This window comes from Vibrio sp. FF145 (genome assembly GCF_041439075.1).
In the GTDB taxonomy this organism is placed as follows: Bacteria; Pseudomonadota; Gammaproteobacteria; order Enterobacterales; family Vibrionaceae; genus Vibrio; species Vibrio tasmaniensis_A.
The window spans coordinates 1-50489 of sequence record NZ_JBGONH010000038.1 but is presented as its reverse complement, the minus strand read 5'-3'; the positions used below and the strand labels follow the sequence as shown (position 1 = coordinate 50489).

General features: G+C 44.5%; 49 protein-coding genes and 1 tRNA gene. 38 read left to right on the top strand and 12 right to left on the bottom strand.

Annotated features, from left to right (window positions below):
• The 13 genes from ACED42_RS14960 to ACED42_RS14900 form a co-directional block, all read left to right on the top strand.
• A partial coding sequence (locus ACED42_RS14960) for a chemotaxis protein CheW (RefSeq protein WP_371703119.1) occupies positions 1 to 961 on the top strand: 961 nt, incomplete at its 5' end.
• Positions 962 to 1031: 70 nt separating this feature from the next.
• A complete protein-coding gene (locus tag ACED42_RS14955; RefSeq protein ID WP_009848530.1) occupies positions 1032 to 1526 on the top strand; it encodes a chemotaxis protein CheW in 495 nt (164 codons plus the stop codon).
• On the top strand, positions 1526 to 2038 hold the full coding sequence (locus ACED42_RS14950) for a DUF2802 domain-containing protein (protein ID WP_009848529.1): 513 nt from the start codon (positions 1526 to 1528) through the stop codon (positions 2036 to 2038). Before ACED42_RS14955 ends, ACED42_RS14950 begins: the two co-directional genes overlap by 1 nt.
• 278 nt (positions 2039 to 2316) lie before the next feature.
• Complete coding sequence (gene ccmA, locus ACED42_RS14945) at positions 2317 to 2934, top strand: cytochrome c biogenesis heme-transporting ATPase CcmA (protein WP_371703117.1); 618 nt, start codon at positions 2317 to 2319, stop codon at positions 2932 to 2934.
• Position 2935: 1 nt separating this feature from the next.
• Complete coding sequence (gene ccmB / locus ACED42_RS14940; RefSeq protein WP_009848527.1) at positions 2936 to 3604, top strand: heme exporter protein CcmB; 669 nt, start codon at positions 2936 to 2938, stop codon at positions 3602 to 3604.
• 174 nt (positions 3605 to 3778) lie between these two features.
• On the top strand, positions 3779 to 4519 hold the full coding sequence (locus ACED42_RS14935) for a heme ABC transporter permease (RefSeq protein ID WP_009848526.1): 741 nt from the start codon (positions 3779 to 3781) through the stop codon (positions 4517 to 4519).
• A 14-nt stretch (positions 4520 to 4533) separates the two neighbouring features.
• Positions 4534 to 4740, top strand: coding sequence for a heme exporter protein CcmD (ccmD, locus tag ACED42_RS14930; RefSeq protein ID WP_009848525.1), 207 nt, complete (start codon positions 4534 to 4536; stop codon positions 4738 to 4740).
• A complete protein-coding gene (gene ccmE / locus ACED42_RS14925; RefSeq protein ID WP_009848524.1) occupies positions 4737 to 5219 on the top strand; it encodes a cytochrome c maturation protein CcmE in 483 nt (160 codons plus the stop codon). Before ccmD ends, ccmE begins: the two co-directional genes overlap by 4 nt.
• On the top strand, positions 5216 to 7186 hold the full coding sequence (locus tag ACED42_RS14920) for a heme lyase CcmF/NrfE family subunit (protein ID WP_009848523.1): 1971 nt from the start codon (positions 5216 to 5218) through the stop codon (positions 7184 to 7186). The genes ccmE and ACED42_RS14920 overlap by 4 nt, the downstream gene beginning before the upstream one ends.
• Before the next feature lie 5 nt (positions 7187 to 7191).
• Positions 7192 to 7743: a DsbE family thiol:disulfide interchange protein gene (locus ACED42_RS14915; RefSeq protein WP_009848522.1), complete on the top strand. Its 552-nt coding sequence runs from the start codon at positions 7192 to 7194 to the stop codon at positions 7741 to 7743.
• Positions 7740 to 8228, top strand: coding sequence for a cytochrome c-type biogenesis protein (locus tag ACED42_RS14910; RefSeq protein WP_371703115.1), 489 nt, complete (start codon positions 7740 to 7742; stop codon positions 8226 to 8228). The genes ACED42_RS14915 and ACED42_RS14910 overlap by 4 nt, the downstream gene beginning before the upstream one ends.
• A complete protein-coding gene (gene ccmI, locus ACED42_RS14905) occupies positions 8228 to 9448 on the top strand; it encodes a c-type cytochrome biogenesis protein CcmI (RefSeq protein ID WP_012603452.1) in 1221 nt (406 codons plus the stop codon). The genes ACED42_RS14910 and ccmI overlap by 1 nt, the downstream gene beginning before the upstream one ends.
• A gap of 118 nt (positions 9449 to 9566) precedes the next feature.
• A complete protein-coding gene (locus tag ACED42_RS14900) occupies positions 9567 to 10352 on the top strand; it encodes a VacJ family lipoprotein (protein WP_012603453.1) in 786 nt (261 codons plus the stop codon).
• Between the two features lie 146 nt (positions 10353 to 10498).
• On the opposite strand, the gene ACED42_RS14895 is transcribed toward ACED42_RS14900, so the two are convergent.
• The 4 genes from ACED42_RS14895 to ACED42_RS14880 all read right to left on the bottom strand — a co-directional run bounded on the left by ACED42_RS14895 (position 10499) and on the right by ACED42_RS14880 (position 14905).
• Positions 10499 to 11773, bottom strand: coding sequence for an outer membrane protein transport protein (locus ACED42_RS14895; protein ID WP_371703113.1), 1275 nt, complete (start codon positions 11771 to 11773; stop codon positions 10499 to 10501).
• A gap of 296 nt (positions 11774 to 12069) precedes the next feature.
• Positions 12070 to 13338, bottom strand: coding sequence for an outer membrane protein transport protein (locus ACED42_RS14890; protein WP_009848517.1), 1269 nt, complete (start codon positions 13336 to 13338; stop codon positions 12070 to 12072).
• A 297-nt stretch (positions 13339 to 13635) separates the two neighbouring features.
• The gene (locus ACED42_RS14885; protein WP_017104011.1) at positions 13636 to 14364 is read right to left on the bottom strand and encodes a DUF3379 domain-containing protein; all 729 of its coding nucleotides are present in this window, start codon (positions 14362 to 14364) and stop codon (positions 13636 to 13638) included.
• A complete protein-coding gene (locus ACED42_RS14880) occupies positions 14357 to 14905 on the bottom strand; it encodes a sigma-70 family RNA polymerase sigma factor (protein WP_009848515.1) in 549 nt (182 codons plus the stop codon). The genes ACED42_RS14885 and ACED42_RS14880 overlap by 8 nt, the downstream gene beginning before the upstream one ends.
• A 559-nt stretch (positions 14906 to 15464) precedes the next feature.
• Here ACED42_RS14880 and fadI point away from each other — a divergent pair.
• On the top strand, positions 15465 to 16772 hold the full coding sequence (gene fadI / locus ACED42_RS14875; RefSeq protein WP_009848514.1) for an acetyl-CoA C-acyltransferase FadI: 1308 nt from the start codon (positions 15465 to 15467) through the stop codon (positions 16770 to 16772).
• Positions 16772 to 19018 carry a fatty acid oxidation complex subunit alpha FadJ gene (gene fadJ, locus ACED42_RS14870; RefSeq protein ID WP_017101973.1) on the top strand — a complete coding sequence of 749 codons (2247 nt, stop codon included), beginning with the start codon at positions 16772 to 16774 and terminating at the stop codon, positions 19016 to 19018. The genes fadI and fadJ overlap by 1 nt, the downstream gene beginning before the upstream one ends.
• A 317-nt stretch (positions 19019 to 19335) precedes the next feature.
• On the opposite strand, the gene ACED42_RS14865 is transcribed toward fadJ, so the two are convergent.
• Positions 19336 to 22113 carry an insulinase family protein gene (locus ACED42_RS14865; RefSeq protein ID WP_371703110.1) on the bottom strand — a complete coding sequence of 926 codons (2778 nt, stop codon included), beginning with the start codon at positions 22111 to 22113 and terminating at the stop codon, positions 19336 to 19338.
• 304 nt (positions 22114 to 22417) lie between these two features.
• Here ACED42_RS14865 and sixA point away from each other — a divergent pair, with 304 nt between their 5' ends.
• Entirely contained in the window at positions 22418 to 22882 is a 465-nt protein-coding gene (gene sixA / locus ACED42_RS14860) for a phosphohistidine phosphatase SixA (RefSeq protein WP_012603460.1), read from the top strand.
• A gap of 135 nt (positions 22883 to 23017) precedes the next feature.
• Here sixA and smrB read toward each other — a convergent pair whose 3' ends face one another.
• Positions 23018 to 23548: an endonuclease SmrB gene (smrB, locus tag ACED42_RS14855; protein ID WP_009848510.1), complete on the bottom strand. Its 531-nt coding sequence runs from the start codon at positions 23546 to 23548 to the stop codon at positions 23018 to 23020.
• A gap of 62 nt (positions 23549 to 23610) precedes the next feature.
• Here smrB and prmB point away from each other — a divergent pair, with 62 nt between their 5' ends.
• The 10 genes from prmB to hflX all read left to right on the top strand — a co-directional run bounded on the left by prmB (position 23611) and on the right by hflX (position 35932).
• Positions 23611 to 24543, top strand: coding sequence for a 50S ribosomal protein L3 N(5)-glutamine methyltransferase (prmB, locus tag ACED42_RS14850; protein ID WP_371703109.1), 933 nt, complete (start codon positions 23611 to 23613; stop codon positions 24541 to 24543).
• Positions 24544 to 24804: 261 nt separating this feature from the next.
• Positions 24805 to 25446 carry a LysE family translocator gene (locus ACED42_RS14845; protein ID WP_009848508.1) on the top strand — a complete coding sequence of 214 codons (642 nt, stop codon included), beginning with the start codon at positions 24805 to 24807 and terminating at the stop codon, positions 25444 to 25446.
• 519 nt (positions 25447 to 25965) lie between these two features.
• On the top strand, positions 25966 to 27423 hold the full coding sequence (locus tag ACED42_RS14840) for a protein adenylyltransferase SelO (RefSeq protein WP_371703107.1): 1458 nt from the start codon (positions 25966 to 25968) through the stop codon (positions 27421 to 27423).
• Between the two features lie 157 nt (positions 27424 to 27580).
• Complete coding sequence (locus ACED42_RS14835) at positions 27581 to 28309, top strand: response regulator (RefSeq protein WP_017104017.1); 729 nt, start codon at positions 27581 to 27583, stop codon at positions 28307 to 28309.
• A gap of 72 nt (positions 28310 to 28381) precedes the next feature.
• On the top strand, positions 28382 to 29827 hold the full coding sequence (locus tag ACED42_RS14830; protein WP_371703106.1) for an ATP-binding protein: 1446 nt from the start codon (positions 28382 to 28384) through the stop codon (positions 29825 to 29827).
• Between the two features lie 110 nt (positions 29828 to 29937).
• Entirely contained in the window at positions 29938 to 31185 is a 1248-nt protein-coding gene (locus ACED42_RS14825; RefSeq protein ID WP_012603467.1) for an ABC transporter substrate-binding protein, read from the top strand.
• A gap of 181 nt (positions 31186 to 31366) precedes the next feature.
• Positions 31367 to 32305 (top strand): carbohydrate ABC transporter permease, encoded by a 939-nt coding sequence (locus tag ACED42_RS14820; RefSeq protein ID WP_371703105.1) that lies wholly within the window; start codon positions 31367 to 31369, stop codon positions 32303 to 32305.
• Entirely contained in the window at positions 32302 to 33159 is an 858-nt protein-coding gene (locus tag ACED42_RS14815; RefSeq protein ID WP_009848502.1) for a carbohydrate ABC transporter permease, read from the top strand. The genes ACED42_RS14820 and ACED42_RS14815 overlap by 4 nt, the downstream gene beginning before the upstream one ends.
• A 6-nt stretch (positions 33160 to 33165) precedes the next feature.
• A complete protein-coding gene (locus tag ACED42_RS14810) occupies positions 33166 to 34278 on the top strand; it encodes an ABC transporter ATP-binding protein (RefSeq protein WP_009848501.1) in 1113 nt (370 codons plus the stop codon).
• Positions 34279 to 34564: 286 nt separating this feature from the next.
• Positions 34565 to 35932, top strand: a complete 1368-nt coding sequence (gene hflX / locus ACED42_RS14805) for a GTPase HflX (protein ID WP_012603471.1) — start codon at positions 34565 to 34567, stop codon at positions 35930 to 35932.
• Between the two features lie 95 nt (positions 35933 to 36027).
• On the opposite strand, the gene minE is transcribed toward hflX, so the two are convergent.
• The 3 genes from minE to minC are packed head-to-tail and all read right to left on the bottom strand — an operon-like array spanning position 36028 to position 37795.
• Positions 36028 to 36291, bottom strand: coding sequence for a cell division topological specificity factor MinE (gene minE, locus ACED42_RS14800; RefSeq protein WP_009848499.1), 264 nt, complete (start codon positions 36289 to 36291; stop codon positions 36028 to 36030).
• Between the two features lie 6 nt (positions 36292 to 36297).
• Positions 36298 to 37110 (bottom strand): septum site-determining protein MinD, encoded by an 813-nt coding sequence (gene minD, locus ACED42_RS14795; RefSeq protein ID WP_009848498.1) that lies wholly within the window; start codon positions 37108 to 37110, stop codon positions 36298 to 36300.
• 22 nt (positions 37111 to 37132) lie between these two features.
• Complete coding sequence (minC, locus tag ACED42_RS14790; protein ID WP_009848497.1) at positions 37133 to 37795, bottom strand: septum site-determining protein MinC; 663 nt, start codon at positions 37793 to 37795, stop codon at positions 37133 to 37135.
• A gap of 219 nt (positions 37796 to 38014) precedes the next feature.
• On the opposite strand from minC, the gene ACED42_RS14785 reads away from it, so the two are divergent.
• The 5 genes from ACED42_RS14785 (at position 38015) to ACED42_RS14765 (ending at position 43812) form a co-directional block, all read left to right on the top strand.
• On the top strand, positions 38015 to 38305 hold the full coding sequence (locus ACED42_RS14785) for a YcgL domain-containing protein (protein WP_009848496.1): 291 nt from the start codon (positions 38015 to 38017) through the stop codon (positions 38303 to 38305).
• Between the two features lie 30 nt (positions 38306 to 38335).
• Complete coding sequence (locus tag ACED42_RS14780; RefSeq protein ID WP_371703104.1) at positions 38336 to 39334, top strand: lytic transglycosylase domain-containing protein; 999 nt, start codon at positions 38336 to 38338, stop codon at positions 39332 to 39334.
• Positions 39335 to 39486: 152 nt separating this feature from the next.
• Positions 39487 to 40407 (top strand): LysR family transcriptional regulator, encoded by a 921-nt coding sequence (locus ACED42_RS14775; RefSeq protein WP_009848494.1) that lies wholly within the window; start codon positions 39487 to 39489, stop codon positions 40405 to 40407.
• Between the two features lie 205 nt (positions 40408 to 40612).
• Positions 40613 to 41812: a NupC/NupG family nucleoside CNT transporter gene (locus ACED42_RS14770; protein ID WP_009848493.1), complete on the top strand. Its 1200-nt coding sequence runs from the start codon at positions 40613 to 40615 to the stop codon at positions 41810 to 41812.
• A 185-nt stretch (positions 41813 to 41997) separates the two neighbouring features.
• A complete protein-coding gene (locus ACED42_RS14765) occupies positions 41998 to 43812 on the top strand; it encodes a cation:proton antiporter (protein WP_371703103.1) in 1815 nt (604 codons plus the stop codon).
• Between the two features lie 119 nt (positions 43813 to 43931).
• Here the strand turns inward: ACED42_RS14765 and folD are convergent, their stop codons facing one another.
• Positions 43932 to 44789 carry a bifunctional methylenetetrahydrofolate dehydrogenase/methenyltetrahydrofolate cyclohydrolase FolD gene (gene folD / locus ACED42_RS14760; protein WP_012603477.1) on the bottom strand — a complete coding sequence of 286 codons (858 nt, stop codon included), beginning with the start codon at positions 44787 to 44789 and terminating at the stop codon, positions 43932 to 43934.
• A 211-nt stretch (positions 44790 to 45000) separates the two neighbouring features.
• On the opposite strand from folD, the gene ACED42_RS14755 reads away from it, so the two are divergent.
• Positions 45001 to 45077 (top strand) — tRNA-Arg (locus ACED42_RS14755).
• Between the two features lie 113 nt (positions 45078 to 45190).
• Here the strand turns inward: ACED42_RS14755 and ACED42_RS14750 are convergent.
• On the bottom strand, positions 45191 to 45694 hold the full coding sequence (locus tag ACED42_RS14750; protein WP_371703101.1) for a GNAT family N-acetyltransferase: 504 nt from the start codon (positions 45692 to 45694) through the stop codon (positions 45191 to 45193).
• 297 nt (positions 45695 to 45991) lie between these two features.
• On the opposite strand from ACED42_RS14750, the gene aroC reads away from it, so the two are divergent.
• Positions 45992 to 47077, top strand: a complete 1086-nt coding sequence (gene aroC / locus ACED42_RS14745) for a chorismate synthase (RefSeq protein ID WP_004734182.1) — start codon at positions 45992 to 45994, stop codon at positions 47075 to 47077.
• A gap of 114 nt (positions 47078 to 47191) precedes the next feature.
• Here the strand turns inward: aroC and ACED42_RS14740 are convergent, their stop codons facing one another.
• Positions 47192 to 47815, bottom strand: a complete 624-nt coding sequence (locus ACED42_RS14740) for a trimeric intracellular cation channel family protein (protein ID WP_004734183.1) — start codon at positions 47813 to 47815, stop codon at positions 47192 to 47194.
• A gap of 299 nt (positions 47816 to 48114) precedes the next feature.
• Here ACED42_RS14740 and ACED42_RS14735 point away from each other — a divergent pair, with 299 nt between their 5' ends.
• From ACED42_RS14735 to ACED42_RS14715, 5 genes are all read left to right on the top strand, one after another.
• Positions 48115 to 48645: an elongation factor P hydroxylase gene (locus tag ACED42_RS14735; protein WP_371703099.1), complete on the top strand. Its 531-nt coding sequence runs from the start codon at positions 48115 to 48117 to the stop codon at positions 48643 to 48645.
• A gap of 9 nt (positions 48646 to 48654) precedes the next feature.
• Positions 48655 to 48918 (top strand): YfcL family protein, encoded by a 264-nt coding sequence (locus ACED42_RS14730; RefSeq protein ID WP_017063425.1) that lies wholly within the window; start codon positions 48655 to 48657, stop codon positions 48916 to 48918.
• 176 nt (positions 48919 to 49094) lie between these two features.
• Complete coding sequence (locus ACED42_RS14725; RefSeq protein ID WP_050651602.1) at positions 49095 to 49616, top strand: NADPH-dependent FMN reductase; 522 nt, start codon at positions 49095 to 49097, stop codon at positions 49614 to 49616.
• A 110-nt stretch (positions 49617 to 49726) separates the two neighbouring features.
• Positions 49727 to 50236 carry a helix-turn-helix domain-containing protein gene (locus ACED42_RS14720; RefSeq protein WP_371703098.1) on the top strand — a complete coding sequence of 170 codons (510 nt, stop codon included), beginning with the start codon at positions 49727 to 49729 and terminating at the stop codon, positions 50234 to 50236.
• Positions 50237 to 50262: 26 nt separating this feature from the next.
• Positions 50263 to 50487, top strand: a complete 225-nt coding sequence (locus ACED42_RS14715) for an IS3 family transposase (RefSeq protein WP_371703096.1) — start codon at positions 50263 to 50265, stop codon at positions 50485 to 50487.
• Positions 50488 to 50489 lie beyond the last annotated feature (2 nt).

Sequence of the window (50489 nt, the reverse complement as noted above, 5' to 3'; positions counted from 1 at the left end):
AGAGCCAGAGCCAGAGCCAGAGCCAGAGCCAGAGCCAGAGCCAGAGCCAGAGCCACAATTAACGACTAGTCATTATTCAAGCTACGCCGAAATACGCGCTGCAGAATTTGAAGTGCCGAATCTTGAGGATGTTCAGAAACTTCTGAGTCGTTTAGAAGCGACTAATGTTGTCGATGAGCTGAATCTAGATGAGTTGATGGATCGGAACACACAGCAAATTGCTCAGCAGGCAGACATGCAAATGTTTGACGCTGCAGTAGAGTCTGTTCAAGTGTCTGTAGATCCTGAAATTCAAGATTGGGATCTTCCAGAACCTGATTTATCAATTGCTGTAGATCCACCTGTTGAATCGCAGCAAATTGAAGAGTTACAAGCTGAATCGCTGGAGACAGAGCAAGTAGAAGTTAAGGCTACTGAACCCGATCTTGAATCTCCTCAAATTGAGCCATTTACCGAACTTGAAACTCAAGCTGGTGGAGCCGGTCAGTTTACATCATGGGAAACGACGGCTAGAACTGAAGATTTTCAAGTGCTGTATTTTGATGTGAACGGTGTGACGTTTGCTGTGCCACTTGATGAGCTCGGGGGTATTCATCGCCTTGAAGAGTTAAGTCATATTATTGGTAAGCCAGCTTGGTATTTGGGGTTGCAAACTAATCGAGATAGTAAGCTAGACGTGGTTGATACCGCCAAATGGGTGATGCCTGAAAAGCTATTATGTGATGATTATAAAGAAAATTATCAATATATAGTCATGCTTGGCGAAAGCTTGTGGGGGCTTGCGAGCACAGAGCTTAAAGGTACCGAGCTGCTTAATACAGATAAAGTACGCTGGCGAGAAACGGCAGGGAAACGGCCATGGCTCGCTGGTATGGTAAAAGAAAAAATGTGTGCTTTGATCCATGTTGAAGCATTAACCGCCATGCTAAATGCAGGGCTAGACGTAAAAGCATTGGGCTAGTACTACGATTGGTACAATATAAGCATCAAGTTAACAACAGTGGTCGGTAACGACGGCAAGAGGATTATCTATGTCTCATATGAGTGAAGTTGAAGTAAGAAAAGATCAAACAAATGATGAAGTACTTCAATGGGTGACATTTCAACTAGAAGAAGAAACTTACGGCATCAATGTAATGCAAGTACGTGAAGTATTGCGTTACAGCGAGATTGCTCCAGTACCGGGTGCTCCAGACTACGTTTTAGGTATTATCAACCTGCGTGGTAACGTTGTTACTGTTATTGACACTCGTTCTCGTTTTGGTTTGATGCAAGGTGAAATCACAGATAACACACGCATTATCGTTATTGAGTCTGAGCGTCAAGTTATTGGCATTTTAGTAGATAGTGTTGCTGAAGTTGTTTACCTGCGTTCTTCTGAGATCGACACGACACCAAGTGTTGGTACTGATGAAAGTGCTAAGTTCATCCAAGGTGTTAGTAACCGTGATGGCAAGCTTCTTATCTTAGTTGATCTGAACAAGCTGTTAAGTGAAGACGAATGGGATGAGATGGCTCACCTGTAATGTTTGAAGCGCTTCCTTTAAACCCTATTGCTCTGATAGTCGGAGTTGGGGTTTTTACGTTATTCATCGTGATTTTGATTAGCAAAGTAAAAAGTGCAATTCAAAAGCAGATCGATACGTCACGCCTGCAAGTTCGTAACTTGGACAAAGAGCTTCAAAAATCGAGTAAGCAATTACTTGAAGTTCGCTCTGTTGTGGTAGGCCTTGGTCAGAAAGTGACGGAACAGCAAGATCTGATAAAACACTTGAATGAACGTATTGTTGAGTTGGAACATGCGGACACCGATGGGCGTTTGTATACACGTGCAACTAAAATGGTTCAGCTTGGTGCTGGGATAAACGAACTGATCGAAGAGTGTGAATTACCTAAGGCAGAAGCTGAGCTGATGATGTCTCTGCAGAATAAGCTCGCAGGTAAGGAAAAAATCCCTTCGTTAAGAAGTAACCCTTCATCGTATGATGAACAACCTGCATCCTCTCGTGATCGTAGAGACCCGACTCGACGTCGTTAAATTTAGCGCTTACTGCGTAATGAGCAATTGATGTTCATCACGTACACCTCTTAAAAGAAGCTTCGGCTTCTTTTTTTGTGCCTGTTATACCTATATAGAACGATGTTTATAAGTATTTGTATCTAATGCAATATATTGTTTGTTGATGAAAATGTGTAAATTGTGATGCGGTGGTAACAGTTTCTTACGGAGTTTGTCCTTTCGAAAACGCCTAGTCCTGTTTTGTCACCTTATTGGTGTGCTACTATAGCCCTCTCATTACTCGACTAAATTTACCTATGCTAGAAGTCTCAAATTTAACTGCTATTCGTGACGACAGGGTTCTGTTTGAATCGTTGTCTTTTCAATTGAAACCCGGTGAGCTGGTTCAAGTTGAAGGTCGTAACGGTACTGGGAAAACGACACTCCTTAGGATTATCACCGGGCTAGGCGACCGCGATGACGGCACTATCTCTTGGGATGGTGAGTCCATTGAAACGAGTCGAGATGTGTATCACCAAAATTTGCTTTTTCTTGGTCACCAAACTGGCGTAAAACGCGAGCTTAGTGCCTATGAAAACCTGAGCTTCTATCAATCGATTCACAGCAGTGGAACGAGTAAGGAAGAACTTTACAATGCATTGGCTCAAGTCGGCCTTGCTGGACGAGAAGATGTGCCTGCAGGTCAACTTTCGGCGGGGCAACAGCGCCGAGTCGCATTGGCTCGTCTGTGGTTAAGTAAGCAAATGTTATGGATTCTAGACGAACCGCTGACTGCAATAGACAAGCAGGGTGTTAAGGTTTTGGAGTCTCTTTTTTCTCAGCATGCAGATAACGGTGGCATTGTGTTATTAACCACACACCAAGATATGTTTGCTGATAGCCCGAAACTAAGAAAAATAAAGTTGGGTGAGTAATATGATCTCTTCAATGACAACGATCATCCGACGTGAGCTATTGATCGCATTTCGTCGCCAAGCCGATATCTTTAACCCTCTGTGGTTTTTTATTATTGTCATCACCCTTTTCCCATTGAGTATCGGCCCCGAGCCAAACCTACTTGCACGTATTGCTGCAGGTATTGTTTGGGTAGCGGCTTTGCTTTCCGCATTGCTCTCTTTAGAGCGTTTGTTTCGTGATGATTTTCAAGATGGCGCGCTTGAGCAGATGATGTTGATGCCCATCCCGTTGCAGTTGGTAGTCTTGTCCAAGGTCATAGCGCACTGGTTATTGACAGGGTTACCATTAATATTGATCAGTCCGTTGTTGGCGGTACTGCTGTCCTTGGATTTCGATACTTGGTTATCGGTAGTCTTAACGTTATCGGTCGGTACGCCTGCATTAAGCTTTATTGGTGCGATTGGTGTGGCTTTAACGGTTGGGTTACAAAAAGGTGGTGTGCTGTTAAGTCTGCTTATTTTGCCGTTGTATATCCCAATTCTTATATTTGCTACATCAGCGATTGATGCCGCAGCGTTAGGCGTTGCGTATAACGGACAATTAGCGGTGTTAGGGGCAATGTTAATGGGCGCGATGACGCTCACCCCATTTGCCATCAGTGCAGCACTGAGAGTGAGTGTTAACTAGTTAATTACCTGGTTAAGATTAACTACGCACTCACTAGCACTTTGCATGTTCAAAGTGAACGATTTAAAGCCTTCAAACTCCTAGAGTCACTGAAAGAAGCTGTAAGCCAAATAAATTATAATAATTATAGCTGTGATAGCTGTAAGCAATATGAAGTAAGAGTGAGATTACAACATGTGGAAATGGCTCCATCCCTACGCCAAAGCAGAAACCTCTTATCAGCTTGCTGGTAAACTTCTGCCATGGTTTTCGATCCTAGCGCTATTGTGTCTATCCGCCGGTACTGTATGGGGGCTTGCATTTGCCCCTTCTGATTACCAGCAAGGCGATAGCTTCCGAATTATCTATATCCATGTTCCGTCTGCAATTTGGTCTATGGGTGTATACATGTCGATGGCAATTGCCGCCTTTATCGGTTTGGTATGGCAGGTAAGGCTGTCAGACATGGCTGCGTTGGCTATGGCGCCTATCGGTGCTGTATTTACCTTTATTGCGTTACTAACTGGCGCTGTTTGGGGTAAACCAATGTGGGGTGCTTGGTGGGTTTGGGATGCACGTTTAACCTCAGAGCTGATTCTTCTATTCCTATATTTAGGTGTTATTGCACTGCACCATGCGTTTGACGACCAAAAAACCGCAGCAAAAGCAGCCGGTATTTTGGCCATCGTTGGTGTCATCAACCTACCTATCATTCACTTTTCAGTAGAGTGGTGGAACACACTCCACCAAGGCGCAACAATTACTAAGTTTGATAAGCCTTCTATTTCAAGTGACATGCTATGGCCGCTTCTTCTTAACATCTTCGGTTTTGCCTTTTTCTTTGGTGCTGTGACTATGGTTCGTTTTAGAAACGAAATCATCAGTAAAGAGAGTCACCGTCCATGGGTTCGCAAGCTAGCGGCTAATAAAGCGTAGTAGGGTAGGTAATTATGTATTTTGAATCTCTGAGTGATTTCTTTGCCATGGGTGGCTACGCCTCATATGTATGGAGTGCATTTGGAATCACATTCCTCGCGATGATCATTTTACTGGTCGTAAGCGTTCGTCGTGGTAAGCAATTATTAAATGAAGTACAAGCTAAGATTGACCGTCAAGCTCGTATTGATGCAGCAAAAAATATGGAGAACACTCTATGAACCCAAGACGCAAAAAGAGGCTAGGCATTATCTTAGCGATCTTTTTTGGTATCAGTGCAACTGTTGGATTGATGGTTTATGCACTTAACCAGAACATGGATCTGTTCTATACACCAACCGAGCTCGTCAACGGCAAAGATGGTAAAAAACCTGAAGTGGGTCAACGCTTACGTATTGGTGGCATGGTTGTAGTCGGCTCTGTAAGCCGTGACAATGAATCATTGCGTGTTAGCTTCGATTTGGCTGATGTAGGCCCTAAAGTGACGATTCTATATGATGGCATCCTTCCTGATCTTTTCCGTGAAGGCCAAGGTATTGTTGCTCAAGGTGTCCTTAAGGATGCAACGACAATTGAAGCGTTTGAGGTGTTGGCAAAGCACGATGAAGAATATATGCCTTCTGAAGTTGCTGAAGCAATGAAGAAAACTCATGAGCCTTTGCAATACACGACTGAACAAAAAGAAGGAAATGCTCAATGATAGCCGAGATCGGCCATTTTGCGATGATCCTGTCTTTGGGACTTGCACTGCTGCTAAGCGTGCTCCCACTGTATGGAGCCGCTCGAAATAACACATTATTGATGAACAGTGCACGACCGCTGTCGTGGGGTATGTTCGGATTCCTAGCGATTTCGTTCTTTATCTTGTGTTACGCGTTCTACACAAATGATTTTACGATTCAATACGTAGCAAGTAACTCGAATAGCCAACTACCTTGGTACTACCGAATTACCGCGGTTTGGGGGGCTCATGAAGGCTCACTACTGCTTTGGGTTCTAATCCAAGCGGGTTGGACGGTAGCAGTTGCAACGTTTAGTCGTGGTATGCCTCAAGAGTCTGTGGCTCGCGTACTGGCGATTATGGGTTTGATTACTGTCGGCTTCTTGCTGTTCATTATCGTAACGTCTAACCCGTTCCTACGTACACTGCCTTTCTTCCCCGTTGATGGCCGTGACTTGAACCCACTACTGCAAGATCCGGGTTTGATTATTCACCCGCCAATGCTTTACATGGGTTATGTCGGTTTCTCGGTAGCTTTCTCTTTTGCAATCGCTTCCCTAATGAGCGGTCGTTTAGATACGGCATGGGCTCGTTGGTCTCGTCCTTGGACAATCGCTGCTTGGTTATTCCTAACAGTAGGTATCGCTCTAGGTTCATGGTGGGCTTACTACGAACTTGGCTGGGGGGGCTGGTGGTTCTGGGATCCAGTAGAGAACGCTTCATTCATGCCTTGGTTAGCTGGTACTGCACTGATGCACTCACTAGCGGTAACCGAAAAGCGTGGCACGTTTAAAGCTTGGACAGTATTGCTGGCTATCTCTGCATTCTCACTAAGCTTACTAGGTACATTCTTAGTTCGTTCGGGCATCTTGGTATCGGTTCACGCATTCGCGTCGGATCCTGCTCGTGGTATGTTTATTCTAGGTTTCTTAGTGTTCGTTATCGGTGGTTCACTGTTGTTGTTTGCTGTTAAAGGCGCATCGGTTCGTGTACGTGGTAACTTCGATTTGGTTTCTCGTGAAAACGCGCTTCTCGGCAACAACATCCTATTGATTGCTGCACTTGTGGTTGTGTTAGTCGGTACCTTGCTGCCATTAGTTCATAAACAGTTAGGCTTGGGCTCGGTATCTATCGGTGCACCATTCTTTGATATGTTGTTCTTCTGGTTAATGATCCCGTTCTCGTTCCTATTGGGTATCGGTCCACTGATCCGTTGGAAACGTGACAACCTATCTAAGCTCGTTAAACCTATGCTGATCTCAGGTGTATTCTCACTGGGCTTAAGTGCGCTAATGGTTACGATTTTGGCTGACCGTTTCAGCGGTACCGCTTTTGCCGGTTGGGTAATGGCATTCTGGATTATCTTCATGCATGGCTTTGAGCTTCATGAACGTGCGACACACCGTCATACATTCCTGAAAGGCCTGACTAAGCTACCTCGTAGCCACTGGGCGATGATGTGTGGTCACATTGGTTTGGCCGTGACAGTGATTGGTATTGCGATGGTGCAAAACTACAGCATCGAACGTGACGTACGCTTAGCACCAGGTGAAAGCTACCAACTTGAAGAGTACAGCTTCCTGTTTACAGGAGTTCGTGACAAAGATGGCCCTAACTACGATGGTTACATTGCTGACTTTGAAATTACCAAAGAAGGCAAATACATCAACACGCTTCACGCTGAAAAACGTTTCTACACAACCGCTAAGTCGATGATGACAGAAGCGGCGATTGATCGTGGCGTAACGCGCGACCTTTACATCGCAATGGGTGAGCGTTTAGACGACAATAAATCTTGGGCTGTGCGTATCTACTACAAACCATTTGTACGTTGGATCTGGGCTGGTTCTCTGATTATGTCGATTGGTGGTGTTATTGCTATCAGTGACCGTCGTTACCGCTTCCGTAAGCCAACGAAAAAGTCTACTAAAGAGCAGGAGGCTTAATTCGAATGAACAAGAAGATTTTATTCATTCCATTGATTGCGTTCATGGTTCTAGCTGGAATCTTTGCGACTCAATTGATGCGTAACCAGTCGGGTGATGACCCGACTAAACTTGAATCGGTATTGATTGGTAAGCCAGTACCTGAGTTCGGTTTAGAAGACTTAGAGCAACCGGGTAAGTTCCATGATCAAGCTATCTTTAAAGGTGAGCCACTGCTTCTAAATGTGTGGGCGACTTGGTGTCCTACTTGTTATGCAGAGCACTCTTACTTGAATAAGTTAGCGGGTCAAGGCGTTAAGATTATTGGCCTTAACTACAAAGATGATCGCAATAAAGCGGTAGGTTGGTTAAAAGAGCTGGGCAATCCATACTTGATCAGCCTGTTCGATGGTAACGGCATGCTAGGTCTTGACCTTGGTGTGTATGGCGCTCCAGAGACTTTCCTCATTGATGCTAACGGCGTAGTTCGTTATCGCCATGTTGGTGACGTGAACCCAACTAACTGGGCATCGACGCTTGAGCCGATGTACCAAGAGTTGTTGGAGGAAGCGAAATGATTAAGAAGACACTGATTGCTCTATTCGCTACATTTGCTATTTCGGCGACTGTTTCTGCTGCGTCTATCGAATTTCATGAATTTGATACCGTTGATCAAGAGCAGCAGTTCAAAGAGCTAAGCAACACGCTGCGTTGCCCTAAATGTCAGAACAACACCATTGGTGATTCGAACGCAGAGCTTGCGGTTGATTTACGCCAAAAAGTGTATGAAATGACAAAAGATGGCAAGTCGAAGCAAGACATCATTGATTACATGATTGCTCGCTACGGTAACTTTGTTACTTACAACCCACCACTCACATTAGCCACATCAATCCTTTGGGTTGGTCCGTTTGCGGTAGTCGTGTTTGGTTTCGGTTTGATCATTTTACGAAGCCGAAAGTCAAAGTCGAAAGCAGTAGAGTCAGATAAAGACTGGGATGCAGACAAAGAAGCTCGTTTAAAAGCGTTACTCGATGAAGAGAACGACGGAGATAAGAAGTAATGACTCTATTTTGGATTTCTACCATTATCCTTTCGCTAGCAGCTATTTTCTTAATTGTTCTGCCCTTCATAAATAAGAAGGCGAACAATGATGAAATGCTTCGCGACGAGTTGAACAAAGCATTCTATAAAGATCGTCTCGTTGAGCTCGAAGTAGAAGCAGAAGAAGGCCTTGTTGATAACCAACAAGAGCTGATCGCTGATTTGAAACAGTCTCTACTTGATGATGTACCTGCGCAGAAAGAGATGAAGAAGACCCAAATCTCAACATTGGGCGTCGTAGTACCATCTATTGTCCTAGTCGTGGTTGTTACATATGGTATGTACTTTCAGTTTGGTGCTCTGGATAAAGTCCAACACTGGCAAGAAGTGAGTTCAAACCTTCCTGAGTTGTCTAAAAAGCTAATGTCATCGGAAGGTGGTGCATTAACGGATGATGAACTAGAAGATTTGACTCTGGCACTTCGTACTCGTCTGCACTATCAACCAAAAGATTCGACAGGTTGGTTACTATTAGGTCGTATTGCATTGGCTAACCGCGACGCGGAAACTGCGAAAGATTCGATGCAAAGAGCTTACAAGCTTGAGCCAAAGAATGAAGATGTTCAGCTAGGTTATGCACAAGCATTGATGCTTTCACCTGATGATGCGGATCAAAACCAAGCTCGTTTAATTTTGAGCCGTTTGATTCAAAACGACTATGTTGATCTTCGTGTGTTCTCGTTGCTAGCGTTTGATGCGTTTGAGCGTCAAGACTACCCAGGTGCTGTTAAGTACTGGAGCATCATGCAACAGATGATTGGTCCACAAGACAGTCGCTATGAAATGTTGTCGCGCAGTATTGAAAGTGCACAGAAGAAAATGGGCAATGCTATGGGCGTTGACCAAGGTAAAACTGTTGCTGTAACGCTTGAATTATCTGGTGATGTGAATGCTGCCCCTAGTTCAGTGTTAGTTGTATCAGTGCACAGAGCTGACGGCTCACCAATGCCGATTGCTGCGGCTCGTTATCCGCTAGGAACTTTCCCTCGTACTGTCGTTCTTGATGATGGCAACAGCATGTTGGAAGGGCAGAAGCTGTCCAGCCTTGAAACTCTAATGGTTAGAGCTAGGCTTGATACAGATGGTAACGTTTCAACTCGAGACGGTGATTGGTACGGTGAAAGTGAAGTGGTTGAACTGGGTGCCCCAGTTACCATTGATATCAATAAGCAATATTAATCATTACTTTGCATAGGTGTTAGCTATTCCGATTTATTAAAAAACGGTATAGACTTACGCAACCAATTGAGGCCAGCGATTGCTGGCCTTTTTTATTATTCCTTATGGAAAAGGTGATATGTCTATCAGTGTTTTAAGACTTTCGAGTTTACTCTTCATCGCAAGCTTAACGGTAGGTTGTTCGAGCGTACCAGATGAAAGCAATGGCGGTGATAATTTCGAAACCTCTGAATATGTCGAAGAGTCCCATCCGAACGACCCTTTTGAAGGTTTCAACCGAGCGATGTGGGATATCAACTACGAGTATCTCGACCCTTATTTGGTTCGACCTGTTTCTCTTGCCTATGTTGACTATACCCCTGTACCAATTCGCTCTGGTATTTCCAATTTTTTAGCCAACTTAGATGAGCCATCAAGTATGCTCAATAATCTCATTATGGGTAATGGTGGGAAAGCGCTCGATCATTTCAATCGTTTTTGGATTAACTCTACCTTTGGTCTTCTTGGTCTGATTGATATTGCTAGCGAAGCGGGGATCACCAAATATGACGAAAAGTCGTTTTCTGATGCGATTGGTCATTATGGGGTAGGGAATGGACCGTATTTTATGCTGCCGGGATATGGCCCTGTGACGACCCGACAAGTAACAGAGCAAGTGGATAGCTTATATGTACCTTTGTCTCTGTTTACCTTTTGGGCAAAGTTAGGGAAGTGGGCCTTTGAAGGTATGGAAACACGTGCTCAGTTGGCCTCGCAAGAAGCCTTATTAGATGACTCTCCAGATCCATATGCTCTGACTCGTGATATTTACATCCAACGTCAAGATTTTAAAGCTGAGATCGAGCCAGAAGAGGTTGATCTTGAGGAGGAAGATTTCATTGATGAGTATCTCGAAGATTACTAAATACAAAGCTTAGATAAGCAGATAAGAGAAAGGCTCGATGTTAATTCAACATCGAGCCTTTTTAATGTTTTCTACTTTTCTACTTTTCTACTTTTCTACTTTTCTACCTTTCGGTAAGAAGGTAAGTAGATAATTAGGTAACTAGTCTAGAAGCGGTAGTTAGCTTGGATACCGACTAACCAGATGCTGCCTGTCACTTCGCCTTCGAAGCTACCACCAAAGTAATCTGCTTTTGGATCTTTTTCATGCATTTTCGCGTCTTTCGCTAGAATGTAAGTGAAGCCTGCATCCAGAGTTAGCTGTTCAGACCATTGGTAGCCCGCACCGATACTTAACCAAGTGCGGTCTGTTTCTGGGATCGTCGCAGTACGGTGCTCTTCGCTTACCGCTGAAGTATCGTAGGCAATACCAGAACGTAGTGCTAGTTTAGGTGTCATTTGGTAAGTAGTACCGATTGCAAAACGGTAGTTGTCTTCCCAGTTCTCTTGCTTGATCTCTACGCTTTTTTCACCAGGGAAATCAGCAACAAGCTCTTTAAAGCTGCTCCAGTTCGTCCAGTTAATACTTGCGTGAACCGCTACAGTGTCTGTCAGCTGGTGGAAGCTAGCAAGTTCAGCTGTTGCCGGAAGAGCGAGGTCCATCGAACCACTTTTGTGTGCTTCTGGTTTTGTTGGGTTGAAACCAAAGCCTTTTGCATAGCCTTCTAAAGTCAGGTCAACTTCTGATTTGTAGGTAAAGCCAAGGCGGTTGTCTTCATTAATGTCCCAAGCGGTACCAACTTGCCAACCCCATGCCGTGTCATCACCTTCCATGTATTTCAAAGAGGTACCAGACTTCACTGGAATAAGAGAGTTTTTAGTTGATACTGCACCAAAGCTACCTTCAGCCATGATGTAACGTACGCCACCACCAATAGAAACACTCTCTAGCACTTGGTATGCAGCATTCAGGTTCAGCTCCATAGTAGTCACACTTGCTTCGTTACCATGGTTTGCACCGCCGAAGTCTTTACCTAGGTCCGTTGCCATACCGTAGTTTGTGCCTGCAGCAAAACCCAACGCAAATTTTTCGTTGTACTTATGAGAAGCATAAAAGTTTGGAATAAAAGCACTGTGCGCGAAGTCACTAGAGTTTGATGCTGTTGTACCACTGCGAGTTGTAGAAGTCCCTTCAATATCAATATTTGGGTCAACGTAGATACCACCAACAGAAACCTGTGTGCCTTCTAGGTAAGTCAGCATAGCAGGGTTACGCCATTGCGCGTCTGCACCGTCAGCCATTGCTGCTTCACCAGCGTAAGCACGGCCTAAGCCTGTTGCTGAGTATTCTGCTAGTTGAAAACCTGCCGCGTTAGTTACGGTAGAAGTCGAAAGTAATCCAACTGCCACTGCAGCAGATAGAAGAGTTTTATTCATTTTCATTATTATGTTCACTGAATCATAAGTATTTAGTGGCGTGATTCTACTTTTAGAGTTATTACTTTAAAAATGAAATTCGAATAAAACAGTGTTTTAGGGATTAAATGAGCAAATGTGTTTAATTATTAGAGAAATCATCTAAATGTTTCGGCTGTGTTGCGAAGTTTGAGCGTACACCTGTAGCTGTATATTTGCTCTGCAGGCTACAGTTGTAAGCTTAAATTTAGGTTGGTCAGTGGTTTAGGAAAACAAAAAAGGGTCGCACAATGCGACCCTTTGGGATTATAGCTAACTTTATATTAGAAGCTGCGGCTGTACTGAAGACCTAATAGGATTGCATCAGCATGTGTCGTCGCTGTTAGTGGCGTACCTGAAGAGGTTTCTGAAACCTTCACATCGTCACCTAACAAGTATGTAAAGCCGAAGTCTACGTTTGAAGCGGTATCAATGTGGTAAGTGAAACCAGCAGAGAACCACTGACGGTCTGAATCCGGAACAGAGATAGATGTCAGTTCGTCTTGCGCACTGGTGTCATACATGTAACCGGTACGTAGTGTCCACGTATCGTTTAGGTAGTAAGTACCACCAATTGCGTAGTGCCAACCATCTTGCCATTTGTATTCTTTATTGTAGCTACCATTTGCCCCACCAACTGGTGATGTTGCTAGATCTAAGTTTCTAAATTCGATCTGGTCGAAGTCACCCCAGCCGATCCATTGTACAGAGTAGTGAACTGCGAACTTAGTATCTTCAATTTTGTGGAAACCAGAGAATTCAGCGATGTCTGGTAGTGGTAGCGTGATTTCTTGGCCCTTGTCATCTTTAGCGGTGATTTCAGGGCTATAACGGTACGCTAGACCAAAACGGTTGTTTTCATCTAGCTCATAAACAGTACCAACGTTAAAGCCAACAGCCCAACCATCAGCTTTGTCGACGTTTAATAAAGAGGTGCCTGCCGGTGGAATTCCCTTAGATGGATTTCCTTTACCAAAACCAGCACCAGCGGTACGTTTCATCGTACCTTGACCATAAATAAGGTCTAAACCTGCACCGAAGCTCCATTGGTCGTCTAGTCGGTAAGAACCTGCAAGACCAAAGTTGACGCTCTTAACATCCGTTAAGCCACCGTATTCAGCTGCCGGGTAGTTGTCGTCAAACTCTGTTTTAGTACCGAAGTTTGAGTAGGCATTGATACCCCAAGCAAATTTATCATTTACTGGAACGATTAAGTGGATGTTAGGCGCGATAGATGTATCACCTACATCATCAGTATTATTTACTGGCACTTGACCACCAACGTAGTTAACGTCGTTGACTTCAATCATTGAAGTGATGCTTTCAAAACCAAGAGATAGCTCAGTTTTATCAAATAGTGCCATTGCTGCAGGGTTACGTGCCATTACTGACGCGTTATCTGCGATTACTGCATCACCAGCAAAAGCACGGCCGATGCCGGTTGCTGATTGTGCGTTAAGTTGGAAACCTGCTGCCATCGCTTGCGAAGATGCCAGTGTGATTGTTACTGCTAAAAGAGACTTTTTAAACAGACGCGTGTTGTTGGTAGTCATTCATTTATTCCTTTATATATCCGCCTCTACAGGGCGATTAATTTGAGCAATTGCTCAATGTTGGCTGATCCTATTCGGAAGTATACGATATACAAATCCGACCATTGGAAATTTTGAGGGTAAAATTATGGAAATGACGCCTATCTGGCACGAAAATGGAGAGAAATGCTGTTTTTTAGAGTTTTAACTCTAGAGGTATTGACGTGGTGAATGGTTTTGCGATTTATTGATAAATAAAGCCCGGCAATATCAGTGATATACTTGCTGGGCCTTTTGTTACGGGGCTTTGAGAGCAAATTAGCTCATTGGTTTGATCATTTTTGTCAGCTTTTCGGCGATTTTAGAGACATCCTCGCCATCTTCCCCTACAAGGATCAAACTGCTGCCATCGATCGGTGTTACCGAGCCTGACATGCCTTTTTCATCAAAGTCGATAGACTTGTCAGTCGGAATGCCAGTTAAAAACAGCGTGACTTTGCCTTTTTCGCCTTGGAAAACCATGTGCATTGCGTTGGATTTGCCAAAACCACAGTGGTTCAGGTAATAGACGTGGTAAGGGAAGGCTTCATCAAACTGAAAAGCAAACGGGTTCATTTTTGCGTTGATTTGTTGAGATGATACATTTTCATCAAGTGCACTAACGAAGCTCTTTTCATCAACAACATGTTTCATTGCAGTATCCGCCAAGCTTGCTTGAGCTGGAGATACCAACGCGTTGCCCCAGTTGACTTGACCAACCAATAAACCTGCAACGAATGCCACAGAAGCAGCCATTGCCATCGCTCGTCGAGCAAACGTAGGCCTTACTACTTTGCTCTCTTCGCTTGAGGTCTGATTGAATAGGATACGATCTGCCAGATCGTCTGGCACATCCACATTCAATGCTGAATGGATTTGCTTATCAAGTGATAGTACATCGTCTAAGAAATTACTATTGGCTTCACTATTCGCTGCTGCATCAATAATGTCTTGTGTACGTTGCTTCGGTTCCGACAATACACGACGACGAAATTCCAAATCATCCATTATGTTGCCCCCTCTCTGCCTCTTCTGTATCCAGCATCTCTTTCAACTGATTTCGAGCTCTGAATAAACGTGTCATCACCGTGTTTTTGTTAAGATCGAGAATATCGGCGATCTCATCACCACTAAAACCACCAATCACTTGTAAGAAGAGGGGTTCACGGTATTCGATTTCAAGTTTCATGATCTGCGCTTGCAACCATTGGTGTTGATGATGTGGGTCATCACTGATGCTAGCATCGTTACCATGATCGTCGATATCAACCAGATCAAATTGTTTGCGTTCAAAACGTCGAGCATTCTCGCGGCGCAAGATAGTAATCAGCCATGACTTTGCGGCTTTTTCATCTTGTAGGCTATCGAGTGACTTCCATGCACGAAGGCAAGTTTCTTGAACTAAATCTTCGGCAATGCTTTTGTCTTTGCATAGCCAATAGGCATAGCGAAAGAGGTCACGATGATAGGCGCGCACGAGTGCTTCGTATTTTCTTTGTTTGTCCATATCAGAGTTGACCGGACGCTTGGCTGTTTTCTTTCCAAACATTTTTATTATTGACACACGAGCCTCCATAATTGCTCTGCGTATAGCTGTCTTCTATACGTTGTGCTTCGTTATATATGCTGTTTCGTTTTTAGGGCTAACGTCGGCAGGAAGTCGTAAAATCACATTAAAATTGATCTACTTCAAAATTTAAGCCCTCGAAAACGCTATAGTACACCTTGTCGTCTAGTTAGTCATTCGTGGCTAGCATGTTGAGCAAGACGACACTTCCTTTTGAAGGCTGACTTTACTTTCTCCTAATCAGGAAACTGATTATTTCAATTGGCGTTAAGTTAATTGCTTTATATACATTCCGACCACACAGTTTTGTGTGGTTTTTTTTTGCCTTAAGAAAAACATCCCTTACATAGCGATAACAGCTTTGCTTGCAATAGTTTAGTATCTTACGACAACCTTTCCCTCAAAAAGGTTCGCCTGAATGTTCAGTTAGATTTTCAAGCAGTGGGATACTCGTATCACGTTTATTTAAACGCCTGTTTGATTTAATTAACAACTTGTTTACAATGCTTCAGGTCAGACCTCTTAACCTTAAGGAGAAACCATGGGCAAACAGGAAGTCAAAACGCGTTCTGGAGAACGTGTTGCCGTTGTCGCTGGACTACGAACCCCATTCGCTCGTCAGAGCACAGAATTTAGCCAAGTGCCTGCGGTTGACCTAGGCAAAATGGTGGTGAGCGAAATGCTTGCAAGAACTGATGTCGATCCTGCGCTTATCGAACAAGTCGTGTTCGGCCAAGTAGTGCAAATGCCAGAAGCACCGAACATTGCACGTGAAATCGTGCTGGGTACAGGTATGGACATTAATACTGATGCCTACAGTGTGACGCGAGCATGTGCGACTAGCTTCCAAGCTGCAGTCAACGTGACCGAGAGCATTATGGCTGGCACGATTGATGTTGGTATTGCGGGCGGCGCGGATTCTTCTTCTGTATTGCCAATCGGTGTTTCGAAAAAGTTAGCGGCGAACTTATTAGCACTGAGTAAAACGAAAACCATAGGTCAAAAACTGAAGATTCTTAAAACATTTTCAGTCAAAGATTTGATGCCAGTACCACCAGCAGTCGCAGAATACTCGACAGGTTTGTCTATGGGACAAACTGCTGAGCAGATGGCTAAGACACATGGTATTACTCGCGAAGCTCAAGATGCACTTGCTCACCGTTCTCACTCTTTGGCTTCTCAAGCATGGAAAGAAGGCAAGATTAAAGACGAAGTGATGACGGCATTCCCCGCGCCTTATAAAAAGTACCTAGCAGAAGACAACAACATTCGCCACGACTCGACGGTTGAAGGTTACGCTAAATTGCGCCCTGCATTCGACAGACAATACGGCAGTGTAACGGCAGCCAATGCCACGCCTCTCACCGATGGCGGTGCCGCAGTGATGTTGATGCGCGAAGGAAAAGCGAAAGAGCTAGGCTTAGAAGTGCTTGGTTACATTCGTGGTTACGCGTTCTCAGCGATTGGTGTTGAAACGGATATGCTGATGGGGCCGACGTACGCGACCTCTCAAGTATTGAAGAACACAGGACTAGAATTATCAGACCTAACACTTATCGAGATGCATGAAGCGTTTGCAGCTCAAGTTCTGGCTAACGTCAAAATGTTCGCAAGCGATGAATTTGCTCAGAAGAATCTTGGCCGTGACAAAGCGATCGGAGAGATTGATATGGAGAAGTTCAACGTGCTGGGTAGCTCAATTGCTTACGGACACCCGTTTGCAGCGACTGGCGCGCGTATGATGACTCAGACACTGCGTGAACTTAAACGTCGTGGTGGTGGCCTAGCATTGAATACTGCTTGTGCGGCTGGTGGCTTAGGTGCAGCAATGATCTTGGAGGTGGAATAATGTCTACGACTCTTGATGTGAAAAAAGAAAAGAAAGCAGTCAAAAAAACGGATTCAAAGCCAGTGACTGTATCTAAAAGTGATAAGACGGTTTCAAACGATGAAGCCGTAAAACCGGCGACCGCGTTTTCTTTAACTATCGATGACCAAGATATTGCATGGCTTGCGATCGATGTACCAAACGAAAAAATGAACACGCTACAAGCGGCGTTTGCCGAAGAAATGAAAGCAATCTTCGAGCAGTTGAAGGAAAAGCAAAGCCGAGTTAAAGGCTTAATCGTTCATTCATTGAAGCCAGATAATTTTATTGCTGGCGCTGACGTACGAATGCTTGATGCTTGCAAGACAGCAGATGAAGCGCAATCTCTTGCTCGTCAGGGGCAGGAGATGTTCCAAGCACTTTCTGATTTGCCTTATCCTGTTGTTGCAGCGATTCACGGCCCATGTTTAGGTGGTGGCTTAGAGCTGGCACTATCGTGTGATTACCGCGTATGTACTGATTCAGATAAGACTCGCTTAGGTCTGCCAGAAGTCCAACTTGGTCTGTTACCAGGATCTGGTGGTACGCAACGTCTTCCTCGTCTTATCGGTTTACTGCCTTCTCTTGACCTTATTCTTACGGGGAAGCAACTGCGCGCTAAAAAAGCGAAATCGCTAGGTGTCGTGGATGCTTGTGTGCCAGAAACTATCTTGCTGGAAGTTGCTAAGAGCTTTGTTGAAAAGAATTCAGGCGGGAAAAAAGGTAAGCGCTTGGCGTCTAAAAGCCAAGCTTCGGCCAAAGAAAAAATAATTTCACGTACGGGTCTTGGTCGCAAGGTTATTTTTGAACAGGCTTCAAAGAAGACCAATCAGAAAACACGCGGCAATTACCCTGCCGCTGATGCGATTCTTGATGTGATTCGTTATGGCTTAGAGAACGGCTTTGATAAAGGTCTTCAGTACGAAGCGAAGCGTTTCTCTGAATTGGTGATGACCGCAGAATCCAAAGCCCTTCGTTCGATTTTCTTTGCCACCACTGAAATGAAAAAAGAACATGGCGCAGACGCAGAACCAAAAGCGGTTAAGCGTGTTGGTGTACTGGGCGGTGGTCTTATGGGCGCTGGTATCAGCCACGTCAGTGTTGCTAAAGCGAAAGTACCGGTTCGTATTAAAGATGTGTCTAATGAAGGTGTGCTCAATGCGCTTAACTACAACTACAAGTTGTTCGATAAGCAGCGTAAACGTCGTATTCTGAGCCGAGCTGGCCTTGAAAGTAAGATGCTTCAGCTTTCTGGTGGTATCGACTTTACAAGCTTTAACCATACTGATGTTGTGATTGAAGCGGTATTTGAAGATCTCGGCCTTAAGCAATCAATGGTTGCAGACATTGAAGCCAATGCTAAGTCAGAGACTATCTTTGCGACCAACACGTCTTCACTGCCAATCCACAAAATTGCAGAGAAAGCGCAGCGACCAGAAAACGTGGTTGGTCTTCACTACTTCAGCCCGGCAGAAAAAATGCCGCTAGTAGAAGTCATCCCTCATGAAACAACGTCAGAAGAGACGATTTCGACGGTGGTGGCATTAGCGAAGAAGCAAGGTAAAACGCCGATTGTTGTTAAAGATACGGCTGGCTTCTATGTGAACCGTATTCTTGCTCCATACATGAATGAAGCGGCGCATCTGTTATTGGCAAATGAGCCGATTGAAAAGCTCGACAGCACATTGTTGGACTTCGGTTTCCCGGTTGGCCCAATTACTTTGTTAGACGAGGTGGGTGTTGATATTGGTGCGAAGATCATCCCGATTCTGGTTAATGAATTAGGCGAGCGTTTCCAAGGTCCTGATGTGTTCGACATTCTTTTGAATGACAACCGTAAAGGCCGTAAGAGTGGCAAAGGTTTCTACACTTACAAAGGTAAAAAGAAGGAAGTCGATAAGTCAGTATACAAACTGCTTAAGCTGCAACCTGAACCTAAGCTAAGCGATAACGACATCGCAATGCGTTGTGTGTTACCGATGCTCAACGAAGCGGTTCGTTGTTTGGATGATGGCATTATCCGTAGCCCGCGAGATGGCGATATTGGTGCTATTTTCGGTATCGGCTTCCCGCCATTCCTTGGTGGTCCGTTCCGTTATATGGATCAAATTGGTATTAAGTCACTGGTAGAGATGATGAACGACTTCGCTAAGAAGTACGGTGATCGTTTCGCACCATGTGATGGCCTACTGACACGTGCTGGGTTGGATGAGTCTTTCTACAAGTAACTCTTTCTATTAGTAACTTTCTAGCACTTTGATTATAAAGCTCGTATCAAGCAATTGATGCGGGCTTCATTTTTATGGGAGTATGCAAAAGAAAGGAGATTCCCGATTCAGTCGTTCCTCCTTCTCGGGAATGACGATTGAGATGTAAAAAGTAAGCTATTGTGTTGATTAGGAAGGTGGTCAACACACCTCAATCAAAACTACCGTCATCTCCTAAAGCGACGAAGGAGCGTAATAGGAGATCTGCTCTTGTGTTGCACCCAATAAAAAAGGTTGATGCTTTCACATCAACCTTCTGATCTTTTTAATAACAACGACTAACCGAGCTCACAGTCTTTAGGACGCAACTGAAACTCATCAATTGAGCCAATCTCAACACCTGCCGACAACTTCTCTTCTTCATTATGAGCGTTGCCGTGCGCATGCATAATCAGACGATTCGCTGTACGAGGTTTTAGTTGGCTAACCACAAAGCGCATCATGTCTGAGCGAGTCAGACCTTTGAGCTCTTCTAACACGCGATCCCTCTGATTGAATTCCAAATCCTTATTGCCTATCGCAACCCATAAGCGTTGAGCACGACCACGCAAGGTGGTATCTGGCGTTGAAATTTGATTCCAAAGACCGCGTTTACTGCTGTGCCATTGATAGTCGTTAAGCTCTAGCAATACCATGTAAAAGGCATTGAGGAACTCGTCTATGGAAGCCAACAGATCTGCTGGGGCTGCATTAGGCGATTGCACATACAACACAATACCTGGGTGTCGGTTCAATGGCATATTACCAGTGCCGACCATATAGCCTAGCTGCTGCTTAGTACGAATCTCGTGGAAGAAAGTGGCTGACATCAAGTGGTTGGCCAATGAATACAGTGCAATATTTGTAGGTGATATATCTGAACATTGGTAGTAAACCACAATGGCTGAGTCATCTTGATTACAGACCACTTCGCGTTGGAAACTACCGTTATCACCCAGCATGATTAAAGGGCGCAGTGACTCTTCGTAAGCCTGATCTTGAACACGCAGGGCATCTTTTAGCGTTTCAGCCATCTTGTTCGCATCGGCTTTTTTCCAGTCACCATACACAAACATTTCGACATGCAGTTCGGCCAAAATAGCTTGAACAAAAGAAGAAAGCTCGTCGACTTCTATTGTTTCCAGCGCTTCAATTAAAACGGAATAGGGCGGGTTGTTTGGCTGTAAGATTCCCGTCATCGCATTGAACAGCTGAGAAATAGGACGGTCTTGCGATGCGTTATTCCAGTTTCTGAGCAATTGATGCTTAATCGTTTCGAATCGTGTTGAACTAAAGTCGCGTGCTTGGAAACGTTCAAGAATCATATTGAGCAGCTGTGGCTGTTTCTCGCTAAATCCAGATAGAGTAAGTGTGACACCACCTTGATGGGTATACATGTTGTAGCCCATGCCAGCAATCTCAGCTTGATACGTATCTTTTTCAAGCGAGTCTAAGAACATCTCTACACACAAGCGTGTTTTAACGATGTTTCTCGGGGTGGCGACTGAGTGTGGGCTGTCGATAGCGATATACACCACACCTTTAGGTACTCGAAATTGATGGTCTTGGAGGTGCCATAACTTAAAGCCGTCCAGCTCTTCTAACAGTTGTGGGTGCTTAGCGTCACCTTCGAGTTCAGCAGGGTCTAAGTCGTAGCAAATAAACGGGTTTTTGCTTGGGAGCTCAAACTGCCAGCCGGGGTTGATGCATGTAAAGCATTGAATTTTCTCAGCGCTAAATGGTGTGAGTGAATAGGGCGTAAAGTACCATTTCGCTTCTCTGTCATATTCGAACCCTTGAGCAACAATGGTGACCCGCATGTTGTCGACGGTTAAGTAAGGAAGCAGAGAACGTTGTAACTCTTCGTCGAAATGCGACATTTTGTAATCGCCATACACCACATCTTGCTCTTGGTAATGCTGCATGTTGATAACGAGATGGCTGACGACATCAAGTGGTCTTGAGGGTTCTTGAAAGCGGAAGGCTGATTCCAAAACAGCCCGTTTTTCGAGGTAACGCCACTCTTCAATACCTTGTTGTTCAATCAACTTAATGTACTGGAACACCGCTTGGATGATGTTATCGGTTTTGGTTAAACCTTCGATGGTTAATGAGCAACTGACTGTGAAATCACGATAGTTACTGCCACTTGCGCCGCCACCTGCGGAGAGGGAAGTAATCCAGCCTTTCTCTTTGAGTTGCATCATCAAACTGCCTTCGCCTTCGTAACCGATAAGGTGTGCAAAGAACGATAATGGTTTAATACCGTAGTGTTCATCCATGCTCGGCATTGGGAAGGTTAAGATAAGTTTGCGCACTTCTTTGATCGGTTTAACGTGTACTTGTACCCCCGTGCTTAATTCGCCAACAATCGGTACTTCAACCTTCTTGCCTTGTAGTTGGTGGTTGGTAATCGAGCTAAAACGCTCCTCAACCCAACTTTGCATCTCGTCTAATGATTGATTACCAGACAGTGTCAGTGTCATTAAGTCTGAAGAGTACTGCTGCTGGTGGAAAGCCAAGATCTCTTGTCGAATCGTCTCGCCGTTTCGGTCACCCAACGTATCGATATTACCGACAGAAAACTTCGAGAATGGGTGATTGTTATTCACCAGCTCTTTGGTCACTTGGTACAAGCGTCGCGAGTCGTCGTTGAGTTTCATTTTATACTCTGAATCAACGGCTTGGCGTTCTTTGTCTAAGGCTTCTTCGTTGAACAGGGGGGCAGTAAAAAATTGGCTGAAGCGATCGAGTGCATTTTCAAAGGCATTCAATTCAACATCAAAAAAGAAGCAGGTGTGTTCGGTTCCTGTCCATGCGTTGTTGCTACCGCCATGCTGGCTGATAAAACTTTGGAACTCTCCGACCTTTGGATACTTTTCAGTTCCCAAAAATAGCATATGCTCTAAGTAGTGAGCTAAACCCTCTCGGTCTGTAGGGTCATCAAAATGCCCGACATTAACGGCGAGTGCGGCTGCAGCTTTTTGAGCGTTCTGATCGTGAACTAACAGTACTCTCAACCCGTTATCTAATGTTAAGTAACGGTATTGATGTTCATCATTAGGGCTTAAATGCACAGATGCATCTCCAGAGAAGGTGGTTTTTAAATTATGTACGCGATGATTTAAGGTGCAAACCTCGCGATCATATTTTGGGATATGAAGTGCTTTTTGGCGACTTCTAAATCACTTTTATCGATTTTTATCAGTGATTTATTTTCTTTTAATAAGATTGTTAAGAAAGTCGAACTCTTTAGCAAGTGACTTGATATAATTATTTATATAGACTGCGGTTTCTCTAGTTTGAGAGCCAAACGCTAAGTAGCGTATCGCTGATATGGGATATATCGACTTTCGAAATGTTACGTAGACAGGACTGAACATGAAAATATTCATAATGCGCCACGGTGAAGCAGAACATTTTGCTAACTCGGATGCAGAACGAGCGTTAACGAAGCGCGGTAAAATGGCGTCTCTTGCGGTAGCACAAGCTGCAAATGAGCAAGGGTTTAGCCAGTTCGATAAAGTGCTTGTGAGCCCATACTTGAGGGCACAAGAAACGTGGTTAGAAATCTCTCAAGCGTTTTCTGGAAAGAAAGTAGAAACCTGTGATGATATTACGCCTTACGGAATGTCTGACGATGTGTTTGATTTGACCATAGCAATGGCTGAAGTAGAAAAGCTAGAGACCATTTTATTTGTTTCTCATTTACCTCTAGTGGGCTATTTAACGGCTGAATTTGCGACGGGCATGGCGCCACCTATGTTCCCAACCTCAGGGCTCGCGTGTATTGAATTCGACCTTGAAAAACAAAAAGGCGAGTTGCTTTGGAACATTAATCCATAGCTGAGACCGTTTTCTCAAGATAAATTTGAGGGCACCTCATGATTATTGAGATGCCCTTTGTTGTTTCTAACGGATTATTTCGACCAAACGACAAGGTGCTGGACGTACTTTTTAGAATAAAGAGCAAGTCGATGGCTATTTATCTGGGATAGCAAGTAAAACCAGTAGCGCCCCATGGCCACCGAACTCTAAAGGTGCTTGGTGAAAAGCCATCACATCTGGGTGCTGCGCTAACCACAAAGGCACTTTCTGTTTAAGGATGTGTTTACCAATGCCGTGTTGTACACAGGCACAAGCTACGCTCTCTTTCACGCAGTGTGCAATCATAGCCCCAAGTTCACGTTTGGCTTCTTGTTGAGTCATACCGTGCATATCAAGATACACATCCGGTACATAGACACCACGACGTAAGCGCTTCACCTCGTATTTAGAGACATCATCGCGCGCATAACGTGTCGGCCCCTCTTCGCTAAGATGCGGAATGAACTCATCCGAGAAATAAAACTCGCTATCACTGGCTTGTCTTGCCGTTCGAGTAATTTCTTTTTGCTTGGCATTTCTTTTTGGCTGCTGGACTATGGTATCCTGTTGCAACTTTTTAACGCCCTTTACTGCATCGTTGAACAGGGCGAAATCGTCATCGAAGTCGGTGTCTTTTTTGCTCATCAGGTTATGAATTCTAATTAGAAACGTAATTAGCAGTATTGTAGCGCTTTTCGGAGACAATTTTGGATAAGATTTTTGTAGAAGAAGCGGTATCAGAACTACACACGTTTCAAGATGTGATTCGTTGGACTGTTAGTCGCTTTAACGCAGCGGGCCTATTTTATGGTCACGGCACTGATAACGCGTGGGATGAGGCGGTACAACTAATTTTACCTACTCTTTATCTACCGATTGATGTTCCTTCGCATGTGATGAACTCTCGTCTAACAAGTAGCGAACGTCTGCGTATTGTTGAGCGCGTAATCAAGCGTATCAATGAGCGTACACCAACGGCTTACTTAACCAATAAAGCTTGGTTCTGTGGCCTTGAGTTCTTCGTTGATGAGCGCGTTCTTGTGCCTCGCTCTCCAATTGGTGAGCTGATCGAAGCTCAATTCCAACCTTGGTTAATTGAAGAGCCAACTCGCATCATGGATATGTGTACAGGTAGTGGTTGTATTGCTATTGCTTGTGCTCATGCATTCCCTGACGCAGAAGTAGATGCGATTGATATCTCTACAGATGCATTGCAAGTTGCAGAGCAGAACGTCCAAGATCACGGCATGGAGCAGCAAGTGTTCCCAATCCGTTCAGATCTTTTCCGTGACTTGCCAAAAGAGAAATACAACCTGATCGTATCTAACCCACCTTACGTGGACGAAGAAGATATGAACAGCCTGCCAGATGAGTTTACTCACGAGCCAGAACTTGGCCTAGCAGCGGGTACAGACGGTCTGAAATTGGTTCGTCGTATCTTAGCTAACGCACCTGACTACCTAACTGACGACGGTATTCTTATCTGTGAAGTGGGCAACTCAATGGTTCACATGATGGATCAGTACCCAGAGATTCCATTCACTTGGATTGAATTCTCTAACGGTGGTCATGGCGTATTCATGATCACTCGTGAGCAGCTTGTTGCTTGCGCGGATGAGTTCTCTATCTACAAAGACTAGGTTACTGTTAGTCGTTAGCTTAGGGATTTAGCTTAGAGATTAGGCTGGAAACTTAAGGTTAGAACCTGATAAGACGTTCTATTTGAAACGTTTGAATTTAAACGCCATGCAGCAATGCATGGCGTTTTTTATTGCCGAAATTTAATGGATAAGTAAGCAACACAGAGTGAACGTGCTCAATATTTAGTTGCTTAATATGAATAGCTACCACATATTGGTGCTCAATATTTAGTCGTTTTAGTGAGTTAAGGAGAATTCGCGATGACCTTTGATACATGGATTTATTATTTGCTAGCGGTGTTGATCTTAACGGCATCACCAGGGCCAAGCTCTTTGTTGTGCATGACTAAGGGTGTGCAATCTGGCTTTAAGTTATCGATATTTACCGCCTTGGGTAGCGTGACTGCCATTACCGGAATCCTTACGTTATCTTTTACCGGTTTAGGGGTGATCATTGCTTCGTCAGAAGTGGTGTTTAATATCATTAAGTGGACGGGGGCTGCTTACCTTATTTATCTCGGTTGGAAGTCGCTACGGTCGAGTCAGCAAGATTACGACAAGTTATCGAATCAACAAGCAGGCTCTCAACCTGTTAAAGAAAGCGCTGCACAGCATTATGTCAGTGGCTTTATTGTTGGTGCGAGTAACCCAAAAGCTATCCTGTTTTTTACCGCACTTTTTCCTCAGTTTATTGACCCATCGATAGCGCTATTTCCTCAATTTTTGGTGTTCGCTTTGACCTTCGTTGTGATGGAATTGTCTTGGTTACTGGTTTATGCCTACCTAGGTGCGAAGTCGTCAAATTGGTTGTTTGCGAAAGGTCGAGCCAAGGTCTTTAATCGTGTCACTGGAGGTGTCTTTATTGGGGCTGGCGCACTGCTTTCGACGACCAGTCGAGCATAACTTTCTGTTTTATCAGAGAGGTGAATGATTACAGAATATTCTTGATGCTGTCATAAAAGGTTAATATTAATGTGCTTGCTGCTTTTGGCGAAAAGCCGATATATTGGTGTTACACCATCACGTTCTCAAGGAGAGACATATGCAGCATCAAGAAATGATTCAACACAGTAACTTTGGCGTAATCAGTCGTACTTGGATTTTCTCTACCCTTTCTCTAGTGGGTATTCTTGCTCTAATGTAGTCAGCTTCATGGCTCTATAGTTTTAGTTTTTATTATGAAATCACTTGTTAAAAAGTCTTCAAAGTCAGAACTCTTTCTCTTATAAATGTGGCTTTTCTCATCAGGCTAGCCACTTAACCTTTTCTTAGCTGTACCTTCCTCTCAGTAACCTTTTCTCTGAATAATCTCTTTGTCTGATTAGCCCTCTTTATCTCAATAGACTCACTGCATAACCTGATCTGAAGTTGTTATCAAACTGTGATAATCTTAAGTTATCTTTTATCTACAGTGTATCTCTCATGTCTGTCTGGGATTCTATTTCATTTAACAATCGATTTACGGCATTACCTCGATTGTTCTATACCCCAATTCAACCTACACCGCTAAACAATGTTCAATGGCTCGCATGGAACCATAACCTTGCGAATGAACTAGGCTTTCCGTCATTTGAATGCACTTCCGAGGAGTTGCTTGAGACGTTATCAGGCAATGTTGAACCTGAGCAATTTTCGCCAGTAGCAATGAAATACGCAGGCCACCAGTTTGGCTCTTATAACCCTGATTTAGGTGATGGAAGAGGGCTGTTATTAGCTCAAGTTGTCGCGAAAAGTGGTGAAACGTTCGACTTACACCTTAAAGGTGCGGGTAAAACTCCCTATTCTCGTATGGGCGATGGTCGTGCGGTTATTCGATCAACGGTTCGTGAGTATCTATGTAGCGAAGCGATGGCGGGGCTTAATATCCCAACTACTCGCGCATTGGCGATGATGACTAGCGACACACCCGTTTATCGAGAGAAGCAAGAGTGGGGCGCATTGCTGGTGCGTGCTGCTGAGTCACACATCCGTTTCGGTCACTTTGAACATCTGTTTTATACCAATCAGTTGGCAGAACATAAATTATTGGCCGATAAAGTCATCGAATGGCACTTCCCGGAATGCCTCGATGACGACAAACCCTACGCTGCTATGTTTAATCAGATTGTTGATCGCACTGCGGAAATGGTCGCGCTGTGGCAAGCGAATGGTTTTGCTCATGGGGTGATGAACACCGATAACATGTCGATCATAGGGCAAACCTTCGATTATGGCCCGTTCGCCTTCTTAGATGAATATGACCCTCGCTTGATCTGTAATCACTCCGACTATCAAGGTCGTTATGCCTTTAATCAGCAGCCTAGAATTGGATTATGGAATTTGTCGGCACTGGCTCATTCTCTTTCGCCGCTGGTGGATAAAGCCGATTTAGAGGCCGCGTTAGAACAGTACGAACCACAAATGAACGGTTATTTCAGTCAGCTGATGCGCCGTAAGTTAGGATTGCTTTCGAAACACGAAGGTGACAGTCGCTTGTTTGAATCTATGTTCGAGCTGATGTCGCAAAACAAAGTCGATTACCCAAGATTCTTTAGAACGCTATCGAACCTAGATACATTGCTGCCGCAAGACGTGATTGATTTGGTTATCGACCGCGAGGCCGCAAAGCTATGGGTGGATAACTACTTGCAACGCTGTGAATTGGAAGAGAGTTCAGTGGCCGATCGCTGTGAAAAAATGCGACAAGTAAACCCGAAATACATCCTCAGAAACTACTTAGCCCAGCTTGCGATAGATAAAGCTGAGCGCGGTGATAGCAGCGATATTGATGCACTAATGGTGGTGCTGGCAGACCCTTATGCGGAACATCCTGACTACGAACATCTTGCTGCCTTGCCGCCTGAGTGGGGCAAAGCAATGGAAATCAGCTGTTCCTCTTAACCTCCTATGATTCTTTGAGTCGCTAAGTACAGGTAGAGGTCACTAAGATGTGATCTTTATCTGTTTGTTCGTCTAACTTTACAAACATGTCAATAATCAAATAATCGGCCAGCCTATACACTATGTGAATAAGTTGTAAATTTAATAGGTTTGGGCGATGCCAACAAATACTCGAATTCTCGTGGTGGATGATGATCAAGAAATCTGCGAGCTGCTGGAAGAGTACCTCACAAAATCGGGTTTCGATGTTTCTTCGGTGGGAGATGGTGTTGAACTCGAAACTCATCTGCAAAACAATGGTTATCCAGACCTGATTCTGCTTGATGTGATGCTACCCGGTGACGACGGTTTTACCTTGTGTCAGCGAGTCCGAAAACAATCCAATGTGCCTATCATTATGTTGACAGCGGTATCGGATGAAACCGATCAGATTATCGGCTTAGAAATTGGTGCAGATGATTACATCGCGAAGCCGTTTAGCCCTCGTCAGTTAATGGCTCGAATCAAAGCGCTATTACGCCGTGTTCAAGTGGTGGACGACAAGCCAAGTGATGCACTGCCAAAGCAGATTATTTTTGGTGATTGGACGCTCGATACGCTCGCGCACCGAATCTATCACAACGAAAACTCAGAAGAGATGGACTTGTCGGGCAGTGACTTTTCTTTGTTGATGTTGTTCTTAACTCGTCCTAACGAAGTTCTCGACCGTGACACAATATCTTTCGCTACCAGAGGCCGTGAAGCGCTGCCTTTTGAACGTGGCATTGACGTACAGCTTAGCCGCCTGAGAAGCCGACTGGGCGACAGTGGTAAATATCCTCACTACATCAAAACCATGCGCGGTAATGGCTACATTCTTGCTGTGCCGGTTCAGTATGAACACTAAGCATGACCTACTGTTAATCAAGTAACGCAAATAAAGTATTTCCAATGAAGTATTCTGGATGAAATATCTCGTATGAACTGGATGAGTTGGTTGAAACCAAATTCGTTAGTCGCAAGAACCTTATTGTTGACGCTGTTAGCCGTGGTAATAGCTCAGGGCATCGCAACGTCTATATGGTATAGCGAATCAAAACACAAAGAGCTAGAAGGGATTCGTTCTGCCTCGTCGAGCATGGCGAACATGTTTGCTTCAACGGTGACTTTTTTCCAATCTCTACCCGTTAAATATCGTCATATCGTGTTGGATCAAATCCGCAATATGGGCGGTACGCGTTTCTTTGTTTCTTTCAATAAAGAGGCTTTGATTGTCGAACCGATCCCCGATACCCGTTTAAAAACAGCCTCGATTGAAGCGATAGAAAGTGTTTTGAGTAGCAAACTCAATAAAGTGGCGTCAGTGCGGGTAGATTTTTCTCGACCTGAACACCTTCGCTTGCTTAAAAACGACATCTACTTAAGCGATCTACCGCGATCTTGGGCACATCATACTTTAACGTTAGAACCGCTGAATCCACCCATTCTGGTTGTACAAATCGAATTGACCAGTCACGAATGGGTATACATTGCGGCATTGTTGCCTGCTCCATATGTGAAACTCGACGATACGATTCTCGGTCGTGAGCAAGTAATTTTCTTAGTTTCCTCGACACTCATTCTATTGGTTTTGACTTATTTGATGATTCGTCGTCAAGTACGTCCTCTTAAAAAGTTAGCAAGAGCGGCTAATGAGATGAGCATGGATATTCAGCAGCCTCCGCTTAACGAAGAAGGGGCAACGGAACTGGTCACTGCCACCCGAGCATTTAATCGAATGCAGCAACGGATTCGTCGCTATGTGGCAGACCGAGAGCACCTTTTCTCTGCGATCTCCCATGACTTAAAGACACCAATCACACGTCTTAGATTGCGTGCAGAGTTGTTGGAGAGTGAAGTAAAGAAAGACAAATTCAATAAAGATCTCGATGAGCTCGAGATGATGGTTAAAGGTGCTTTGCAAGCGGTAAGAGACACCGATCTACACGAGAATAATGCCATTATTGACCTCAACGAAATGGTACTTTCTGTGATTGAATCTCATAACCAGTATCAGACAAAAGTTGAGTTTGAGCCGGTCGTCATTGAGCCACTGGTCGCGAAACCACTGGCGATTAAGCGTGTACTGACCAACTTAATTGACAACGCGGTTAAGTATGGTTCATCAGCTATCGTGGAAGTTAGTGGTGATGAGCTTTGGGTTGTCGTGACTATTCAAGACCGTGGGAATGGCATTCCTGAAGACAAGTTAGAGATGGTTTTTGAACCCTATTTTAGGCTAGCAACGGATGATCAAGGACATGGACTTGGCCTCGGGATCTGCCGAAACATCCTGCACGGACACGGTGGAGATCTCATTATTCGCAACTCCTGTCAAGGTGGCTTGGAAGTCAAAGTCTATATCCCAACAGGCCTAGAAGTGTAGTGTAACAACTCTGTTACATTGGGCTTACCTTTTGTTTCAATCTTACCAGTCAGAATAAGTAGACTCTTTAATGAACCGGACGTCGAGTCCGCTAAACATGGAAGATAATAATGAAAATCAATAAAACCCTACTTACTCTATCTCTTCTTGCTGCCTCAACATTTTCTCAAGCTGGTGAAGTGGAAGTGCTCCACTGGTGGACTGCCGGTGGCGAAGCGAAATCCGCTGCCGTACTGAAAGAGATGATTGAACAACAAGGCCATACTTGGAAAGATTTTGCTGTTGCTGGTGGCGGCGGTGAAAGTGCGATGACTGTTTTGAAAACACGAGCAGTATCGGGCAACCCTCCATCTGCCGCGCAGATTAAAGGTCATGATATTCAGGAGTGGGGTGGTTTAGGTTTTCTAACGTCTCTCGATGCGACTGCTAAACAAGAACAATGGGATGAACTACTACCAGAAGTAGTGACTAAAGTGATGAAGTGGGATGGTGAATATGTGGCAGTTCCTGTCAACGTTCACCGTGTTAACTGGCTTTGGGCTAACCCTGTTGTTTTAGAAAAATCAGGCGTGACGGTTCCAACGACATTAGATGAGTTCTTTGTTGCTGCAGACAAGATTAAAGCGGCTGGCTTCATTCCACTGGCTCACGGTGGTCAACCTTGGCAAGACGCGACAGTATTCGAAGCCGTGGCACTTGATGTACTAGGCAGTGAAGACTACAACAAAGCGTTCGTTGATCTTGATATGGACGTATTATCTGGCGACAAAATGGTGGAAGTGTTCACCAAGTTCAAAAAGATGCGTGATTACATCGACAGTAACTCTCCAGGTCGTGATTGGAACGTCGCAACTTCAATGGTTATCAACGGCGAAGCAGCGATGCAGATCATGGGTGACTGGGCGAAAGGTGAGTTTACTGCGGCAGGCAAAGTGCCGGGTAAAGATTACATCTGTGCACCAGCTCCAGGTACTGACGGCCAATTTACCTTCAACATCGATAGCTTTGCGTTCTTTGAGTTAAGTGACAAAGAGAACCAAAAAGCGCAGCAAGACCTAGCGAAAACCATTCTTACTAAAGACTTCCAAGAAGTCTTCAACCTTAACAAAGGTTCTATCCCTGTACGTCTAGATATGGATATGTCTAAGTTTGACCAATGTGCGTTGGACTCAATGGCAACCTTCAAAGCGAGTGCTGAATCTGGCGATCTTGTTCCGAGTATGGCTCACGGCCTAGCGACAACAAGCTACGCTCAAGGCGCTATCTATGACGTAGTGACCAACTTCTTCAATGAGAAAGATGCCGATCCGAAACAAGCGGCAGCTAAGTTAGCAAAAGCAGTGAAAGCGGCTATCTAATCTAACTTGATAAGTGACACACAACGCACGTGAGTGACGGGTTGTGTTGCTTTATCGAACCCCCAGGGTGGGTAGGCTCGTAGGGAGCCTATCTGCTCTTCACTCCCAATTCTAATATGCGTGATGCTGATGTGGTGCCGAAAGGTAAGCCATTGGCTCGATTGTGCAACAAGGATAAGTTATGGAGCATGTTTTGACTGAGTCGACTCCAAAATCCACAAGGAGCCAGCCTGCACCGAAACCGAGTTTTGCTGACAGGTTGCAACATTGGTTACCTAAAATTGTGCTGGCGCCAACTGCGTTAGTGACCGTGGTGTGTATCTACGGTTATATATTTTGGACGGCCGCATTGTCGTTCACCAACTCTCGATTTCTTCCGAGCTTCAACTTCGTTGGTTTAACCCAATATGAAAAGCTGATGGATAACGATCGTTGGATCACCTCGATCACCAACCTCGGTGTGTTTGGTTTTCTATTCATGGCGATTGCTATCTTGCTAGGTGTTGGTTTAGCGGTATTACTTGACCAGAACATCCGTCAAGAAGGCGCGATTCGCACTATCTATCTCTACCCAATGGCGTTGTCATTCATCGTGACAGGTACGGCTTGGAAATGGATTCTTAACCCGGGTCTTGGCATTGAAAAGCTGATGCAAGACTGGGGATTTACTGACTTCAAATTTGACTGGCTCGTTAATTCTGAAATGTCGGTTTACACCTTAGTGATTGCAGCACTTTGGCAGTCTTCTGGATTCGTGATGGCGATGTTCTTAGCAGGTCTGCGTGGCATCGATTCTTCAATCATCAAAGCGGCTCAAATCGATGGGGCAAGCTTACCCACTATCTATCTCAAAATCATTCTACCTTGCTTGCGCCCTGTGGTTTTCAGTGCGGTGATCATCACCTCACACATTGCAATTAAGAGCTTTGACCTTGTGACGGCAATGACGGCAGGCGGCCCGGGTTATTCATCGGATCTTCCTGCGCTATTTATGTACGCACACTCCTTTACTCGCGGACAAATTGGCCTTGGTGCTGCCAGTGCCATGATGATGCTTGCTGGTATCTTAGCGATTCTCGTGCCTTATCTTTACTCTGAACTTAGGGAGAAAAAGTCATGATGAATAACATCAATTTTGCTCGAATCTTTATTTATTCAGCACTGCTTTTCTTCTGCTTGGTGTATTTGATGCCATTGTTCGTAATGGCGCTGACGTCATTCAAAACTCTGCCTGATATCAAGGCGGGCAACCTGATGAGCTTGCCAAAAGAGTGGGTGTTCGACGCTTGGTATAAAGCGTGGGACACCGCTTGTACGGGCGTGAAATGTGAAGGCATCAAAGGTTACTTCTGGAACTCTTTCCAAATGGTGATTCCTGCGGTTGCGATTTCAACATTACTCGGTGCATTCAATGGTTATGTCGTGACGAAATGGCAATTTAGAGGTTCAAACCTGTTCTTTAGCTTGTTGTTGTTTGGCTGCTTTATTCCATTCCAAGTGGTGTTGCTTCCAATGGCAACCATGTTAGGAAAAATGGGTTTGGCGAACACAACTATCGGCTTGGTGATTGTGCACGTTATCTACGGCATGGCGTTTACTACTCTGTTTTTCCGTAACTTCTACATCTCGATTCCTGATGAATTGATCAAAGCGGCAAAACTGGATGGCGCAGGCTTCTTTACCATTTTCTTTAAGATCTTATTACCGATCTCTACACCTATCATCATGGTGACAGTGATCTGGCAGTTCACCGCAATCTGGAATGATTTCTTATTCGGGGTAGTGTACTCAGGCTCAGAGACACAGCCGATTACCGTGGCATTAAATAACCTAGTCAACACCAGCACTGGCGTTAAAGAATATAACGTCGATATGGCTGCCGCGATCATCGCCGCCTTGCCAACGCTGTTGGTGTACGTCTTCGCAGGAAAATATTTTGTTCGTGGCCTAACGGCAGGATCAGTAAAAGGATAATTACACATGGCAACATTAGATTTAAAACAGATCCGTAAAACCTATCGCAACGCGGACAACGAAACGTTAAAGGGCATCGACATTAGTATCGATTCGGGGGAATTTTTGATACTTGTCGGCCCTTCGGGGTGTGGGAAATCCACCTTGATGAACACCATCGCTGGGCTAGAGAATATTAGCTCGGGTGAGATTGTAATTGATGGCATAGACGTGGCGCAGGTTGAACCTAAAGATCGCGATATCGCGATGGTATTCCAGTCGTACGCCTTGTATCCAAACATGACGGTGCGTGGCAATATCGCTTTCGGTTTGAAGATTCGTAAGATGCCGCAGCAAGAGATTGATGCTGAAGTAAATCGAGTGGCAGAAATGCTGCAAATCGAACAGTTGCTTGATCGTAAACCGTCGCAACTTTCTGGTGGTCAGCGTCAACGTGTCGCGATGGGACGCGCTCTAGCTCGTCGTCCTAAGCTGTATCTGTTTGATGAGCCGCTTTCTAACTTGGATGCCAAGCTGCGTGTTGAGATGCGCCATCAGATTAAACGTCTGCACCAGAAGCTGAATACCACGATTGTTTATGTAACCCATGATCAAATCGAAGCGATGACTCTGGCGGATCGCATCGCAGTAATGAAAGACGGTGAACTGCAGCAGTTAGGCACACCGCAAGAGATTTATACCAAGCCAAACAATATGTTCGTAGCGGGCTTTATGGGCTCACCATCAATGAACTTCATTAAGACCATGGTGGATTTGGACGACGATCAGAATCCGATCATCAAAGTAACTGGCACGGCGGAGCAAGAACACCACATTCGATTGCCTCAGAGTATGCGTGACCAAGATGGCAAAGAGTTGGTGATTGGGTTGCGTCCAGAACACATCACTGAGCAAGAAGGTGATGATGTGTCGGCAACTACAAAGCTAGATCTGCAATTGGAAGTGTTGGAGCCAACAGGGCCAGATACTATTGCGATGGTTAAAGTGAATGACCAAGAAGTCGCGTGTCGTTTGTCACCAGAGTTTGAAGTGTCGGTTGGGCAAATGGCACCGCTTCATTTTGACTTATCAAAGGCGGTATTCTTCGATGCTCAAACCGAAGCGAGAATCGACTTCTAACTTCTAACTTCTAGTTATTGAGTTAGTTTAACAATCAAAGTTCATGTCTAAATCAAAGGCAGTATCACCAACTACTAATAAGTAACGTGATGCTGCCTTTTTCGTTGGCTATACTTGCGTTTTATCCCTTATAAAAACAGAGGGATAAACGATATATATGCTTCTACTGCAATAATATCGTGATTTAGTATCCCTTAGCTCTATAAAGCTGACGTAGAAACGCGTAGGATCACACTACTTTAGACCAGAAACTAGGCTGCACCTTGGTGCATAAACAGAAGAATACATGAAACTAACAGCAAAACCAGCGGCGAATAACGCTTTACTTATTTCTATTACGACACCGGATTTTAAAGGTGACGAAGCAAAAGAGTCTCTTGCCGAACTTGCTCGCTTAGTGACAACCCTAGGGTTTAAAGTCGTCGGTACGCAATCGCAACACCACAGTTCATCTCAAAGACAGAATGTGTTGGGTGCGGGTAAGCTTGCCGAAATTGCACATCTAACTGGTTACCAAGGCTCTATTGAAGAAGCTGAAGATGAAGACTTTCTTGATGAGTCGGGTTTGTTTGATTCTGAAATCGATGAGCTAGATTTTGATGATCTTCCAACGGGCAACTTCCAATACGGTGCCGCTGATGTTGTGGTATTTGACTGTGATTTAAGTCCATCTCAAATGCGTACTGTTGAGGCGAGTTTGGGTGTGGAAGTATTTGACCGCACTGGCATCATCATCGAAATCTTCAGCCGTCACGCTCGTACTCGTACTGCTCGTCTGCAAGTTGATATCGCTCGTCTAAACTACTTAGTGCCACGACTTCGTGAAACGGCTGAGGGTGATAAAGAGCGTCAAATGGGTCAGGGCGCCGGTGAAACTTCACTTGAGCTAGACCGTCGTAACGTACGTGACCAAATTGCTGCGCTTAAGCGTGAGCTAGTAAGCGTACAAGATGAAATGAAGACTCGACGCACAAGGCGCGCGGAGCTTTTCACTGTTGCTTTAGTTGGCTACACCAATGCCGGTAAATCTTCGATGATGCGTGCAATGACCGCAACCGAAGTGGTGGGTGAAGATAAACTGTTCGCAACGCTAGACACTACGGTTCGTGCGCTTCAGCCAATCACTCAACCGCGTATCCTTGTTTCAGATACCGTTGGTTTCATCAAGAAATTGCCACACGATTTGGTTGCTTCGTTCCACTCAACGCTAGCAGAAGCGCACGATGCTTCATTGCTACTTTATGTCGTTGATGCTTCTGACGTTTCATTCCGCGCACAACTTGATGTGGTACACGACGTATTAGCACAAGTGGGTGTAGAAGGCAGCGAAAAACTATTAGTGCTGAATAAGTGCGATAGATTGACTGAAGAGCAGCAATTAGAGCTGATCGAAGAATTCCCAGATGCGATGTTAACGTCGACTCGTGATCCTCTGGATATCACGAAACTGCACAAGTACATCGTTGGTGTTGCTGAAGAAGGCATGATCGAAGAAGAGATCACGATTCCTTATTCAGGACAAGGCATCATCGGTGAGATTCGCTCAAACATGAGTGTGGTTAAAGAAGAGTACGATTACGAGTGTATTAAATTGACCGTTCGCTCTAGTGAAATAGACTTAGCGCGACTGAAAAAGCGTATGCAGAATTCTTAATCTTTTATAGCGTTTAGACACAAGTTAAAATACCAAAAAAGAGAGCCTAGGCTCTCTTTTTTATTGAATCGTGATAAGCACCGCTTGAGCTCTGCTTATCGGTCTTCTTCTGGAAGTTTGACGTTCAGCTCTAATACTGAGATGTCGTCATCTTTGTGTTCGAAAGTCAGATCAACCATTGATGGATCGACGTCAACGTACTTCGCAATACACTTCAAGATGTCTTCTTTTAGTTGCGGCAGATAAGACGGCGCTGGGTCGTCATGGCTGCGTCGCTCGGCAACAATGATCTGCAAACGCTCTTTAGCTAGGTTTGCGGTTGTCTTTTTTTGTGGTCTAAAAAACTCTAGTAATGACATTGCGAATTAGCCCCCGAACAGTCTTTTGAAGATGCCTTTCTTCTGTTCCGTTAAGAAACGGAAGTCCACTTGGCTACCCAGTAGTCGTTCTACAGTATCATTGTAAGCCATACCAGCATCGGTTGCTTCGTCAAAAATAACTGGAACACCCTTGTTCGACGCGTTCAGTACTGCTTGGCTCTCTGGGATGACACCCAGTAGAGAGATGTGAAGAATCTCTTCAACGTCTTCAACACTTAGCATCTCACCTTGAGTTACACGTGCTGGGTTGTAGCGAGTCAGTAAAAGGTGCGTTTTCACTGGTTCTAAGCCATCTTCTGAGCGACGAGATTTAGAATCAAGAATACCGAGAATACGATCTGAGTCGCGTACAGAAGAAACTTCTGGGTTAGTCGTAACAATCGCTTCATCAGCAAAGTAAAGCGCCATCAGAGCGCCTTGCTCGATACCTGCAGGAGAATCACAGATGATGAAATCAAAGCCCATTTCATCTAGTTCATCAAATACACGACGAACACCATCTTTTGTTAGTGCATCTTTATCACGAGTTTGAGAAGCCGGAAGAATGAATAGATTCTCTGTGCGCTTGTCTTTGATCATCGCTTGGTTCAGTGTCGCTTCGCCATTGATAACGTTAACGAAGTCGTACACAACACGACGCTCACAACCCATGATTAAATCTAGGTTACGCAGACCGATATCAAAGTCGATAACTGCGGTTTTCTTCCCTTTTAAAGCTAAGCCTGAGGCAATAGCTGCACTGGAGGTCGTTTTGCCTACCCCGCCTTTACCTGACGTTACAACGATAATGCGTGCCATTTTGTTTTCCTTTTTATTTCTCTTATATTGCGAGGACATCAACGTGTAATACATCGTTTGCCATACTGAACATGGTTTTCTTCTGCCAGTACTCGCTTTCAATTTGATCGCTGAGCCAGTAATTTCCAGCAATGGAGACCAGCTCGGCTTGTAAATCATTACAAATTATTTTTGCTTCAGTTTGACCACTCGCGCCTGCAATCGCACGACCGCGTAAAGTACCATGGATATGGATGCTGCCATCGGCTATGACTTCTGCGCCAGCACTCACATGGCTGAGGATCAATAGATCGCCATCTTTTGCATACACTTGCTGACCAGAACGAATAGGCGTTCTCACCACTTTTATCGGAGCCATCTTCGCTGGAGCTTGAGAAGGTGATTTACTGGCTGTCATCACTGCAAAACCAGCTTCTTTCGCTAGGTTCTGCATACGTTTATCCGAACAACCAGCCACACCTACTGGGATCATGCCCGCTTGAGATATACCCTCTTTCAGTTGCACAAAATCGATATCACCCGCGACTTTGCTAATATTGATAACAACAGGCGCAGCAGCGAAAAAAGTGGGAGCTTGGTTTACTTTTTCTTGAAGAAAAGACACCGCATTTTCGACTTGATCATCGGATAAGTGCAAAACAGATAGCGTAAAACTGCTACCTTTTAGATCTGGATTACTAGACATCGAAAACTACAGGACCTCAATAGCGGATTGGTACAATTTCTTTATCAATAAAATAAAGGGCGTTGCCTGAAACTTGGTTTATCATGTTATATTCCCAAACCAAGCACAGCAAGTAATCTTGTTGTCAAATGAACGTTTTGTTCCCAATATTTCCCTTAACATAAACTATTGATCTCGTAAGTGAGAGTTTTGTAGTCATAAACAATAAAAAGGTTTGTCATGCTGTGTTCTATATATAAAAGTTCAAAGAAAGAAGGAACATACCTTTATATCCCTAAGAAGGATGATTTCTCACAAGTTCCTGACGCATTGATGCAAATGTTTGGTAAACCTAGTTTTGTAATGGTAATTAAAATGGATGGCCGTAAACTGGCGCAAGTGAACATCGATAAAGTGAGAGAATCACTGAACACCGATGGTTTCTTTTTGCAGGTTCCGCCACCACCGGTTAATGAACTTGAACTTCATAAAGAGCGTAAAGCTCAGCAAAACGTTCAAGACGAAGAGTGATAGCTACCTTAATTCAGGGAGGAGTGATCGTTGAGTAAATTTTCGAAAACCATATTGGCTGTGTCGGCATTACTATTGGGTAATAGCCTGACGATTGGTTCAGTTCAGGCTGAAGAGCTGAGCTTTGAGCAATATGTAGAGAAACTAAAGCAGCAAGGCCGTGCAGAAGGCATCTCTGAAACGATCATTGATCAGGCCTTTGATGGTGTGACGTTTAAGCCAAGAGCGGTGAAAGCCGATAAGAATCAACCTGAGAAAAAACTGACTCTGGATGGATACATTCCACGCGCGGTTCCAGATTGGAAAGTGAAGCAGGCGAGATCGCTTTATAAGAAGCATTATTCAGCGTTGAAGCGCATTGGTGATGAATATGGTGTTCAACCAAGATTCATTGTCGCGCTATGGGGTGTTGAGAGTAACTTTGGTAAGTTCACGGGTAACTACAGTGTTATTGATGCTCTCACGACTATGGCCTATGAAGGACGTAGAGAAGCCTTCTTCCGTAGCGAAGCGATGGCGGCGTTGAAGATTCTTGATCAAGGCCATATTGCACCACAAGAGATGAAAGGCTCTTGGGCTGGTGCGATGGGACAACCTCAGTTTATGCCAAGCTCATTCTTAGCTTATGCCGCTGACGGTAACGGCGATGGCAAGAAAGATATTTGGGGTACTGAAGAAGATGTATTTGCTTCAGCGGCGAATTATCTCAGCCAATCGGGTTGGGATGACAAATATACTTGGGGCCGTCAGGTTCACGTACCGTCGACTGTGTCTATTGAAATGCAAGGCCGAGGCGAAGACAAAGCGAAATACTTAAAAGAGTGGTCTGAACTCGGTATTAAGCGCTTTGACGATCGCCCACTACCAACGCTTGATGAAGATATTAAAGCTTGGCTAATTATGCCAGACGATGAAACTGGCCGTTCTTACCTCATTTACAACAACTACAATGTGTTAATGAAGTGGAATCGTTCTTACTACTTTGCGTTGGCAGTTAGCCACCTAGCAGACAGAATTAAGTTTGATTAATGGCCTTAATTTGGTTAACAGATTTAGGTCGCTTTGAATAGCATTTGGCCTACCATAGGCAGAACGAACTAAAGGACTCTTCGGAGTCCTTTTTCTTTTATATTTCAGAGATTTTTAAAGGTGGCCTTGTGCTAACAGATAGAGCCGCACAGATGGTGATATTCCATGCGTTAATCAAGCATGAAGGCTTTACCAGTGCAGCAAAAAGTTTGAATGTGTCGGTGTCTCACATCAGTAAGCAAGTTGCTTTGCTCGAGGATTCGATAGGTATCAAGCTGGTTCAAAGAACCACACGCAGCCTGACACTAACTGAAGCAGGGGAAGTGTTCTATCAGCATTGTGAGCAGCTGTTCAATACGGTGAAAGCGGCTCAAATGGATATGGATAGCCAGCGTGACGACATTTCTGGAATATTCCGCATAGGCTTGTCTCAGTCATTTGGCACACTGCATATCATTCCAGCGATTGATCAGCTCAGACAGCTCTATCCGCAGCTGAGAATTGAAGTGCATTTGTTCGATTACAAAGTGGATATGATTGAGGAGCGCTTGGATCTTTGGATCACCAATAATGAAGACCTGCCAGAAGGTTATATTGCGCAGCGTTTAGCCGACAGCCAATTTGTGGTAGCCGCATCACCGGATTATCTGATTAAAGCTGGTACTCCTCATGTGCCATCTGATCTGATTGACCATAACTGTCTTATTTATCGCAGCCGTGAACGAGACTACACGTCATGGGCGTTTGATAACGGGCAAGAAAACCTCAGTGTCAAAGTGGCGGGCGATTACTCGGTGGATTTGGCTGAGGCGGTACGAGACGCAGCTGTATCTGGGTGGGGTGTTGCTTATTTGGCGACTTATTTAGTCAAAGAGGAGTTTAGAACAGGCAAGTTAATCCAAGTATTACCAGAATGGAGAGCCAGTCAGTTGATGCCATTCTATGCCGTCTATCCGAGTCGAAAGAACATGCCAAAGAAGCTTTCAGCAGTGATTGAGTTCATCAAACAGCATGTTGGTTCGCCGACGTATTGGGACAAAAACCTCAAAACTTGCGTTGAGCTGCATCGTTAATTGTTTCCTAATTCATAAATATAATTTCCATATGGAAAAAGTATGCTTTTTGAACAAGTTAATCCATTAAAATTCAACGCTTTAATCTAACCTTGGGCAAGTTTCTGATAATCCCAACATCACATTAACAACCGCACCTTGCCGCAAACGATTTCCTCTATACAATGCGTCGCCTTTCCTACCTACAACTTTTAGGTTGACGCATATGGCTTCCCTACTTGGAATTATCACTATTTTAGTAGCCGCTTGGTTACTATCTACGGACAGAAAAAATATCCCGCTAAGAACTGTCTCTTTGGCTTTCTTACTGCAAATCTCATTCGCGCTATTGGTTCTTTATGTGCCAATGGGTAAAGAAGCGCTGAATGCAGCTACTGGTGCGGTGTCTAGCTTGATCAACTACGGTCAAGAGGGGATTAACTTCCTATTCGGTGGCCTAACGAATAACGGATTTGTTTTCGCTATTAACGTTCTCGGCATCATTATCTTTTTCTCTGCATTGATTTCAGGTTTGTATCACATCGGCTTTATGCCAAAGGTGATCAACATAATCGGCGGTGCTTTGCAGAAGTTTCTAGGCACAGGTCGTGCGGAGTCACTATCTGCAACGGCAAACATTTTTGTTGGCATGATCGAAGCGCCATTGGTGGTTAAGCCTTACCTAAAACATATGACGGACTCACAACTGTTTGCTGTGATGGTATGTGGTTTGGCTTCTGTTGCTGGCGGCACGCTAGTGGGTTATGCATCGCTGGGTGTTGACCTAAACTATCTGATCGCTGCGGCATTCATGTCGGCACCAGCCGGTCTATTGATGGCTAAAATCTTAGTACCAGGCAGCCCAGAGGATGTTCAAGAAAATATTGAGTCTGGTGTAGAGATTCCACGAGCAACAAACGTAGTTGAGGCAATGGCAGATGGGGCTATGTCTGGACTTCGTATTGCCGTTGCGGTGGGTGCGACACTTCTAGCCTTTATCAGTGTGATTGCGATGCTGAATGGCTTGTTAGGTATTGTTGGTGGCTGGTTTGGCGTAAACCTAAGCTTCGAACTTATCCTAGGTTATGTGTTCGCACCCGTTGCATGGCTGATCGGTGTACCGTGGTCTGAAGCTGTGGTTGCAGGTTCGCTGATCGGTAATAAGATTGTTGTGAACGAATTTGTGGCTTTCATCCAGTTAATGGACGTAAAAGATGCACTGAGTGAGCACTCAAAAGCGATCGTTACTTTTGCACTATGTGGTTTTGCTAACATCTCTACCATGGCGATTCTGATTGGCGGTTTGGGTAGCTTAGTTCCAGAGCGTCGCTCTTTCATCTCACAATATGGCTTCAAAGCGATTTGTGCGGGTGTGCTTGCCAACTTAATGAGCGCTGCGATCGCTGGCGTGGTGCTTTCTCTGTAGCTAGATGATAAGTACAGAGTGGATGAGTCAGTCACTTTATTTCCCCTATAGTAAAGTGACTGATTAATCACACTAATATTCGGTTAGCACGAAAAAGAGAGCCTATAGTTTAATGACATAGGCTTTCTTGTTTCAGCAAATAGGTTTGTATCACAAGGTGTGGTGCAAACCTTTTAGGGGCACAAATGGATTTGTCGATTACTTCTTCTTTGGCATTAATTGGACTGCTGTCTTTAACGTGTCAATTGTTAGGCTGGCGCTTACGTCTTCCTGCTATTCTTCCTCTTCTTATTGTCGGCCTACTTTTAGGTCCCGGTCTTAACATCCTTAATCCCGATGCCATTTTTGGTGACGTGCTATTTCCGCTGATTTCATTAGGGGTCGCTATTATTCTGTTTGAAGGTGCATTGACCCTGAATTTCAAAGAAATCAGAGGCCATGGTCGCATGGTGACGCACCTCGTGAGTTTCGGCATGCTGATTACTTGGGCGTGCATCGTGGTGGGTGCTTATTACTTTGTGGACTTCAGTTGGCCATTAGCCGCGCTGTTTGCTGCCTTAGTGGTGGTGACGGGTCCAACCGTTATTGTTCCCATGCTGCGCAGCATTCAGCCCAAATCTTCGTTAGGCAGCATCTTGCGCTGGGAAGGGATAGTGATTGATCCGATTGGAGCTCTGTTTGCCGTTCTCGTTTACGAATACATTGTTTCTTCAGCCGATCCTACCAGCCATGTACTGTCGGCTTTGGGGCTGACTCTAGCCATCGGTTTAGGCTTAGGGTTCATCGGTGGCTATTTGATTGCCAAGATGCTGAAAGGGCATTGGGTTCCGCATTATTTGCGTAACGTGGCAGTCCTAACGTTGATGTTGGCGGCGTTCTCTTTTTCTAATGATCTGAGTGAAGAGTCTGGCCTATTAACCGTGACCATCATGGGCATCTGGCTCGCCAACGTGAAAGGCTTGGATCTTGAAGACATTATTGAGTTCAAAGAGACCTTAACCGTGTTACTCATTTCTGCGTTGTTTATTCTGTTAGCTAGCAGGCTTGATTCAGGGACTTTTCTCTCAATAGGTTGGGGCGGAATTGGCTTATTAGCGGTCGTCATGCTGGTGGCTCGTCCTCTGAGTGTGTGGATCAGCGGGATCGGCACGGATCTTACCTCAGCAGATAAATGGTTTTTGAGCTGGATGGCGCCTCGCGGGATCGTTGCTGCTGCAGTTTCTTCTCTGTTTGCTATCAAACTTCAAGAGAAGCAATTGATTGAAGGGGCTGATTTACTGGTTCCCATGGTGTTCTTGGTCATCATAGGCACGGTTGTGATTCAGAGCCTAACCGCAAGTTGGTGGGCGAGAAGGTTGGGTGTGACTCAAGAGAAGGCACAAGGGGTTATCTTCTTTGGTGCGACTCATTTTTCACGCCAGTTTGCCAAAGTGCTGGCGACACACAACATCAACAGTGTGCTTGCTGATACAAACTGGGAGAGCATTCGCTTAGCGCGCATGGATAATCTGAATGTTTATTTTGGTAACCCAGCCTCAAATCACGCGGAAAATAATCTAGAATTGGATGGGATAGGGCGCGCCATGATCGTCTCGCCTTATCGTCAAACCAACCCATTAGTCAGTATGCATTATCAAGATGAGTTTGGTGAAAACAAGGTGTTTGAGCTTGAATCGACAGAAACTAAACACGAAAGGCATTCAGTGAGTCGAGATGGCAACAGAAGTCTGTTTTCGGAAGGAATTACCTATTCCAAGCTAAACTCCTTGATGGCTCAAGGCTGCCAAATTAAGAGTACAGGTTTGACCGAAGCGTTTGACCTTAATGAGTTTAACGCGTTGTATCCTAAAGCAATTCCACTTGGTGTGATTACTGGCGGTGATTTCCGTTTAGTGACACAAGGTTCTGATTTGGAAAAACTCATATCAACGGAGTGTGCGATCATTAGTTTATTGCCGCCTTCGGATCCAACGGAAAGAACTGATGCTCCAGATAAGTAGTGAGTGCTCTGTATTTAAAGCGAGTCACTTTGTATCAAAAACGAATAGCTCAGTATCAAAAAAGCCGCAACGTTTTAACGCTGCGGCTTTTTAATTCTGTTTGTGCTGTCGTTCGCAGATTATTTAGAGTGGAATTGCTCACAAGCGATCATGGTATTCTCGATTAGGCTTGCTACTGTCATTGGACCAACACCACCCGGAACTGGTGTGATGAAGCTTGCGCTCTCTTTCGCGACATCGTATTCAACGTCGCCAACGAGTTTGCCAGATTCCAAACGGTTGATGCCTACATCGACCACAACAGCCCCTTTCTTAATCCAAGCACCAGGAATGAAGTTAGGCTTACCAACTGCTACAACAACAACATCTGCTTGACGTACATGACCCTCAAGGTCTTTGGTGAAGCGGTGACATGTTGTCGTCGTACAACCGGCTAGAAGAAGCTCTAACGTCATTGGGCGGCCTACGATGTTTGATGCGCCAACCACAACCGCGTGTTTGCCACGTAAGTCGATGTTATAACGGTCAAGCAGCGTAATGATGCCTTTAGGCGTACAAGAGCGAAGCTTAGGCATACGCTGAGCCAAACGACCTACGTTGTATGGGTGGAAGCCATCAACGTCTTTTTCCGGCGTGATGCGCTCAAGAACTTGAGTGCTATCAATACCAGCTGGTAGGGGAAGTTGAACAAGAATACCGTCAATCTCCGGGTCTTCGTTCAGTTGGTCTACCAGTGTTAATAATTCGTCTTCTGTAGCAGTGGCTGGCAAGTCGTAAGATTTAGATACGAAGCCAACTTCTTCACATGCTTTACGTTTACTTCCTACGTAAACCTGAGAAGCTGGGTCTTCACCCACTAAAACAACCGCTAGGCCCGGAGCGCGTAATCCAGCTTGAGTGCGAGCTTTTACACGAGCCGCAACTTCAGAGCGAACCGTTTGAGAAATTAGCTTTCCATCAATATTTTGAGCAGTCATGAATTTCCTTAGTATTGATATTCAAGTTAGTGGCTGATGTTTTTGGCGCATTATTCCAGAAAATCTTTTTGATTACCATTAAGCAAACGTTTGCTTTGTTCTATTTTCCAACACTTATAATCCTATTGCACTTTTTTTACTCACTTGGATCAGAATGTTACATAAAGCCGTTGCTTTACTGATTCGAATTCGTATAATCCTTCCCTGTAGCGCGCCCTTAGCTCAGCTGGATAGAGCACCTCCCTTCTAAGGAGGTGGTCGAAGGTTCGAATCCTTCAGGGCGTACCACTATTTAAAGAAACCCGATAACTCTCTGAGTTGTCGGGTTTTTTGCATTTCAGAACGACTTAATCTATCAAAACCATTTTTTGTATTTCGATGCCTCTGTCTTTTGTCTTTTGCTAAACGGCCACTAGCTGTGGGGTATATCTAAGACCTAACATACTGCACCCATCTTCCAAATAACTGTCGGTGACAACGTTGAATCCGAATTTACCATAGTAGTCTTTGAGATGTGCTTGTGCCGAAATAAAAATTGAACAGTCAGGGTACGCCTCGCGGGTTGCATCAAAGCTTGCTTGCATCAGCTGATTACCAATCTGTTTACCTCGATAATCCTTTGCTACGATCACTCGCCCGATACAAACATCATCTGCATCAGAATCGAGCAAAGGGAGAACATCTACGGGGTATCCAAGCTTCTGAGCCATAATTCGACTGTAAGCTACTAGTTGCCCGTTCTCATAACCCATGACGTGATAGGTTTCTGGATGGCTATCTTTGCCGTCTAGATCACTATAGGGTGTGTTCATATCGACGATAAAAATATCGACTCTTTGCTGTAAGAAATCATAGAGCTCTTGAACAGACAGCTCCGAAAATTTTTTAACTCTCCACTCGATCATCACTTTTCTCCTTATTATTTTGGGCTACAACATAGATAGTATTCAAACCGAGTTCATTAACCTTTGTTAACTGGCCATGAAACTATTCAAAATCACCACTTTAAAGCACCACTCATTTCCCCTCGTTATTCATTTCATTCGGCTCATGTAATAGAAAGTTAAAATTGTTGGTTTTTTGGGGTTTACATCATTTGGTAATAAAGCCAATATGAATTCACGAAGAATAGACAAGTAAAGCTGTTAGCCCGTAGGTTTAGGAATCAAACCTTCTGCTCAATGGCTGATTTAGAGGAAGTAATGGCAGGAAACAGTATCGGACAACATTTCCGCGTGACTACGTTCGGAGAAAGTCACGGTATCGCACTAGGATGTATCGTAGATGGGTGCCCACCAGGATTAGAAATTACCGAAGCAGACCTTCAAAGAGATTTGGATCGTCGTCGCCCAGGTACTTCTCGTTATACAACGGCTCGCCGTGAAGCGGATGAAGTAAAGATTTTATCCGGTGTATTTGAAGGCCAGACTACGGGTACTTCTATTGGTCTATTGATTGAAAATACAGACCAACGCTCTAAAGACTATTCCGAAATTAAAGACAAGTTCCGCCCTGGCCACGCTGACTATACGTACCATCAAAAGTACGGTGTGCGTGATTACCGTGGTGGTGGTCGTTCTTCAGCTCGTGAAACTGCAATGCGTGTAGCGGCAGGTGCAATTGCGAAGAAATACCTAAAACAAGAATTTGGTGTTGAGATCCAAGCTTACCTCTCTCAAATGGGTGATATCTCAATTGATAAAGTGGATTGGAACGAGATTGAAAACAACGCTTTCTTCTGCCCAGATGCCGACAAAGTACCGGAATTTGACCAACTGATTCGTGACTTGCTAAAAGAAGGCAACTCGATCGGTGCGAAGATTCAAGTGGTTGCGACTAAAGTGCCTGTAGGCCTTGGTGAGCCAATCTTCGATCGTCTAGATGCAGACATCGCACACGCTCTAATGAGCATCAATGCGGTGAAAGGTGTTGAGATTGGTGATGGCTTTGATGTGGTTAATCAACGCGGTAGTGAACACCGTGATCCATTAACTCCAGAAGGTTTCAGCAGCAACCATGCTGGCGGTATCTTAGGTGGTATTTCTACTGGCCAAGATATTGTGGCAAGCATTGCGCTTAAACCAACATCAAGCATTACCGTTCCTGGTGACACGATCACTAAAGACGGTGAAGCAACGCAGCTAATCACTAAAGGTCGTCATGATCCATGTGTGGGTATCCGTGCTGTGCCGATCGCAGAAGCTATGTTAGCGATTGTATTGCTTGATCACTTGCTACGTCACCGTGGTCAAAACTTTGGTGTGACAACTGAAACGCCAAAAATCTAGTTCTGCTTCGTTTTATTCAGAACAGATTTGAAGCTGATTTGATAGAAACAAAAAAAGGGTTGCTTCGTAATGAAGCAACCCTTTTTATATTGTGCGTAATTGAGAATATATTACCTAATGTACCGAGCTTTCCGGATCAAGCTGGAACGAAGGTAAACGCCACTTGAATCGCACGGCCGCCATGCGCAGCAAGTAACCAACCACAAGCGTAACAATCGTCGCGGTTACGTCGTTGATGCCAAGCTCAAGCAAACCTAGGTATAAACCTGAAGCGACAAGTGCGACAGATGCATACAGCTCTTCATGCAGAACCAATGGCGTTTGACGGCAGATAAGATCGCGCAACAGCCCACCGAACACGCCAGTTACCAAGGCAGACACCATACAGATCATTGGGTGAAGACCCATGGTCATCGCTACCTTAGTACCAATGATACTGAACACGATAAGCCCTAGTGCATCTAAACGAATGAACAAGCCTTTGAGCTTGATTACCCATTTAGCCAGTCCGGTTGTAATAACACCTGCGATACAGGTGATCGCTAGATATTGCGGGTTTTCAACCCAACCTAAAGGGTAATGGCCGAGTAAGATATCGCGTACTGTGCCGCCGCCAATAGCCGTTGCACTCGCAACCAACATTACACCAAACCAATCCATTTTTTGTTTGCCAGCACTGAGAGCGCCGGTCATGGCTTCTGCCGTGATGCCAATGATATACAAAACACTTAGTAGCATTGCTGTAGCTCTATAATATAGGTCTATAAATTGGAGTCTTATAGGCCTTAGGGATATAAAAATGAAGCGCGAGTGTAGTAGTAAAAACGCTGATTGACGAATGAATATTTGTACCGTGAATGGGCATTTCAGATTAGCTAAACTAATCATTCACCTCAAAGTAGTGTAATCTGGGATCTGCAATCGATTGTCACGGTAAAGTATCGGGGTCAACCCAATGCCATTGCTTGTGATAGGGCTTTACCGAGCGCTTAAAAAAACGCAAAATGCCCCAGTTCTTTTTACTTAAATTTTATTTTATGACGCACCAATACTCAGACATCATCGATATTTTCAATCAAACCTTTTTCGAGAGCTACAATACCAAGCTCGAACTGGGTGCAGACGAGCCTATTTACCTGCCAGCCGACGAACAGATTTCTCATCACCGTATCGTATTTGCTCGCGGCTTTTACGCATCTGCCCTTCACGAAATAGCACACTGGTGTGTCGCTGGACCTGAACGTCGTTTGTTGGAAGATTTTGGCTATTGGTATGAGCCTGATGGTCGAACTGAGGTGGTTCAAGCTGAGTTTGAAAAAGTAGAAATTCGCCCACAAGCGTATGAATGGATCATTGCGATGAGTGCGGGCTTTCCTTTTAATGTCAGCTGTGACAATCTACACGGTGATTTTGAGCCAGATCGTTTGGCCTTTATGAATAAAGTACACAGTGAAGTCATGGGTATCTTTGAAGCTGGTCTTCCGCCTCGCGTGAAAATGCTCTCTGAAGCATTACGCAGCTTCTATGATGTTGCGCCTTTATGTACTAGCCAATTTATTGTGAAATAAGAGAATATTATGATTATCGAATTTGAAGAAAAACTACTTGAAGTAATTGATGCTCGCATTGAAAACGCATCAGACGATGAACTGTTTGCTGGTGGTTACTTACGTGGTCATATTTCTCTTTCAGTGGCTTCATGTGAAGAAGAAGGCATTGAAGATGTGGCTGAAGTAAAAGCTCGTATTGAACAGAGCCTAGACGACGCTCGCTCTGAACTAACGCCAGCAGACCGCACTATCGTTAATGACCTTTGGGTTGAGCTACAAAACCAAGCTTAATCTCGATGTATTAATACTATCCGCTCAGTCCCTTCCTTTCCATTTTACTGAGCGAACCGGTTTATTTGAGACTCGTTCGAAATTTTTGAATGAGTCCGTTCATTTCTTGTGATGGTTACATTTTCTTACTACGTTATTCTAATCCCACTTAACGGAATTACAGAAAAGGTCACATCATGAAAGTTATCGCATTTGGCGCAAGCACAAGTTCTACCTCAATCAACAAAACACTAGCAACTTACGCAGCAAACTTGATTGAAGGTGCTGAAGTTAAAGTCCTAGACATCAACGATTACAATGTTCCTATGTTCAGTGAAGACACTGAAAAAGAGATCGGCCAAGCTGAAGGCGCTCAAGCATTCTTGCGCGACCTAGCTGAAGCTGATGCGTTTGTTATCTCGTTCGCAGAACACAATGGTCACTACCCAGCAGCGTATAAAAACCTATTTGATTGGGCGACACGCATTGAGCGTTCAGTATTTGGCGAGAAGCCGGCGGTTTACCTAGCGACTTCACCGGGCCCTGGCGGCGCACAAACGGTACTGGGCGCAGCGACAGGTTCTGCACCTTACTTTGGTGGTAACGTGCAAGCGTCAGTTTCAGTACCAAGCTTCTACGATAACTTTGATTTTGAATCTGGTTCTATCAGCAACGAAGAGATCGCTCTACAGATTAAAGACGCGATTGCTAAGCTGTAAATACTGCTTCGTTTAGAGCATCAGTTTAGAGCAACACGAATAACAAAAAGCCCGAGCGACATAATGAACTGACCCCCAATAGTTGGACACCAATTATTGGGGGTCTTTTTATGTCCAAATATAGCCACGAGCTAAAATGTATCGTTGCTAAACGATGCTTAGATGGTGCGTCATCTCGCTATTTAGCAAAACAATATTCAATTTCTTCGAGACAGATTCGGTACTGGGCTCAAGTCTTTGCCATCCATGGTACTGACTCATTTTTACCAACTAACCATGCAACTACTGCTCAGACAAAACGAAAAGCATTGAATTTAATGTGGACGAATGATTGGTCTCTCACGCACACTAGCGCAGTATTAAACCTCTCATCCCCTGGGATACTCTCAGTCTGGCTCAAAAGATTTAATGAGCTCGGTATCAAAGGGCTCAAAATGCACCAGAAAGGAAGACCCCCAATGAAACAGCGACCTCAACGTACCACTAAGCCTGATGATGAAATGACGCTTGAGGAGCTAAAAGAGGAGTTGGTCTACTTACGAACCGAGAATGCCGTTCTAAAAAAGTTGGAAGAGTTGGAGCAGGAAAAAAACCGTCGAACAAAGAAAAAGCGGTCATAGCTCTAACTCTTAAAGGCAAGTACCCGTTGAAGCACCTACTGCACACTCTACAGCTGGCAAAAAGTGTCTTTTATTATCAGGCTCAAACGAGCAAGCGCCCAAATAGCTACGAACGTGAGCTGCAGTTGATAAAGTCAATTTATCATGAACATAAGGGGCGGTACGGCTACCGCCGTATTCACTTGGAACTAAAAAATCAGGTTCATCGCGGCTTTCCGGGGAAAGCCGCTTTTATCTTCAAGAAGAAGTAGTC

Coding starts and splice junctions, on each gene's coding strand:
- ccmD (WP_009848525.1), top strand. CDS start 4,534: ATGTATTTTGAATCTCTGAGTGATTTCTTTGCCATGGGTGGCTACGCC.
- ACED42_RS14955 (WP_009848530.1), top strand. CDS start 1,032: ATGTCTCATATGAGTGAAGTTGAAGTAAGAAAAGATCAAACAAATGAT.
- minC (WP_009848497.1), bottom strand. CDS start 37,795: ATGTCTAGTAATCCAGATCTAAAAGGTAGCAGTTTTACGCTATCTGTT.
- fadI (WP_009848514.1), top strand. CDS start 15,465: ATGGGCAAACAGGAAGTCAAAACGCGTTCTGGAGAACGTGTTGCCGTT.
- ACED42_RS14845 (WP_009848508.1), top strand. CDS start 24,805: ATGACCTTTGATACATGGATTTATTATTTGCTAGCGGTGTTGATCTTA.
- ACED42_RS14765 (WP_371703103.1), top strand. CDS start 41,998: ATGGATTTGTCGATTACTTCTTCTTTGGCATTAATTGGACTGCTGTCT.
- ACED42_RS14880 (WP_009848515.1), bottom strand. CDS start 14,905: ATGTTTGGAAAGAAAACAGCCAAGCGTCCGGTCAACTCTGATATGGAC.
- ACED42_RS14820 (WP_371703105.1), top strand. CDS start 31,367: ATGGAGCATGTTTTGACTGAGTCGACTCCAAAATCCACAAGGAGCCAG.
- ACED42_RS14735 (WP_371703099.1), top strand. CDS start 48,115: ATGACGCACCAATACTCAGACATCATCGATATTTTCAATCAAACCTTT.
- ACED42_RS14895 (WP_371703113.1), bottom strand. CDS start 11,773: ATGAAAATGAATAAAACTCTTCTATCTGCTGCAGTGGCAGTTGGATTA.
- ACED42_RS14750 (WP_371703101.1), bottom strand. CDS start 45,694: ATGATCGAGTGGAGAGTTAAAAAATTTTCGGAGCTGTCTGTTCAAGAG.
- ACED42_RS14725 (WP_050651602.1), top strand. CDS start 49,095: ATGAAAGTTATCGCATTTGGCGCAAGCACAAGTTCTACCTCAATCAAC.
- ACED42_RS14740 (WP_004734183.1), bottom strand. CDS start 47,815: ATGCTACTAAGTGTTTTGTATATCATTGGCATCACGGCAGAAGCCATG.
- folD (WP_012603477.1), bottom strand. CDS start 44,789: ATGACTGCTCAAAATATTGATGGAAAGCTAATTTCTCAAACGGTTCGC.
- ACED42_RS14885 (WP_017104011.1), bottom strand. CDS start 14,364: ATGGATGATTTGGAATTTCGTCGTCGTGTATTGTCGGAACCGAAGCAA.
- ccmI (WP_012603452.1), top strand. CDS start 8,228: ATGACTCTATTTTGGATTTCTACCATTATCCTTTCGCTAGCAGCTATT.
- hflX (WP_012603471.1), top strand. CDS start 34,565: ATGAAACTAACAGCAAAACCAGCGGCGAATAACGCTTTACTTATTTCT.
- ACED42_RS14935 (WP_009848526.1), top strand. CDS start 3,779: ATGTGGAAATGGCTCCATCCCTACGCCAAAGCAGAAACCTCTTATCAG.
- ACED42_RS14770 (WP_009848493.1), top strand. CDS start 40,613: ATGGCTTCCCTACTTGGAATTATCACTATTTTAGTAGCCGCTTGGTTA.
- fadJ (WP_017101973.1), top strand. CDS start 16,772: ATGTCTACGACTCTTGATGTGAAAAAAGAAAAGAAAGCAGTCAAAAAA.
- minE (WP_009848499.1), bottom strand. CDS start 36,291: ATGTCATTACTAGAGTTTTTTAGACCACAAAAAAAGACAACCGCAAAC.
- ccmE (WP_009848524.1), top strand. CDS start 4,737: ATGAACCCAAGACGCAAAAAGAGGCTAGGCATTATCTTAGCGATCTTT.
- ACED42_RS14785 (WP_009848496.1), top strand. CDS start 38,015: ATGCTGTGTTCTATATATAAAAGTTCAAAGAAAGAAGGAACATACCTT.
- sixA (WP_012603460.1), top strand. CDS start 22,418: ATGAAAATATTCATAATGCGCCACGGTGAAGCAGAACATTTTGCTAAC.
- ACED42_RS14920 (WP_009848523.1), top strand. CDS start 5,216: ATGATAGCCGAGATCGGCCATTTTGCGATGATCCTGTCTTTGGGACTT.
- aroC (WP_004734182.1), top strand. CDS start 45,992: ATGGCAGGAAACAGTATCGGACAACATTTCCGCGTGACTACGTTCGGA.
- ACED42_RS14900 (WP_012603453.1), top strand. CDS start 9,567: ATGTCTATCAGTGTTTTAAGACTTTCGAGTTTACTCTTCATCGCAAGC.
- minD (WP_009848498.1), bottom strand. CDS start 37,110: ATGGCACGCATTATCGTTGTAACGTCAGGTAAAGGCGGGGTAGGCAAA.
- ccmB (WP_009848527.1), top strand. CDS start 2,936: ATGATCTCTTCAATGACAACGATCATCCGACGTGAGCTATTGATCGCA.
- ACED42_RS14915 (WP_009848522.1), top strand. CDS start 7,192: ATGAACAAGAAGATTTTATTCATTCCATTGATTGCGTTCATGGTTCTA.
- smrB (WP_009848510.1), bottom strand. CDS start 23,548: ATGAGCAAAAAAGACACCGACTTCGATGACGATTTCGCCCTGTTCAAC.
- ACED42_RS14830 (WP_371703106.1), top strand. CDS start 28,382: ATGAACTGGATGAGTTGGTTGAAACCAAATTCGTTAGTCGCAAGAACC.
- ACED42_RS14730 (WP_017063425.1), top strand. CDS start 48,655: ATGATTATCGAATTTGAAGAAAAACTACTTGAAGTAATTGATGCTCGC.
- ACED42_RS14825 (WP_012603467.1), top strand. CDS start 29,938: ATGAAAATCAATAAAACCCTACTTACTCTATCTCTTCTTGCTGCCTCA.
- ACED42_RS14775 (WP_009848494.1), top strand. CDS start 39,487: ATGGTGATATTCCATGCGTTAATCAAGCATGAAGGCTTTACCAGTGCA.
- ACED42_RS14890 (WP_009848517.1), bottom strand. CDS start 13,338: ATGACTACCAACAACACGCGTCTGTTTAAAAAGTCTCTTTTAGCAGTA.
- ACED42_RS14720 (WP_371703098.1), top strand. CDS start 49,727: ATGTCCAAATATAGCCACGAGCTAAAATGTATCGTTGCTAAACGATGC.
- ACED42_RS14840 (WP_371703107.1), top strand. CDS start 25,966: ATGTCTGTCTGGGATTCTATTTCATTTAACAATCGATTTACGGCATTA.
- ACED42_RS14950 (WP_009848529.1), top strand. CDS start 1,526: ATGTTTGAAGCGCTTCCTTTAAACCCTATTGCTCTGATAGTCGGAGTT.
- ACED42_RS14810 (WP_009848501.1), top strand. CDS start 33,166: ATGGCAACATTAGATTTAAAACAGATCCGTAAAACCTATCGCAACGCG.
- ACED42_RS14835 (WP_017104017.1), top strand. CDS start 27,581: ATGCCAACAAATACTCGAATTCTCGTGGTGGATGATGATCAAGAAATC.
- ACED42_RS14910 (WP_371703115.1), top strand. CDS start 7,740: ATGATTAAGAAGACACTGATTGCTCTATTCGCTACATTTGCTATTTCG.
- ccmA (WP_371703117.1), top strand. CDS start 2,317: ATGCTAGAAGTCTCAAATTTAACTGCTATTCGTGACGACAGGGTTCTG.
- ACED42_RS14815 (WP_009848502.1), top strand. CDS start 32,302: ATGATGAATAACATCAATTTTGCTCGAATCTTTATTTATTCAGCACTG.